The organism is Agitococcus lubricus, from assembly GCF_003051055.1.
Lineage (GTDB): Bacteria > Pseudomonadota > Gammaproteobacteria > Pseudomonadales > Moraxellaceae > Agitococcus > Agitococcus lubricus.
Window position 1 is genome coordinate 1 of the sequence record NZ_QAON01000001.1, and the last position, 57,671, is coordinate 57,671.

37 protein-coding genes (1 of these 37 running past the window's edge) are annotated in these 57,671 nt (G+C 43.5%); 9 read left to right on the forward strand and 28 right to left on the reverse strand.

The window, feature by feature from the left end:
• Window positions 1–181: 181 nt before the first annotated feature.
• Together C8N29_RS00005 and C8N29_RS00010 are read right to left on the reverse strand one after the other, a co-directional pair.
• Window positions 182–1,756, reverse strand: a complete 1,575-nt coding sequence (locus C8N29_RS00005) for an ABC transporter permease (protein ID WP_107863966.1) — start codon at window positions 1,754–1,756, stop codon at window positions 182–184.
• A complete protein-coding gene (locus C8N29_RS00010) occupies window positions 1,756–2,772 on the reverse strand; it encodes an extracellular solute-binding protein (protein ID WP_107863967.1) in 1,017 nt (338 codons plus the stop codon). The genes C8N29_RS00005 and C8N29_RS00010 overlap by 1 nt, the downstream gene beginning before the upstream one ends.
• Before the next feature lie 402 nt (window positions 2,773–3,174).
• On the opposite strand from C8N29_RS00010, the gene C8N29_RS00015 reads away from it, so the two are divergent.
• From C8N29_RS00015 to C8N29_RS00030, 4 genes are all read left to right on the forward strand, one after another.
• On the forward strand, window positions 3,175–3,987 hold the full coding sequence (locus C8N29_RS00015) for a putative RNA methyltransferase (protein WP_107863968.1): 813 nt from the start codon (window positions 3,175–3,177) through the stop codon (window positions 3,985–3,987).
• Window positions 3,980–5,119, forward strand: coding sequence for an elongation factor P maturation arginine rhamnosyltransferase EarP (gene earP / locus C8N29_RS00020; RefSeq protein WP_107863969.1), 1,140 nt, complete (start codon window positions 3,980–3,982; stop codon window positions 5,117–5,119). Before C8N29_RS00015 ends, earP begins: the two co-directional genes overlap by 8 nt.
• A 52-nt stretch (window positions 5,120–5,171) precedes the next feature.
• Entirely contained in the window at window positions 5,172–5,738 is a 567-nt protein-coding gene (efp, locus tag C8N29_RS00025) for an elongation factor P (RefSeq protein WP_107863970.1), read from the forward strand.
• Between the two features lie 402 nt (window positions 5,739–6,140).
• Window positions 6,141–7,787, forward strand: a complete 1,647-nt coding sequence (locus tag C8N29_RS00030) for a YadA C-terminal domain-containing protein (protein WP_170106828.1) — start codon at window positions 6,141–6,143, stop codon at window positions 7,785–7,787.
• A 39-nt stretch (window positions 7,788–7,826) separates the two neighbouring features.
• Here the strand turns inward: C8N29_RS00030 and C8N29_RS00035 are convergent, their stop codons facing one another.
• The 7 genes from C8N29_RS00035 to C8N29_RS00065 form a co-directional block, all read right to left on the reverse strand.
• Window positions 7,827–9,155 carry a YceI family protein gene (locus C8N29_RS00035; protein WP_107863972.1) on the reverse strand — a complete coding sequence of 443 codons (1,329 nt, stop codon included), beginning with the start codon at window positions 9,153–9,155 and terminating at the stop codon, window positions 7,827–7,829.
• A gap of 212 nt (window positions 9,156–9,367) precedes the next feature.
• Window positions 9,368–9,967, reverse strand: coding sequence for a YceI family protein (locus tag C8N29_RS00040; RefSeq protein ID WP_107863973.1), 600 nt, complete (start codon window positions 9,965–9,967; stop codon window positions 9,368–9,370).
• A gap of 741 nt (window positions 9,968–10,708) precedes the next feature.
• The gene (mltA, locus tag C8N29_RS00045) at window positions 10,709–11,854 is read right to left on the reverse strand and encodes a murein transglycosylase A (RefSeq protein ID WP_107863974.1); all 1,146 of its coding nucleotides are present in this window, start codon (window positions 11,852–11,854) and stop codon (window positions 10,709–10,711) included.
• Window positions 11,855–12,103: 249 nt separating this feature from the next.
• Window positions 12,104–13,030 carry an alpha/beta fold hydrolase gene (locus C8N29_RS00050; protein WP_107863975.1) on the reverse strand — a complete coding sequence of 309 codons (927 nt, stop codon included), beginning with the start codon at window positions 13,028–13,030 and terminating at the stop codon, window positions 12,104–12,106.
• 82 nt (window positions 13,031–13,112) lie between these two features.
• Window positions 13,113–14,075 (reverse strand): metal-dependent hydrolase, encoded by a 963-nt coding sequence (locus C8N29_RS00055; protein WP_107863976.1) that lies wholly within the window; start codon window positions 14,073–14,075, stop codon window positions 13,113–13,115.
• A 178-nt stretch (window positions 14,076–14,253) separates the two neighbouring features.
• Window positions 14,254–15,117 carry a M24 family metallopeptidase gene (locus tag C8N29_RS00060; protein ID WP_107863977.1) on the reverse strand — a complete coding sequence of 288 codons (864 nt, stop codon included), beginning with the start codon at window positions 15,115–15,117 and terminating at the stop codon, window positions 14,254–14,256.
• A gap of 373 nt (window positions 15,118–15,490) precedes the next feature.
• Entirely contained in the window at window positions 15,491–16,222 is a 732-nt protein-coding gene (locus C8N29_RS00065; RefSeq protein ID WP_170106829.1) for a Crp/Fnr family transcriptional regulator, read from the reverse strand.
• A 97-nt stretch (window positions 16,223–16,319) separates the two neighbouring features.
• Between C8N29_RS00065 and C8N29_RS00070 the strand changes: the two genes are divergently transcribed.
• The gene (locus C8N29_RS00070) at window positions 16,320–17,045 is read left to right on the forward strand and encodes an SRPBCC family protein (RefSeq protein WP_107863979.1); all 726 of its coding nucleotides are present in this window, start codon (window positions 16,320–16,322) and stop codon (window positions 17,043–17,045) included.
• A 53-nt stretch (window positions 17,046–17,098) separates the two neighbouring features.
• Here the strand turns inward: C8N29_RS00070 and C8N29_RS00075 are convergent, their stop codons facing one another.
• Complete coding sequence (locus tag C8N29_RS00075) at window positions 17,099–18,541, reverse strand: flavin-containing monooxygenase (protein ID WP_107863980.1); 1,443 nt, start codon at window positions 18,539–18,541, stop codon at window positions 17,099–17,101.
• A 221-nt stretch (window positions 18,542–18,762) separates the two neighbouring features.
• On the opposite strand from C8N29_RS00075, the gene C8N29_RS00080 reads away from it, so the two are divergent.
• Window positions 18,763–19,779, forward strand: a complete 1,017-nt coding sequence (locus tag C8N29_RS00080; protein WP_170106830.1) for a lipid A deacylase LpxR family protein — start codon at window positions 18,763–18,765, stop codon at window positions 19,777–19,779.
• Window positions 19,780–19,942: 163 nt separating this feature from the next.
• Here the strand turns inward: C8N29_RS00080 and acs are convergent, their stop codons facing one another.
• The 3 genes from acs to C8N29_RS00095 form a co-directional block, all read right to left on the reverse strand.
• Complete coding sequence (acs, locus tag C8N29_RS00085) at window positions 19,943–21,907, reverse strand: acetate--CoA ligase (protein ID WP_107863982.1); 1,965 nt, start codon at window positions 21,905–21,907, stop codon at window positions 19,943–19,945.
• A gap of 353 nt (window positions 21,908–22,260) precedes the next feature.
• Window positions 22,261–22,953 (reverse strand): Crp/Fnr family transcriptional regulator, encoded by a 693-nt coding sequence (locus C8N29_RS00090; RefSeq protein ID WP_107863983.1) that lies wholly within the window; start codon window positions 22,951–22,953, stop codon window positions 22,261–22,263.
• A gap of 20 nt (window positions 22,954–22,973) precedes the next feature.
• Window positions 22,974–24,074, reverse strand: a complete 1,101-nt coding sequence (locus tag C8N29_RS00095) for a DNA alkylation repair protein (RefSeq protein WP_107863984.1) — start codon at window positions 24,072–24,074, stop codon at window positions 22,974–22,976.
• Between the two features lie 143 nt (window positions 24,075–24,217).
• Here C8N29_RS00095 and C8N29_RS00100 point away from each other — a divergent pair, with 143 nt between their 5' ends.
• The gene (locus tag C8N29_RS00100; RefSeq protein ID WP_107863985.1) at window positions 24,218–24,961 is read left to right on the forward strand and encodes a hypothetical protein; all 744 of its coding nucleotides are present in this window, start codon (window positions 24,218–24,220) and stop codon (window positions 24,959–24,961) included.
• A 24-nt stretch (window positions 24,962–24,985) separates the two neighbouring features.
• Here the strand turns inward: C8N29_RS00100 and C8N29_RS00105 are convergent, their stop codons facing one another.
• From C8N29_RS00105 to C8N29_RS00130, 6 genes are all read right to left on the reverse strand, one after another.
• On the reverse strand, window positions 24,986–25,642 hold the full coding sequence (locus C8N29_RS00105; protein WP_107863986.1) for a class I SAM-dependent methyltransferase: 657 nt from the start codon (window positions 25,640–25,642) through the stop codon (window positions 24,986–24,988).
• A gap of 80 nt (window positions 25,643–25,722) precedes the next feature.
• Window positions 25,723–26,118, reverse strand: a complete 396-nt coding sequence (locus C8N29_RS00110; protein WP_107863987.1) for a hypothetical protein — start codon at window positions 26,116–26,118, stop codon at window positions 25,723–25,725.
• A gap of 117 nt (window positions 26,119–26,235) precedes the next feature.
• Window positions 26,236–28,104, reverse strand: a complete 1,869-nt coding sequence (locus tag C8N29_RS00115) for a phosphatidylinositol-specific phospholipase C domain-containing protein (protein WP_204509237.1) — start codon at window positions 28,102–28,104, stop codon at window positions 26,236–26,238.
• Between the two features lie 279 nt (window positions 28,105–28,383).
• The gene (locus C8N29_RS00120) at window positions 28,384–29,565 is read right to left on the reverse strand and encodes a lipid-transfer protein (protein WP_107863988.1); all 1,182 of its coding nucleotides are present in this window, start codon (window positions 29,563–29,565) and stop codon (window positions 28,384–28,386) included.
• Window positions 29,566–29,585: 20 nt separating this feature from the next.
• Complete coding sequence (locus C8N29_RS00125; protein ID WP_107863989.1) at window positions 29,586–32,597, reverse strand: peroxisomal multifunctional enzyme type 2; 3,012 nt, start codon at window positions 32,595–32,597, stop codon at window positions 29,586–29,588.
• A gap of 148 nt (window positions 32,598–32,745) precedes the next feature.
• Window positions 32,746–33,357: a TetR/AcrR family transcriptional regulator gene (locus C8N29_RS00130; protein WP_107863990.1), complete on the reverse strand. Its 612-nt coding sequence runs from the start codon at window positions 33,355–33,357 to the stop codon at window positions 32,746–32,748.
• Between the two features lie 182 nt (window positions 33,358–33,539).
• Here C8N29_RS00130 and C8N29_RS00135 point away from each other — a divergent pair, with 182 nt between their 5' ends.
• Window positions 33,540–34,442, forward strand: a complete 903-nt coding sequence (locus tag C8N29_RS00135) for a metal-dependent hydrolase (RefSeq protein ID WP_204509238.1) — start codon at window positions 33,540–33,542, stop codon at window positions 34,440–34,442.
• Window positions 34,443–34,502: 60 nt separating this feature from the next.
• On the opposite strand, the gene C8N29_RS17265 is transcribed toward C8N29_RS00135, so the two are convergent.
• The 9 genes from C8N29_RS17265 to C8N29_RS00180 all read right to left on the reverse strand — a co-directional run bounded on the left by C8N29_RS17265 (window position 34,503) and on the right by C8N29_RS00180 (window position 57,173).
• Window positions 34,503–44,423: an Ig-like domain-containing protein gene (locus C8N29_RS17265; RefSeq protein WP_107863992.1), complete on the reverse strand. Its 9,921-nt coding sequence runs from the start codon at window positions 44,421–44,423 to the stop codon at window positions 34,503–34,505.
• 99 nt (window positions 44,424–44,522) lie between these two features.
• Window positions 44,523–45,701 (reverse strand): helix-turn-helix transcriptional regulator, encoded by a 1,179-nt coding sequence (locus tag C8N29_RS00145; RefSeq protein WP_107863993.1) that lies wholly within the window; start codon window positions 45,699–45,701, stop codon window positions 44,523–44,525.
• A 139-nt stretch (window positions 45,702–45,840) separates the two neighbouring features.
• Entirely contained in the window at window positions 45,841–46,191 is a 351-nt protein-coding gene (imm45, locus tag C8N29_RS00150) for an Imm45 family immunity protein (protein ID WP_107863994.1), read from the reverse strand.
• A 23-nt stretch (window positions 46,192–46,214) separates the two neighbouring features.
• A complete protein-coding gene (recD, locus tag C8N29_RS00155; RefSeq protein ID WP_170106831.1) occupies window positions 46,215–47,891 on the reverse strand; it encodes an exodeoxyribonuclease V subunit alpha in 1,677 nt (558 codons plus the stop codon).
• A complete protein-coding gene (gene recB / locus C8N29_RS00160) occupies window positions 47,888–51,439 on the reverse strand; it encodes an exodeoxyribonuclease V subunit beta (RefSeq protein ID WP_107863996.1) in 3,552 nt (1,183 codons plus the stop codon). The genes recD and recB overlap by 4 nt, the downstream gene beginning before the upstream one ends.
• Window positions 51,436–54,693 carry an exodeoxyribonuclease V subunit gamma gene (gene recC, locus C8N29_RS00165; protein WP_107863997.1) on the reverse strand — a complete coding sequence of 1,086 codons (3,258 nt, stop codon included), beginning with the start codon at window positions 54,691–54,693 and terminating at the stop codon, window positions 51,436–51,438. Before recC ends, recB begins: the two co-directional genes overlap by 4 nt.
• A gap of 96 nt (window positions 54,694–54,789) precedes the next feature.
• A complete protein-coding gene (locus tag C8N29_RS00170) occupies window positions 54,790–55,923 on the reverse strand; it encodes a M48 family metallopeptidase (RefSeq protein ID WP_107863998.1) in 1,134 nt (377 codons plus the stop codon).
• 3 nt (window positions 55,924–55,926) lie between these two features.
• Window positions 55,927–56,736 (reverse strand): AIM24 family protein, encoded by an 810-nt coding sequence (locus C8N29_RS00175; protein ID WP_107863999.1) that lies wholly within the window; start codon window positions 56,734–56,736, stop codon window positions 55,927–55,929.
• A gap of 8 nt (window positions 56,737–56,744) precedes the next feature.
• On the reverse strand, window positions 56,745–57,173 hold the full coding sequence (locus tag C8N29_RS00180) for an HNH endonuclease (protein WP_107864000.1): 429 nt from the start codon (window positions 57,171–57,173) through the stop codon (window positions 56,745–56,747).
• A gap of 485 nt (window positions 57,174–57,658) precedes the next feature.
• On the opposite strand from C8N29_RS00180, the gene C8N29_RS00185 reads away from it, so the two are divergent.
• Window positions 57,659–57,671, forward strand: the beginning of a protein-coding gene (locus C8N29_RS00185; protein WP_107864001.1) for an SRPBCC family protein. The gene runs 713 nt beyond the window's last position; the window shows 13 of its 726 coding nt (coding positions 1–13); its start codon is at window positions 57,659–57,661; the stop codon falls past the right edge of the window.

The following is a 57,671-nucleotide window of genomic DNA, read 5'->3' on the forward strand; positions in this document are numbered from 1 at the left end:
TCGGCTTTTTCATTGACTTCGTTGCTTTCATAAACACCTCTACTTGCAGTATAAATACTACCTATCAAAGTGTCCTGTTCTATTAAACCATTACATTATAGGCAAACGGTGGTTGAGCAGAATCACGGTGGTTGAGCGGAGTCGAAACCACACTTCGACTCTGCTCAGTGTACTTTTAAATCTATGTTTGATTGCTACGAGTAATCAACCACACAGGCACTAAACCCACCAATACCAATAATACCGCAGGCAAAGCGGCTTGTTGCCATTGACCTTCGGAAGTCATTTCAAAAATTCGTACCGCTAAAGTATCCCAACCAAAAGGTCGGGTCATTAAGGTAATCGGTAATTCTTTCATCACATCAACAAAGACCAATAATAACGCAGTTATTAAGCCTTGACGCATCATGGGAATATGAATCACACGCAACAAATGCCACCCTGTATAACCCAAATTACGCGCGGCCAATTCTTGGTTGTAGCTAATTCGCTCTAAAGCGGTTTGAGTCGGTTGTAAACCCACCGCCAAAAAACGTAATAAATAGGCCAACAACATCACCGCTAACGTGCCTTTAAAAATCGCACTTTGGCTTAAAGCAAATTGTGCTATTAAATAATTATCTAACCATGCAATTGGTACAAAAATCCCAACGGCCAAGACTGCCCCCGGAATGGCATAACCTAAACTAGCCATTTTTACCATGACACCAATATGGGTTTGGGCAATACGCCGTTTGCCATAAGCCAATACTAAGGCCACACTCACCACCAAAATCGCGGCGAGTGACGATAAGATGACTGAATGACTGACAAAACCCCAATAACGACTGTCTAAATCTTGCCGACTTTGGTATGCCCACACCATCAATTGTGCCAATGGAACAATAAACGCAATCGCTAATACACCAAGACACGACAAACTTGCTGCCCACGCACGCCAACCTGTCAACCTTAAAGCCTGTTGTTGGCTGTGCCGACCCGTTGCCGTATAACGCCGCGCACCACGCACCATTTGTTCTATGAGCATTAGGCCAAACGCTATCACCACCAATAAAGAGGCTAACTGACTGGCGGTATCAAGTGAAAATAAGGAAAACCATGATTTATAAATAGCCGTGGTAAAGGTATCGACATTTAACACCGCCACCGCACCAAAATCGGCTAAGGTTTCCATTAACACCAATAACCCACCTGCGGCAATCCACGGTTTAGCCATCGGTAAGGCCAAACGCCAAAAACCTTGTTGGCGCGAAAAACCCAAACTTTGTCCTGCTTCTAAGGCACGATTACCCATGGTTAAAAAGGCATTTCTGGCCAATAAATACACATAAGGATAAAAAGCGAGACTCATGACCCAAATTGCGCCCGACACCGAACGCATTTCAGGAATATGTTGTTGTAAGCCCATTGTGCTAGCGAGTTGTCGAACGACACCGCCATAGTCAAACAAACCACTTTGCACAAAGGCTAACACATAGGTAGGAATGGCTAAAGGCAACATTAATGCCCATGCCAAATAACGCGAAGCAGGAAAAACATACATCGCGGTTAGCCACGCTAAACCCACACCCAACAATACTGTCAGGCTGAGTGTACCAACCGCTAAATATAAGGTATTGCTTAATAAATCGGGCAACACATAGTGGCGTAAATGTGTCCAAATCTCGGGGTCAATTGACCACAAAGAACTCAATACCACCACTAAGGGTAAACAGGCTAATGCCGATAATAAATAAATGGCTAGCCTTAACAACATTAACGATACCCTGCTCTATCCATCAACATCGTGGCTTTGGCTTGTAATTGACCTGCTTTATCCACATTGATGACACTTTGTTTAAAGGCTCCCCATGCGGCAACGGTGGCATCGGTTTTAATGGTTGGATTAACAGGATATTCTAAATTACTGTCGGCAAATAAGTTTTGTGCCTTAGCTGACGATAACCACTCTAATAACTTAATCGCTTCGGCTTTGTTTTTGGCGTGTTTGGTCACGCCTGCCCCTGCCACATTCACATGCACACCATCTAACTGACCTTTGACTTTTTGTTGATTTGGCCAAAAAATCTTTACGCTGGCTGTGGGTTGTTTTTCGATAAAACGGCCAAAATAATAGGTATTGGCAATACCTACCGCACAAGGTGCTTGTGGGTCGGCAATCGCTTCTAATAATTTTGTATCATCGGCAAACGGTACTAAGGCTAAATTATTAACCCAACCTTTGACCAATTGTTCGGTTTTGGCTTCGCCATGTGTGGCCATTAACATCGCTACTAAAGACTGGTTATAAACTTTTTTAGAAGAACGTAAACACAATTTATCTTTAAACGTGACATTGGCTAAATCTTCATAACTGGATAATGTTTTAACATCAATTTTATTAGGGTTATAAAACATTGTCCGCGCGCGTACCGATAAACCAAACCATTGTTGTTTGGGGTCTCGTAAATGACTGGGTACATTTTTTTGTAAAGTGGCCGATTTAACTGGCTGTAATAAGCCTAAATTTGCTGCTTGCCACAAATTACCTGCATCAACAGTTAATAAAATATCGGCGGCAGTATTTGCGCCCTCACTTTGTAATCTCGCCAATAAAGGCCCTTCTTTGTCGGTGATAAATTTTACTTCTACGCCTGTTTCTGCTTTATAGGCATCAAATAACGGTTTAATCAATTGTTCATTACGCGCGGAATACACCACCACTTCTGCTGCGGAAGCGATAGAGGCCACTAGGGTAGAGGCGATTATTAAGCTATTGATTAACTTCATCATAGATAACCTTGCAAAAATCGGTAAAAATACAATTATAAATGATAATAACTCTCATTATAATCCGTTTAACCAGAAGAAGTCGTCGAATTAATAAAATCCATCAGGAAGAGATATCAAAACAGACGCGTGATATGCGATATGATGTTCTACTGAGATTATGTGTATGCTACAGAGCCACAACAGAATCATCCCTTACGCTCTCTCTCCTAGCCTAGGCCACACCTTTCACCAAAATCCTTTACAATACCGTCCTTTGTATGAAGCAAACTCATGTACCTTGAGTATTATTTGTCGCTATTATCAGGATGAGTTCTTGGTATGACCGTCGTTTACTGTGGATAGACTCCAATCCTATATTGCCTAGTTCTTATTCCAAACTTATTGTCAGTTTAAGGTGGCGTTATGCCCATTGCTCTTATTTGCCCACTCTGCCGCACACCACTACAGCCAGCGATACAAGGACTGGTTTGCCAACAACAACATCGCTTTGATACCGCCAAAGAAGGCTACGTCAATCTATTGTTAGTACAACAAAAAAAATCCAAAGCACCAGGTGACAATGATGAGATGGTCAAAGCCCGTCGTGAGTTTTTGCAAGCAGGTTATTACCAACCCTTAGCCGATGCTGTTTGTACCATTTTGCAATCAATTCATGCTCATCATTTAGTCGATATTGGTTGTGGTGAAGGTTATTACACCGAACGGTTTAGTCACGTATGCACAAATGTATTAGGTCTAGATATTGCCAAAACTGCCGTACAAATTGCTGCCAAAAAACACAAACATATCCAATGGCTAGTCGCAAGTGGGGCATTATTACCCATTGAAAATCAATCGGTTGATGCCATAAGTAGTTTATTTAGTCCTATTCCTGTTGCCGAGATGGCGCGTGTGTTAAAAAACAATGGTCATATTTTAATTGTGCGCCCTGCCGATACCCATTTATATCATTTGCGTGAGGCGTTATTTGGTGAAGTTCGCGCACATCAACCCGATAAATTTTTAGAAGAATTAGAATCAGCCTTTACGTTAATTTCACAACAAGAATTGCGTTTTGATTTGGAACTACCACAAACCGCGCTCAAACAGTTATTAGCCATGACACCGTATGTGTGGAAAGCCAAACCCGAACGCCGTTTAGCTCTCGAGCAGCAACGTCATTTCAAAACCGAAGCCGCCTTTAGTTTGATGTTGCTGAGTAAAAAACATGATTAATAGCATCGACATCTTCTGTACGGTCATCGACAATTTGGGTGATATTGGCGTTTGTTGGCGGCTTGCCAAACAACTACACCACGAATATGACCTACAAGTTCGGCTATGGGTGGATGACCTACATAGCTTTAGCCAATTTGAGCGCGTGGTCAGCGTCTCACATGCACAGCAAACGGTAAACGGTATCGACATTTATCGGTGGTCAATACAGGACGATTTTTCGACTATCCTGCCTGCTGATGTGGTGATTGAAGGCTTTGGCTGTCGATTGCCAGACGCCTATTTAGACCACATGGCACATGCTCACCCTGCACCAGTTTGGTTAAACCTAGAATACTTATCCGCCGAACATTGGGTGAGTGATTGTCATGGCATGTTATCCATACACCCCCGTTTAGGCCTCAAACAATATTTCTTTTTTCCGAGTTTTTTGGCGCAAAGTGGTGGCTTACTCCGCGAGTCTGAACTACTAAACCAACGTCTGCGATTTTGCCAGTCTCAACAAACACAGGCCCTATTTTGGCAAAGTATTGGTTGTGCTGATGCACCATCGTTTCGCACTAAAATGTCACTGTTTGCCTACGAAAATCCCGCCATTATCGGTTTACTGACCGCACTCAGCCAACAAGATAGCCCCAGTCTCGTGGTGATTCCTCAAAATCGCGCCTTGCATTGTGTCAATGCATTTTTAGGGAAATCATTGCGTGTAGGCGATGTAGTCAACTGCGGACAACTGCGTATTTGTGTCATCGACTTACTATCACCCAGCCAATATGACCATTTATTATGGGCATGTGACTTAAATATTGTGCGTGGCGAAGACTCCTTTGTACGTGCACATTGGGCAGGCAAACCGCTTTTGTGGGATATTTATCCACAAGCCGATTTAGCCCATCTCCACAAACTGAGCGCTTGGTTAGCCTGCGCTGCCCCTTTTATTGATGCAAGCTGGCAACAACTGCAAAGTTATTGGGTCAATCAACAAAATAGCCCCGACTATTGGCAGTCACTCACACCACAATTAGCCAGTCGACAGGTAGAACATGAAGCCTTTTGTCAGTTTTTAGCGCAACAAGACTCACTTTGCCAGCAACTTGTCACTTTTTGTACCAAAAAGCATGATGCAATTTAAGCCGCTTTAGGTAAAATACCGCCTGCCTAATTTTTAGTGTGTAGTTAATCCCATGAAAACCGCTCAAGAACTCCGTGCTGGTAACGTATTTATGGTTGGCACTGAGCCAATGGTTGTTGTAAAAGCCGAATACAACAAATCTGGCCGTAATGCTGCCGTTGTAAAAATGAAATTGCGTAACTTATTAAACGGTCAACAAACTGAAACCGTTTATAAAGCCGACGAAAAATTTGAACCTGTATTCTTAGAAAGCAAAGACGTGACTTTCTCTTACTTTGCAGACCCGATGTATATTTTTGTAGACGCTGACTACGAACAATACGAAGTAGAAAAAGACAACTTAGGCGATGCTGTTAACTTTATTGAAGACGGTATGGAAGAAACCTGCCAAGCGGTATTTTATAACGGCAAAGCGATTTCTGTAGAATTACCAACAACGATTGTACGTACCGTTGCTTATACCGAACCAGCCGCTCGTGGCGATACGTCGGGTAAAGTGATGAAACAAGCCAAATTAGCCAACGGTTATGAAGTGCAAGTCGCTGCCTTTATCGAAATTGGTGAACGTATCGAAATTGATACGCGGACGGGCGAATTCAAATCACGAGCTAAAAACTAAGTTGGCACCAATAAAAAAGGCGCGTGATGCGCCTTTTTTAATACCTCTTCACATGTATCTCTGCGCACGTTTTAAGGGCAAATACACAAAAATGCTTTTATAAAAAATAGATGCCTTAAACTAGGCTGAATAAGCAAACCATCCTCAATTAAGCTCATAAAGTTGCTCTTTTCACACCTTAATAACTATCATATAGTCTCACTAATATTTCTATCACTGTCCCTTGCAAGCCGTTAATTGGCCTTCTACACTCTAAATCATTGCATCGTAATATAACCAATGCGCGTCGAATAAAGACTCGCAATAATGCTTATTTTCTACCTTTATAATGGACTTATCATGCTAAAGCATCCTTCTTTACACCTTAAAATTTTAGTTAGTACTATCACTGTAGGATTAAACATGCCAACGGTAGCTGCTGACTTAACAGTAGACGGTAAACTTACCGTTAACACAGGAGGTATTAACGTAACATCAGGCAGTATTCAGATTGAACAAGGCAGTTTGCATGCACGTAACGGTATAAGTACAAATGGAGACATTTTTGCTGGTAAAATTTATAGCAAAAGCACACAATTTGTTGACACTTATACAAATACGTTATCCACGTACGAAATCACCACAGAGAATCTTAGTGTGGCAGGAAACATCGCCAATAAGGGCTCGTTCACCAATGATGGTAATATTAAAAACACGGGAAGTATTCAAAATACAGGAGATATTACCGTAACATCAGGCAATATCTGGATTCAACAAGGCAGTTTGCATGCACGTAACGGTATAAGTACAAATGAAGACATTTATGCTGGTAAAATTTATAGTAACAGCAGTCAATTTGGTGACACTTATACAAATACGTTATCCACGTACGAAATCACCACAGAGAATCTTAGTGTGGCAGGAAACATCGCCAATAAGGGCTCGTTCACCAATGATGGTGATATTAAAAACACGGGAAATATTCAAAATACAGGAGATATTATCGTAACATCAGGCAGTATTCGGATTCACCAAGGCAGCTTAGATTTATTTAAAAGTAATATGAGTATTGATGGAGACCTTTATGCTGGTACAATTTATGGTAAGAGCACGCAATTTAATGAGATGACAGCCAACAACATATCTACCACTCAGATAGATACACAAGGTCTACAGACGAATGGAATCACTAATACTGGCACGACGTCTACTAAAAAACTAGAAGTTATAGGCAATACAGAGACAAATGGAATCACTAACACTGGGATGATATTAAATACAGGAGATATTTTGCAACAGGGAAATCTGGAGGTACGTAACGGCGATATAGTGAGTACGGGCAATCTCTATGTAGAACAAGGCTTAATTGCTGGAAACCAAGGGGATTTTCGCTCTCTATTTGTTGGAGGTACGATTTCAAGCAACGACCTCACGAATTCAGGCACAATAAGCACCACAACACTGACCGTTTCTGGAGCGTCCACCACACAAGGTATTAGTAATAACGGCAGTTTAAGCAGTACGGGAAATACGACCTTAAAATCCGCAGATAACAAAAGTCAAGTTGCCGTGACTAACGGGAACATTACCGTGGGTGTTAGCAATGCTGGCGGCAGTATCAATGGCGTCACCGCGACGACCACTCAAACAGTGGTTCAAGGTGGTACTGGAACCACAACATTAACCTTAGATGATACAGGGGCTACCTTTAACGGTACGAATAATACCCATGTTGTAGTGACAGGTGTCGCAAATGGTCAAAATACCTATGACGCCACTAATTATGGTCAATTACGCAGCTTACGTACGGAAGTGATGACACAAATCAACGACATGAACACCGAGCTTTCGGGTGGAATTGCGGCCGTAACCGCCATGAGCAGTATTCCCCAACTAGACACGAATAAACAGTTTACAGTCGGTGTAGGCGCAGGCCACTATAATGGGAGCAATGCATTTGCCTTAGGCGCACGTTATCGCGTGAGTGAGGGTACCGTTGTCAGTGGCAGCTTTGCTAAATCTAACGACAGTAAACCTACGATTGGTGTTGGGGCTGGCCTTTCTTGGTAAATTATAGGATTAAAAAAGGGGGCTATGATGCCCCTTTTTTTACCGTGTACTCGCCTCTAACTTAAATTGTACCTTGACTGCTGCAGGAATACTGTCTGTTGCTGCCCACTCCCCTTGGCCAACGCCAAAATCGGTACGGTCTAGTTGAGCAATCCCTTCGGCATAAGCCTTCTTGCCGTTAATCTTTAAGCTAAAATCTAAAGTCACGGGTTTAGTTTGGTTACGTAGCGTTAATTGACCTTGTGCCTGATAACGCTGATTAGCCATTTTTTTCACACGTTTTGACACAAACACCGCTTGCGGATAATGTGCGGCATCAAACCAATCGGCACTGGGTAGCGCATTATCGCGCTCTTCATCACCCGTCGCTACTTTGGCTAAATTAACGGTCACTTTAATCCGTGCTTGTTCAAGTGCTTGCTCATCAAAGACAATCTCTGCTTGCCAATCAGTAAATGTACCTACAATCTCTGCACCAGACCACGAACTCACAAACCCCAACTGTGAGGCCTGACGATTAAGCTGCCACACCGTCGGTTTAGCGACTGTCTGCGTCTGTTCTGTTAGGTCAGTACTCCGCTCTTGAACTGGCGTAGCGGCTGGCTCTATTGGAACAATACTTTCTACGGACGGGATAGCGGTTTCAGGCTCAGCCTGCGGCGACGAATTAACGGGTGCAGTAATGGCGGTTACTACAGAGGCTTGGGTACGGGGCTTTTGAATGGGAATCCACCATGCTGCGCTAAACACTGTGGGCACTAAAGCCAAGACTAACCACAGTTTTGGCTCACGCCAGCCCTTGTTTGCCCCTAAGGCCATGTGACTAAATACCGCGTCTTTCACCCATAGCTGATGCTTTAACACCGCACCGATATGTGCTGCTAACAAGGCTAAAGTCAGCACCGCAATTAAGCTATGGCTCAGTTCGGCTAGGTCATGGATAACTTTTTTATTGTCTACCGTCAAATTCGCAATAAATGGTAAATGTGGGATAGGAACTGTACCAAATAAGACCGTAGGAATATTGGTACTACTAGCCGAAACCAAAATCCATCCCGTGAGTGGCAAACCTAACATAATGCCATAAAAGCCTAAGTGTGCTAATTTGGCAGCCCACTGCTCCCATACAGGCATAGTGTCAGGGAGTGACGGCGGTTGATGTGTGAAACGCCAGCCAATACGCACACAAACCAGCGCTAAAATGGTAAAACCTATGGACTTATGCAGTTGGAATAAGGCATATACTCCTGAGCCTTTTGGCTCATCTACCATACGCCAACCCAGTGCCAGTTGAAAAATAATGGCCGCCGCAATAACCCAATGTAACAAGACCGCCGTTTTTGTGTAGTGTTTAGGGGGATTCGACATGATAGCTCCTGAATCAATACTGCATAAACCGTCCTTGACATGAAACCCAATGACGCGGCTGAGGACTTAAAGACGATGGCTTGTTGGTAGCGACAACACCAGATTGACCTTACTGGTGGGAAAGAAAATACCCTCCTTTCACGTCAAGGAGGGTAAACGACGGCCAGAAAAGATATACCCGTCTTAGGCGTATGCCTTACCTTACGCTGGCCTTATTTTTTGACAAATTCCACTTCAATCGCTAGGGCTACGTCATCACCAATTGCAGGGACATACTTGGTTAAGCCAAACTCAGAGCGCTTAATCGTTGTGGTCGCCGAAAAACCACTGCGCATCGCTCCCCACATATCTTTACCCGCACCGTTAAAGACGACATCTAAGCTAATCGGTTTGGTTACACCACCCAAGGTTAAATCGCCCGTCATAGTGCCTTTATTGGCTTGAGTCACCGTGATTTTAGTGGATTTGAAGGTGGCTGTTGGATGTTTATCTGCGGCCAAAAATTCAACAGGAAATTTTTCGTCTGCTTTGGCATAACCTGTATTCATCGACTTCGTGTCAACAGTAACCACCACTTTAGCCGATGTTGGGTCTTTAGGGTCGTAGTCATAAGATGCATCAAATTTGTCAAAACGGAAATGATAAAAAGCATAACCGTGATGCATCACTTTCGCATTGATACTGGCATGTGTTTTTTCTAAGACATAACTGCCTGCGGGCATATTTGCAGGGTTAGCGTCGGGTGCAGCAAAGGCGACTGGCGTAGTTGCTAAGGCAAAAACTAAGGTGCTTAAGGCAAGTAAACGAGACATTTTTTTATTCCTAGGTAGATGGTGACAATACCTAGGAAATTACTCAAGCAATGACGGTTTGTCTATCTCAGATAACGTAAACACTACGTTTCTTAAAAGAAAACAAAACTAGCATTGCTATGCGTTAAAGGCAACACTTAAGGCATTATAGGCGGTTTATTGGTCTAGATGACTCGCTTTGAGCAACCACGACAAAGGAATTAACATCAACACGCCTAAAATAAACCATGTCATAAAAATCATCGAAATATGCATAATATGCCCCAATTATTGATGGCACTTAAGATTTCCGTGATGCCTGCTCAAGTTTCCTTGACGGTATCCAGTTTATCGCTAAAAACTTAAAAAAATCTTAAATGCAATGCTAAGTCTTTATTACCATTCAGAACGCAATACGCGATAGGACAGAATAAAGACAACAATAAAATACAGCTAAGCCGCCATGCATCCACTTAAATAAAAGTTAGTTTATGACAGCAGGAATTTACGATGACAATCCATATAGTTTATTATGAAGTTTAGGGGTCTTTAGGTGGGCACTAATTGCCAGAGAGCTTGTCATCCTGAGTGTTTATCGTATTAAGCGCATGACACTCATACACCTAGCGTAGTGTAAAATATTGAAAAAAAGTGGTGATAGCGCACAGTTTTTAGTAAAAAATACGGTCAATTATCGAAGTTGCGAAACAGTTCAAAAAACTAAACCGCTTGGTTAGAACTGTCTCGCTTATTAGCGCTTAGCTAATTGCTCGTTTGATTGGGTAGCGGTAAGTTTTTAGGCCACAATAACCAAACTTTACCTTTCTGTTTCATTCTCCCCGCCAATTCGCCCGCTTTATTACCAAAGCCCCAAAAGTAATCGACACGAATTGGCCCCGCAATTGCCCCGCCTGTATCTTGCGCATGAATAAGACGGGTCATTTCTTGGCTATCATTAGGTCGTGTCGTCGCTAAATAAATGGGGCTACCTAAGGGAACAAATTTGGGGTCAACAGCAGCACTGGCTTCATCGGTCAAGGGGATATTGAGCGCACCAATCGGTCCTTCTGTGCCTGACAGTAGTCTAAAAAAAACGACACTGGGATTGGTATTTAACATTTCTTGTAAGCGTTGAGGATTAGCCCTTGCCCATGCTTGAATACTTTGCATGGAGGCTTTATCTGCCGTTAACTCGCCTTGCTCTATTAACCATTTACCTATCGACTTATAGGGATGGCCATTTTGGTCGGCATACCCTAAACGCACCAAACTACCATCTTCCAACAAAATACGACCTGAGCCTTGTATCTCCATAAAAAAGGCTTCTACCGCATCATCTGCCCATGCCAAAATTTTAGCATTTGCCATTTTACCTTCGGCAATGTCTTGACGACTCCAATAAGGAATCACCGTACGTGTGCCTTCTAAACGCCCACGAAGACGTTTCCCTTTTAAGTCAGGATATTGTTTGGCCAAATCCAGTACCAATAAATCGTCTGGAACTGCATAAAATGGCACACTGCCCTGCTTAGGGCTTAAACTGCCTTTGAGTAAAGGCTCATAATAGCCTGTCACCAAGCCTGTATCTGCCCCAGTGTTTGTCGTAATTTGCCACGGACTAAAATGTCGTTCAAAAAAAGCCTGTACAGTCGCTTGGTCTTGATTTTCGAGCATGACTGCATCGGCACAAATATCTTTCCATACAGGCCGTGTTGCTAAACGCTTACATGAATTAAGCCATGAAGACCAACTATGTACCAATTGCTCACCCGGCCAATTAGGCAACGCTGCCCACGCTGCACTTTGATAAACCGCTGTTATGGGTTCGGTTTTAGGGGGTGTGGGTGGTTGAGGAGTCACACAAGCCGATAACACACTGGCCATTATTATCAAAAAAACGAGACGCATACCTGCTATCCATCAGATAAAAAACTGCGCTGATTATCTAGTAAAACCGCTAAAGATGTAGAGTAAATTCTCGTTATTTTTGCCGTTTTTCTGCATCGTGTGCGTGTCACTCGCTCAGTTGACGCTATCTGTACTTTTTTTAAGGAAATTTTGATGAATCAACAGATTCAGCAGGAATGGTACTTGGTCTGAGTCCGTGTTTACGAGCACAGGACTCACATACCCTATCTGCCACCTCTCGTATTCCCCTTAGGTATGCTGACTTAAAAAACGCTTAAACTCTCGCACAAACTTGAGTGGTTCATCGGCCAACGGGACGTGACCAGAACGATAAAACTTACGAATCTTCACCTGTGGCGCATAATCGGCAATACGCATTTGACCCTCAGGATGGTACAGCGGTGAATTCATGCCCACCATGACGGTGATGGGGGTTTGACATTGGCGCAAACTGTCACGGTAATCATGGCTTAACTGCGTATAAGCATGCAAATAGGCACGGCAATCGGCAATTTGTGTGAGGGGTAAATGTTTTGCCAATTGTTTGGGGCTAACCAATAACCATCGAAACAAGGGTTTTAAAACAGGCTTATTACTAATTAATACTAAAATATCGGCCAAGGTACTTGCTGCTTGTTGACGAGCAGCCTTAGGTAAATCACTTAACTGTGCATAGTCTGCGTATTGGTCTAATAATTGCGCCAGTTGTTTGATTTGGGCAAAAATTAGACGCTGTTTATCACCAAACAAACCAAATGGCCAGTCGTCTTGATTGGCAATACATGGGGTTTGGTCGATATGTAGATAGGCTTTGACATCGGCAAAACCTTGCTCACGCTGTAAATGCAGAGCCGTTGTTCCACCTAATGAAATACCCACCAACAAATAGTGGCTCAAGCCCAGATATTTAATGATATCAACGACATCTTCATAATGATTTTGAAAAACATCGGCTTGATTAAAACGCACATCACTAGAGCGTCCCGCCCCGCGAAAATCTGGCATATAAAATTTATAACGGTGTGCAAACGGTAAGACAAACGGTAACCAATGACCACTGTGCATACCTAAACCTGCTAACATAAGGACAGGTTTGCCACGACCAAGAGTACGCACATACAGTTGTTGACCATCACGTAAGGGAATAAACGGCATGGGATGTTTCTCGTAGACCATAGGAAAGCGGCTAAGTCTACGCGACCTATGCCAACTATCCTAGAGGCTAAAGCTGGGTATGACGCCCAGCTTATTAGAGGGATTAGGCCGCGTTAGAAACCACCCGCATATTAGTGGCACGCGCAGCCGCAGGCGACGTGGCTAAGTAAGCCAATGCGTCATCAGTGGAGGCTTCATAGACTGGGTTATACCATGGGGTAAAAAAGGGCAATTGCTGCCATGCCAACCAGAATGGTGAGGGCAAACTGCCATTTTTAGACATTTTATACCATTCACGCCAAATCCAAGACTTCCACACTTTAGGTTTGTGCGCGCTAAAGCGTGCATCTTGTCCCATGATATGCGCCGCGCCATCTACCCATAAACCAAAGACTGCAGGCGTGGCAATACAGGCTAAATAATAACGCGAAATATAACTTCCGCCTAAATGACGATATAAATCAAAGGCGACAGAACGATGCTCTACTTCTTCTGCACCATGCCAACGAATAAGGTCTAACAACATAGGGTCGGCTTGCATATCGTCCCATGTTTTGTTTTCTAACGCATATTTACCTAAGACACAGGTCATATGTTCAACAGCGGCAATAATCCCTAAGCGAAAAACCAACCATTCTTTTTCTAAAAATTTGGGGATATTTTGGCCAAAGGGCGCGTCGGCTAAAGCCTCCGTAAATAACCACTCCATAATTTTGGTATTACGTTCTGTGCTAATACCCCGCTCTTTGAGGTATTTTTCGATAGCTCCGTCGTGCGCACGGGCATGCATTGCTTCTTGACGAATGAACATTTGCACGTCTTCACGCAATTTTTCGTCCGTGATGTACGGTAAGGCTTTGTTATATAAACGGCAGAACCAAAACTCACCTGCGGGCAAAATCATGTTGATTTCATTGATAAAATAACTCGCAAATGGTTGATTTGGAATCCAATCAATCGGGGTCTTTTCCCAATCAAAGGCCACTTTACGCGGGACTAAATGGTGCACCGTGGTTGACCCTTTGGGTTTAGAAAAAGAACTTTTAATTTTACCTAACAGACTCATAGCAATTCTCCACAAAACATACAATAGCAACCGAAAAGACAGGTGGCAGGGTTATCTTTTAGGTGACTAAAAACTATATTTAACTTACGTCCGTATTGTAAAAATGGCAAATTATAGCCATTTAACAAGGCTGTGGGTGGCACACAGCCCAACAATCATTCAGAACAAGTAGATAGCCTTAGTTTGGCCATAAGCCTCGCTCTTTCCAACGACGCACTTGTGGCACATCGTCATCTAACCAAAATGCATCATCTTCGGTAATTACGAGTAATTCTTCCCATTTAGCACCCACATCTTTGTAGCCTAAATGCGGTTCGACCGCCCACAACCCGACTGTCGGTGGATGATTCGACGCATGACTACTATTCCAGATGGGATTCCACCCTTCTTTACGGCCTTTGAAGTAATCACGTACTAACTCACTGACATTACGTACCCCAAAGTTAGCAATGGCTAAATGACTTTTTTTGCCATCGTCGGCTAATTTTTCAATACGATGGGCTAAGGTTTCAAAGGGGTAGGCTTTATGGCGCGGGTCATAACCGTGTTGAGCACATAAGGCATCTACCGCTAGACTAATTTCTGCTAAAGGGCGGCGCTCTTTGGCCATTTTTAGGATGAGTTGACGATACGCCAATAAATCATCCATCAATTTATCGAGTAAGGGATTTTTACCAATCACCCCACAATAACCAATATCCGCCGTACACCCATGAATGGTGGGTGCACAATCTAAAATAAAGGGCATGTTTTCTTCTAAACGACGAAAACCTGGATAAAAGGCAGGGTTAAAGCCTTTTAATTGCTTGAGCGCAATTAAGCCTCTGAAGGCGGTACGGTCACCAAACCACGCAAAAGGTTGATGAAAACAGTCATCTGCACCGTGGTCTAACAAATATTCTTGCATCATCGCCGCGACTTGGCGCTCGGTCATACCAATACGCATTTGGCTGGCAATAGTTTCAGCACAGTCATAAGCAAGACGCTGTGCTTGACGAAAACGGGCTAAATCTTCGACAGAGTGATGGATAGCAGCGGTCATAATATCACCATTATATGTTACAGTGTACGATGTAACATTAAATGTTATCACTGTCAACACTGTGCGGGTTTTAGGGACTCAGAGCGCTTATTTTTTTATGACTGACAAGTTTTATGGCTAATTGATGGGATATAAACCATCAAGTATTGATATTCACTTTTAACTGTAGGCGATAAATAGGCAAGTCGCGAAAAAATTTCAGGTCTTATACGCACTATGTCTGGTTGGCTTATGTGCCACCTTATAGAGATATATTGACTGAGCAATGGCAGTAAATAAAACCCCGTTTTGGGAGGTCTAGTCCGACCCAGCGTTAGGTATATTTAGCAATAACAGCAGCATCAGAGCACAAACAAGACAGGGTAAGGCCGCCTTAATTTGCACCGCTCTCGGCTAAGGCTTCTAGGGCTTTCATGTCCAATACCTCTATGTTATTTCGGTGTAGTTTAATCAGTCCTTGTTGCTCTAAGTTTTTTAATAATTGATTGGTTGTTTGCCGACTCACGGCCAAAAAATGCGCCAGTTGGTCTTGAGAAATCGGTAAAATACGACGCGTAATCGCCGAAGTTGGTTGAGGCGTACTGGGGCTATTTGCCATCATCAATAAACGATACGCTAATCGACTAATGGTTGGCGAGACTAAGGCATGTTCAATGGCGGCATAAGTCAGTCTCAATTTATGAATGAGTAGCAAAGAAAACTGACGCCAATAATCGGGATTGGTTGCCAAAATGCTGTCTAACACCTGTGGCGTTAATTGAATCACGGTCGTCGGATTCACCGTCCATGCGTCATAGGGACGGGGCTGACGGTCAAAAAATGAAATTTCTCCAAACCATTCTGGCGCATCTAATAATGCCAATAATGACTCTTTTCCGCTCTCACTATGGCCATACCCCACCACACGTACCAGACCATTCACCACCACAAATAACCCATTAAAGGTATCACCACGGGCAAAAATACATTCATTGGCAGCGAGTTTATGCAAGCTCGCACGCTCTAATAGTTGATGTTGTAGCTCGTGACTCAGTTGGCTAAACCACTGACCTTGTTTTAACAACGGTAAATAATCATAAGCAGACGTCATTACAGCGGCAGTCACGGTTTTTCTCCTAAAAGTCGTTTTTGTGTCAGCTTTTTGACAGAAAACACCCAAGCACATCGGTCAGAATCGAAACATGATACGCACGGAGATTATTATGTGTCATGGTGTAAATAGTAACAATAATCAGTCTTATTCTATTAAATATCCAGTTAAAGGCTTAGTTTTCTCTACCTTCATCACAGTTGCGGCCTGTACTTTATCTTTATTTAGTCCGCAAAGTGATGCCGCAGCGTCAACACAGACGACGCAACAAACGCCTGCTATTAACCGTGATGGGGTCAAAGTATGGACATATAAGCTAGCTGGCAATCCTGCACTGAGTTATCAAGCCAGTACCTTATTAAATAGCTCGGTTTCTCAAACTTTAGCCTTAATTATGAATCACAAAACGGCACCTGATTGGGCGCCGTATGTCCGTCTGATTGAGGTCATTAGTCCACTGAGTCGTGAGGGTGTGATGATTTATCGGATGGAAATTGATTTGCCGTTCCCCTTAACAGACCGCGATGTGGTGATTCGGTCAGAATTAAAACAACAAAAAACGGGTGAGGTGGTTTTAGAAAACATCGCTATTAACGATACACGCGCGCCTGAACGCGAAGGTTTAGTACGTATTAAACACTATCAAGGCAGTTGGCAACTGCGTATGCTCACGCCCACACAACTAGAGCTGCGTACCGAAGGTTATGCTGACTTAGGTGGGGCAATTCCTGTGTCGTTTAGCAATTTATTTGTGACCCAACAACCCTATCAGATGTTAGTGAATTTGCGTCGTTATCTGCAAGAAAATACCCCCTCAGGATTGGCGAGTAGTTTTTAATTATCGTTTAACTCTCAACGGGGGACAATCTGGTGATTGCCCCCGTGTTCTCTTTAGCTGAAACGCATCACACCATCGTCCAAGCGACCAAAACGCATGAGTGCATAATCTTTGGCATAGTTTTGATATAAACGCCATGGCGCTTTTGACCCCTGATAGGGCATGCGACTGACTGCACGTTGTACATAACCTGACTGCATGTCAATAAAAGGTAACTTTTCGACGGTAGGGTCATTATTGTGCGGCATACACTGACGTAAGCCTTTATTGTCCATGTGGGTTAACAAACGACAGATATATTCACTAATAATATCGGCCTTTAATGTCCACGACGCATTGGTATAACCAAAAATCATAGCGGCATTGGGTAAGTCTTCTAACATCGCGCCTTTGTAAGACATTTTTTGGGTGACATCAAAGGGCTTACCATCGACTTCGATGCGTGTCCCCCCCATCAATTTGATATCTAAGCCTGTGGCGGTAATAATAATGTCGGCGTCTAAAGTTTTACCCGATTTTAATAAAATGCCATTTTCAGTGAAGCTGTCAATATGGTCTGTCACCACCGACGCTTTACCTTTACGGATAGCCTTAAATAAATCCCCGTTGGGTACTGCACATAGGCGTTCATCCCACGGTTTATAACTGGGGCTAAAATGACTCATTTCTGCATCTTGGCCTAGTTGACGACGGACTTGTGATAATAAAAAGCGGCGCATGGCTTCGGGTTTGGCACGACTATAACGATATAAGCCTAAAGATAGGCCGACATTACGCACTCTTGCCATGTGATAAACCACTTTTTCGGGCAAATATTTACGCAGCTTATTAGACACAATATCTTCTTGCGGGACGGAAATCACATAACTGGGTGAGCGCTGTAACATCGTAATGTGTGCTGTTTTATCCGCCATGGATGGCACTAAAGTAACGGCTGTTGCCCCACTGCCAATGACAACGACTTTTTTACCCGTGTAATCGAGGTTTTCTGGCCAGAATTGCGGATGAATAATTTGCCCCTGAAAGCGCTCTCGTCCCTTAAACTCAGGCGTATAGCCTGCTTCGTAGTTATAATATCCTGTACAAGAAATGACAAAGTTTGCCTCTATCAGGACAACCTCACCTACTTTATTAGTTGCCTCAATTGTCCAAAGCGATTTTGCACTCGACCACGCGGCTTTATGCACTTTATGGCCAAAGCGAATATGGCGGTTTACGTCATATTCACGTGCGGCTTCATGAATATAGTCACGAATCGAATGGCCATCGGCAATCGCTTTGGGGTTTGTCCACGGCTTAAAGTTATAACCTAACGTATACATATCGGAGTCAGAGCGTATACCAGGGTAACGGAATAAGTCCCATGTGCCGCCCATCGCATCACGACCTTCTAAAATGACGAAACGCTTGTTTGGACACTCCCGTTTTAAGTGACAAGCAGCACCAATACCCGATAAACCTGCACCAACGATTAAGACATCAAATTTTTCGGCCATGACTTTTACCTTTAATGGATTTTTGCGGTGTGTTTTAACTCATGCACCAATGATGACATCAACCATTGTCAACTTCTAGTGGCTTTTTAGGTCATTTTAGCTGTCATTTTGGGACAAAAATAACTGATATAGATAAAGAAATAAATCAAAATGATTTTTTGACAATGGATAACATACAGTCTATTACTAATTACTACTTTAGATGCAATAAGGACATCAGCATGAAAAATACAAGTCTTGCTATCTTATTCTGTTTATTAGCCAACTACAGCTATAGTGCGAATTACAAGCCATCTGGCATTCAATTTAATATAGAAAACGACCTTTTTGCCAAAGGACGCAGTGACAGGTGGTATACAAATGGCTTTCGTCTTTCATGGACATTTCAAGAAGCCCCAACTAACTGGCTTAGTGAATCAGCACAAAACTTAAGCAAATACACATTATGGCAAAATGAAAATAGTACTTTAACCTATACACTTGGCCAATCTATGTACACGCCTCAAGATATCACTATCCCTACCCCACAACTGTATGATAGACCATGGGGAGCTTTTTTATTTTTTGGTGCAACATCACATGCTTATAAAGGTCGGGTATTTGCAGCTACCGATATAAAAATTGGTACAACTGGGTCTTCTGCTCTCGGAGAGCAAGCACAATCGAATGTTCACGATGCGGTTGGTGCTAACGACCCTCTAGGCTGGGATAATCAACTTAATCATAAATTAGGATTCCAACTCTCTCATGCCAGAGTCTATAGGATTGGTGATACTCAACAAGGTGACAGATTTAGCTTTCAAGGTAATGTTGGTTTCAATATTGGTACCTTAAGACGATACGCCCAAGTTGGAGGCTCACTACTAATAGGAGATTTAGATGGTAAAGATACGCCTATTTTAATTGGCAATGAAGGTGATTTTGTGGCTCAAGACTATAACAATAGAGAACAATTTAGACGCCTTTTTGGATATATTTCAGTGAGCATGACAGGTGTTGCATACAACTATTTTTTAGAGGGTGACACACCATATGGTAAATCAGATATTGATGCTAAAAATCACTATATAACTCTTCAATATGGCATTTCTATTCCCGCATATAAGAAATCCAAATACTTCCCACGTATTATCTACGCCCAATCGAGAAGAACAGCCGAATTTACGAGTCCAAACACTCATAAAGACTCAAAATCTCAACGTTGGGGAACAATTACATTTAATTGGGACATGAATTAAGCATTAACTTAGCCATGTGGGTTAACGCAAGAAACCTACAATAATTATTCATCATCCTTGTGGGTTTCGCTCCTAAACCACACGCTACATCCGTCATAAAAGGCGACCACAAGGGTCGCCCCTACTTTTGGACTGACGCGGTTATCGCTTATTTGTTCACATTTCAAACCGCTTCTTGTAATTGTTGCAAAATAGCTGGATTTTCGAGGGTAGAAATATCTTGGGTGATTTGTTCCCCTTTAGCGATAGTTCTCAACAAACGACGCATAATTTTACCCGAACGTGTTTTGGGCAAATTGTCGCCAAAACGAATATCATCAGGTTTAGCAATCGCACCAATTTCTTTGGCAACCCAATCACGCAACTCAGCCACTAAGGCTTTTGCCTCATCACCTGCGGGTCTTGCACCTTTTAACACCACAAAAGCCACCACGGCTTCGCCTTTAATGGGGTCAGGACGTCCAACCACCGCTGCTTCGGCCACTTTACTATTGCCTACCAACGCAGATTCAATTTCCATGGTTCCCAAACGATGACCAGAGACGTTTAACACATCGTCAATCCGTCCCATAATCCAAATATAACCATCAGCATCTTTATGGGCAGAGTCACCTGCTAAATAATATTTTCCACCATATTCTTCAGGAAAATACGATTTTTTGAAGCGTTCTGGGTCTTTCCACAAGGTACGCACTTGGGAAGGAAATGGTTTTTTAATCACTAAAAAGCCGCCTTTACCCTTCTCGACTGGCTCGCCTGCTTCATCAATAATATCAACCATAATCCCCGGAATCGGCAAGGTACATGAACCCGGTTTAGTAGCAATCGCCGCAGGTAAGGGCGTAATCATGTGGCTACCTGTTTCGGTTTGCCACCATGTATCCACAATCGGACAACGACCGCCACCCACAACTTCGTGATACCACATCCAAGCTTCAGGGTTAATTGGCTCACCCACCGAACCCAATAAGCGCAATGACGATAGGTTATATTGCTTAGGTAAATCACTCCCTAATTTAATTAAAGAGCGAATGGCTGTGGGTGCGGTATAAAACGTCGTGACGCGATGACGTTCAATCATTTGCCAAAAACGTCCTGCATCAGGATACGTTGGAATGCCTTCAAAAATCACTTGCGTTGCCCCAACAGCGAGTGGCGCATAGGCGACATAACTATGACCAGTAATCCAACCCACATCGGCTGTACACCAAAACACATCATCAGGACGATAATCAAAAGTTAATAACATGGTATTAACCGCACCTAACAAATAGCCTGCACTGCTATGTTGCACGCCTTTGGGTTTGCCTGTTGACCCCGAAGTATACAAAATAAATAACGGATCTTCGGCATTCACCCATGTGGGTTCACAGGTTTCGGGTTTGCCTTTGACAAGGTCATGCCACCACATATCACGACCAATCGTCCACGGCGCATCTTCATGCACCACACGTTTATAAACAATGACTCGCTCAACACATTCACAACCACCCAAGGCTAAAGCTTCGTCTGTGGTGGCTTTTAGAGGCACAATTTTGCCACCACGCACGCCACCATTGGCGGTGATCACAATTTTTGCACCTGCATCAATAATCCGTTCTTGTAAACTTTTGGCGGAGAAGCCACCAAACACGACTGAATGAATCGCACCAATACGCGCACAGGCTTGCATCGCCACCACCGCTTCGATGCTCATCGGCATATACACCACGACGCGGTCGCCTTTGGTGACGCCTAAACTTTTTAAGCCATTCGCAAATTGGCACACCAAACGGTGTAATTCGGCATAGGTCACTTTGGTAACTGTGCCATTATCACTTTCAAAAATAACTGCAATTTTATGGGCTAAATCGGGCAAATGACGGTCTAAACAGTTATAAGAGACGTTTAATTCACCATCGGCAAACCATTTATAAAATGGTGGGTTGCTTTGATCTAAGACTTGCGTAAACGGTTTATGCCACGTTAAATGTTCACGCGCTAAATTTGCCCAAAAGCCTTCATAATCGGCTTCGGCATGTTGGCACATGGCTTGATATTCTGCCAAACTTTTAACACGCGCACCTGCTGCAAATTCGGCACTCGGGGCAAATAGACGATTTTCTTGTAATACTGACTCAATAGACATTTTCTACTCCTTGAGAGACTAAATTTTTTAGGAAATTTTTATAAATAGGATTTAGGGGATTGATTTACATTAGCAAAGCCACTGGCAATAACTAATGCTGGTCAGTTAAGAAAAACTGGCACTTAAAAACTGCCCTTCGACCCTTCGGCTGGCTCAGGGCTGGCCAAGCTCAGGGCGCATTTTTGCGTTGACTGAGCGGAGTCGAAGTCAGCAAAAATGGCTTAACTGACTGGCATTATCGGCAATAACCACATAAATCCTAATAAGATAAAAATTTATAACACGCTTTTACGTTATTTTTTGCTTGGTTAGTATGTTTTTTTAGGTCAGCCACCTTCATCTACTAGCGCGGGTTACAGAGAACTTTCATAATGGCGCAAGCCTTCCAAATCTATAATTTCAATTTCTCGGTAATGAATTTTAATGACGTGCTGCGCTTCAAACTGACGTAATACTTGATTGATGGTTTGTCTGGAGACCGACAACATATTAGCCAATTGCTCTTGTGACACAGGCAATAAACGGCGACTATGCCCTGCCAATTCGCCATAACCTTCAGCCATTAGCACCAATCGTCGCGCTAAGCGCAAATGTAAGGGCAAGACGGCCGCAGCCTCTAAGGCGATAAAGGCAAAACGCATTTTTTGACTTAACAATAAACCAAACCAAAACCAATATTCGGGCTGTTGATGCAACAATGTGAATAAGGGATGTGCAGGAATACGCAATACCGTACTCATCGAATCCGCAACCGCGTCATGTGTCCGTTGTAATTGGTCAAATAAGGCAATTTCGCCAAACCATGTGTAAGGCTCGGCCATCGTCAAGAGTGCCTCTTTACCCGCTTCGCTATAACCGACAATACGTAATGCGCCTTTGACGACACAATAAATCCCATCAAAGGCATCGCCCCGCGCAAATAAACGCTCGCCTGTGGTCAACTGTATCAGCTGTGCACAGGACAATAATTGCCTTTGTAATGGCTCAGGTAGGCCTGCAAACCATCGCCCCGTCGATAAGGCTTGTTGATAATCCCATGCGGACATACAGACTCCGAAGCGATATCTTATATCGTCAAATACACGGTTTGTTGGGCAACCATTTGGCCATTCACCATGACACAAAATCTGTGCTCTCCCGCATAATAACGACGGGTTGTCAGTGGCTTAAACACATAATCTTGGCTTAAGTTATGCTCACCGACACCAAACAAAGCGGTTTTCCACTTAAACACTTTTTGCCCCAGACGATTATTCGCACGTGGTAATTGCAATACATAATCAATTACCAAAGGCTGTGCCCTCGTCATGGTAAAACGCAAGGTAAAATTCAGCGTTTGCCCCAAGGTAACTTGATGTTGATTTAGCTGAAAACAGATATCCTGACAAGCCAATACTTGCTGATACCCTAAAACGGCTAACATAGCAGGATATCCCGCTTTCACTAGCCCACGACTGGCATGTTTGATTAAACGCTGTCGCGCTTCGGGCGCATCTTGCCACCATGTTTGGCAAAGCTGTACCACGACATCAGGATACATCTTACTGATATCATTCAAATTATTAGCAACTGAGCGACGAACGTACTCACTATCATCATCTTTTAAGTGTGTTAAAACGGCAATAATCCGTTCAGGCTCACTGAGTAAATGCGAGACTTGCTGTCCCCATGGCAAACGTGGCCGTAGGCCTTCAGAGGCTAGACGACGCACATGCGGATGGGGGTCGTTGACCCACTGTTGTATGTGGGCATAACTTAGCTCAAAATGGTGTTGCAAAAATGGCCTAATCGCAAATTCAGCCGTAAATAAGGGGGTCAATCTTTTTAAGGTTGCCAACGCGACTTGTGGATGCGCCAAGCCATAATGACTGACATAATCTATCAGTGGCCATGCGGCAAAACCATAATCACCTTGCACTTGAGTCGTAGGCCAATGATTGGGTACTTGCTGTAAAATAGCGGCTGTTTTAACAAAATCTGTAGGCAAATGATGGGCTAATATACCAATAAGATGAATCACTCGCTCTTTGAGAGCTAATGGTTCTAAACCACATACGGCCTGCGTTATAAACACTTGGTGCGCAAAATGCGGCAAAATTTGACTTAAGGTGTCAGCAATTTGCACAATAGCCGCATGGTCTAATCGGTATTTTAATAGTTCGGCCATGATGTATATCCTAATAAAACGACAGAGACATTACGCGCATGTTATGCCCGAATTGACGTGCAGTAGCCATTTGCTGCATGATGATTTAACCAGCATACCTGCCATCACCAATCACTCATTATTTATAAAAGGTCATGCGTACGATGGACTGGAGCCAACTCTTACAATATGCCGCTAAAGCAGCTAACTTGGTCAAACAAGCGGTTGATACCTTGGCCGAAGAACATGACATTTTTTTACCCGAATCAGTGTTGAATACGGCCTTATCTGCCTTAGCGTCTCGCTCACAACACCTACATGCCCTCAGCTTTCAACTACATGACGACTGGTTTGAAGTCGACTTAGTTTTTGTCTATCAACAGATTGAGTTTGGCATCAATGCCAGTTTTGACGTTGAAGATATTACGTTTGATGCGCACAAGCAAAGTGTTATTTTACGCGAACGGCGACCTATTTATGTAGAAACCCGTCGTTTTGCCTCATCTTGGCAAAAACTTAGCTTTAGTTTATGGGCATGGTGGTGCCAACATATCAAAAAAACCACACCACTGGTTGACGCCTTGCAAAAAATCGAAGGCGTCTCTGTCAAACAAGGTATTTATCGTTTGGATTTTTCAAGTTATATCCGTCGCAAACCTGCGATTGTGGCAAGCCTTTATGCGCTCGAAATAAATACGATTAAGGTGCTAGATAAATCCTTATATTTACGTGGCTCTGCCGATTTACGCTCACTGAATTTGTTAAATGAGCTGTACAAGTTTTTACCCGAAGAACGCAAAGACCAACCCAGCAAAGAGCTTAAGGTGGTAGACAGCAAACAAGCTGAAGTTGAGGCAGATATTTTGATTGATAAAATATTAGCAGGCAAATTTAAGGACGAACATTAAGCAGCTAAGACGTGGCTGCTGTATCTAATAACTTTGATAAAAGCGTACCGTTCTAAATTCGTCAAACTCGTCTAAATCTGGCCATGTGGTTGCTGCTTGCTCAGCGAGCTTTTGATAATGTGGATGCTCAAAGTTTTTTACCCGTGAATCGGCAACCAATACCTGTTGCGCACGCGCTAAAAACGCATCCAAAAAGTGGCGATTACTGGCATCGTACAAAACATCGGCGGCTAACAATACGTCATAACGTTCCGTCAATTGATAAAAATCTTGGCGATAATATAATTCAACCCCATTTAACTCGGCATTAGCTTGACACGCTAATAAGGCTAAAGGGTCGATATCACAGGCTACCACTTCGGCTGCCCCTGCTTGTTTAGCCGCAATCGCCACCACACCCGAACCCGCACCAAAATCTAAGACCCGTTTACCCCGCACATAGTCAGGATTAGTCTTAAGCCATTTGGCCATTGCTAAACCCGATGCCCAACAAAAAATCCAATAGGCAGGCTCTTGCCAAATCGCTTGCATTTGCTCGCTGCTCATTGGCGTTCGTGGGTAGTCGGGATTTAATAAATATAAGGCTAAGTCATCGACATCGGGCAGTGTTTGGGGGCTGATGGTTGCTGTCGTTAAAGTACGCTGTAATTGCTGCTCAAGCTGTTGCGCTAATGGAGTCATAAATGCCTAAACTATAAAATCTCATATTAACTAGATGTCAGTTGATGTGTTGTATGCAAACCACAACAAGACATCAACACCTAGATTTGCTTCGTTAATTTTTCACCCAAGGTTGCACCATACATGGCTAAAGCAAAGGCAATGACACCACCAATCAGCAATTTAAGCCATTGGAAATGTATATAGGTATTGGGTAATACAAAGGAGACAAATACCACTAAAAAAATAGACAAGAATGCACCTAAAGCAGGCTCGATAATCCGTATTTTGGGAGAAATGAGGCCAATGATAAAACCCCCTAAAAAATAACTGGATAACATCAATAAGCCTTGCACCACTTGCTTCAGTCCATGTGCGATATAATGTCCCAAAATCATTTGACCGATAAAAAAAGACAGTATGAGTTGTGCAATGACAAAAATGACCATGCTACTAAATACCCATCCCCACGAAAACGGCTGATTTTGTTGAAACATTTTATTTTTTCCTTGAAAAAGTCTAGCTTCATCTTAGCCAATCCAACCATAATAAAAAAGCCGCATTAAGCGGCTTTCTTAAACTCCCTCCTTTTTTAAAGGAGGGTTGGGGAGGATTTACTGCCAAGTCCAGCTTTGACCCCAGCTATTTTGACCATCCCACAAGTGCGCATCTTGACCATCAAATGCCCCCCACCATGCGTCTTTAATATCTATCGCTTTGTTAGGTGCGTGAGCGGGACGTAAGGAGTTGCCTGCACCACGTAACCATACTTGGTTAGCACCACTATGGCAGTCCCACAACACAATTTTGCTACCATTGCCTGTACCTGCACCTGAGACATCGATACAGCGGTTAGGATTGGCTTTGCTATGAATACGGCCTTGTGCGTCTTGCCACCATTTTTGGCTATCTGCACCATGACACGACCAGTGATGAACAATCGCGCCATTATTGGTATTACGGTCTTCTAAATCTAAACACTTGCCTTTGCCATTGACTAAAGACTTCCACACAGGCACTTCGGTTAACGTGGTGCTTTCAATTTGCACCGACACGTTACCTGATACGGCAGCATCGGTGTTTAAGGCAATAATCACACTGTTATCATTAACCACAAAACTGGTGCTGACATTGGTGCCAATTAAGTTACGTTGTAACTGACGACTACCATTAAAAATCTGCAAGGTATCACCAATACCATCTAAACCACCTGTGACAGTGACTTTAACTGCACTCGCGCCTGCAATACTTAAGGTTTGGTAGATTTTTTGGTTGTTGCCATAGTTGCCTGATGACCAACTATTGGTGGCTGCATAATAGGCTTCCCATTTGCCCTCACGTGCTTTGTCTGAATAGTTTAACCATAAACTTTGGCCGCCATTAACGGCTAATAAGCGTTGATTTTGATAGGCGTTGACAGGCACAGCAAAACGATAACCTGCAAACTCACTGGCACATTGTACGCGACCTTGTTCCCATGCACCGCTACCGCTAGTCACACGCCAATCATCAGCGTTGTTGAGATTTTGACAAGCAAAACGGCGGATTATCGTACAGTTATTATCATTCCAACGACCATTGCTACCTTGTTCTGCACAGTTTTCACCTGCCGCACCTGCATTGTTTGGCTCACCACCATTCCAACTCCAAACGGCCGCACTTGTCATGCTGTCATCCCAACGGTCGGCATCGACATTGTTAACACCACAGGCAAATAAACGCGGAATGTTGGAGCTATCAATCGTACCTGTTTGATCAACCCAACCATCAGGCAATAAATCTTTGCCTAATTTGCTATCTGAAATGGTATAAATTTGACCCAATACCAAAGCGTTGCCATCCATTTTACAGCTTGTGGTGTCAAAATATTTCACAGGACGCGAGTTCCAACCGCCTGCTGCACCTGTGGCAAAAATACGACCATCCCAAATTAACGAGCCGTCATAGGTATTATTTGCGCCTTTGACAATCACCCGTTTGCCTTTAGCAACCATTTCGCGTGGGGTTTCCCAACGATTGCTCGGCTTATCGCTCGGCAAATATAACATTGAACCAAAAATAGATTTGAGTGGTGCTTCCACTAAGGCTTGATTACCGACACGGTCTTCTAAATCAATAAACATAATTTCTTTAGGATGTGCGGCTAACCAATTAGCAATCTTTTGTAATTCATTAGGGTAACTATCTTTGGCAGCATAAATTGCGCCACAATCTTGATGACATAATTTGACCACCCCACCATCATTGTGAATATCTAAGTCAATATTACGCACACCATTGTCCATTAACTTATCTAAAGCCCACACTTGGTTTGCCCACGTTGCCGAAGAATCGTTCCATGCATTGTGTGCGCCTAAAATTTGTAGGCGATTGACAGGCGTATCGGCTTGTAATTCCATCGCTTGGCTTAATGGCCATGCAGAATCGGCAAAACTTGTTGAGGCAGAAACTAACAAACTGGCAATGGTGAGAATTTTTTTCATGTTACCCTCGATTTTGTTGCAGATTTGATGTGGCTCAAACCGCTTAAATTATGGGTAAAAATTGTACTTATTATGATGAATGAAGGATTGATACTTAGCGTCACTGTACTCAGATAATTGGCGTAGAAAGTTAGTTTTTCGATGACTTCTTTCGACACTTAATTAGACTCATTAAGTGCAAAGAGCTTGTGTGGGTTGAGCGAAGTCGAAAGCTATAATGATACTTCGACTTCGCTCAGTATACGATGACACAGATATTAGGGCGTTTAACTTACCATTTTAATCCCGACGATACATGGTAATCACACACGCGCCGCCCAAACCTAAGTTGTGCTGCAACGCGATATTGGCATTGGCGACTTGGCGTTTATCGGCTGTTCCCCTTAATTGCCATACTAGCTCGGTACATTGTGCCAAGCCTGTTGCGCCTAAAGGATGTCCTTTAGATAACAAACCGCCTGAGGGATTAACCACATATTTGCCCCCGTAGGTATTATCACCATCCCAAATAAATTGTTCGGCTTGGCCTTCGGGGCATAAGCCTAAACCTTCGTAGGTTAATAATTCATTGGCGGTAAAACAGTCATGTAATTCAACCACTTGAATATCTTCTGGGCCAATACCTGCCTGATTATAGACACGTAAAGCTGCTTGTTTAGTCATGTCATAACCGACCATTTTAATCATGCTTTGTTCATCAAAACTAGAAGCATAATCGGTGGTCATGGCTTGGGCTGCAATGTACACAGAGTTTTTAATGCCATGTTTTGCTGCAAATTCATCAGAGCATAAAATCGCGGCGGCTGCACCGCAGGTCGGTGGGCAACATTGAAAACGTGTTAAGGGGTCAAACACGTCGTCAGAGGCCATAATTTCCTCTAAAGATAAGACCTGATTAAATAAGGCAAAGGGATTTTGACTGGCGTGTTTACGCGCTTTTTCGGCAATTTTGCCAAAGGTTTCGCGTTTAGTGCCATAACGCCAGCGATACTCACGGCCTGCGCCACCAAACATTTGCGCCGCAGGTGGTGCTTGGGTAAAGCCTTGCGCGTCTAACATTACCTGTGCGTGTTTAGCCATCGGCGGCTCACGGTCATCATATTTATTGCCGAGCGCACCACGCTCCATTTTTTCAAAACCTAAAGCAATCACACACTCCGCCAAACCGCCTTCAATCGCTTGCCGTGCCAAAAATAAAGCACTTGAGCCTGTCGAACAGTTATTATTGACATTTACCACAGGAATACCCGTTAAGCCCAACTCATACAAGGCACGTTGTCCACAGGTTGAGTCGCCATAGACATAACCAACAAAACCTTGTTCAACCTCGTTATAACTAATGCCTGCATCTTTTAGCGCGAGTTGGCCTGCATCACGCGCCATTTCATAATATTCTGCACTAGCACCGGGTTTGGCAAATTTGGTCATGCCGACACCAATCACATTCACTCTACGTTTCATTTTTGTCCCCTAATCTTGTGTTATGCCAAAAAATCCAGTTGTTGTGCGGCTTTGACATCACCATCAATACGCACTTTACCTTGCTGATATAAACGTGACAGTTGTTGTGGTTGTTGCATTAACGTCACTAAATCATCATCAGCTAAGATGAAGGTACTGGTTGCTTGTGCCGCTTCGCCCTGATACACCTGTGCGGTTTGTTGACTCAAATCAACCACCCAAACATCGTTTGGCTCTGTGAGCTTGAATTGATAAATGACAGGTCGATGTACATTTTTACTCGCCAAGCGTGTGCTTAATTGGGCAAATAATGTGGCGGCTTGTGCGGTTTTACTGACCGCAGGACTAGCCGTTGCTACGGTGGTGGTAGTTTGTCCCGAGGCTAAACGCTGCGCTTTGGCTTGTTGATAGGCTTTGGCATCAATCGCTTGCAAGACAGTGAGTTTATTGGAGGCCATAATATTACCGCCAATTTTGATTTTGCCTGCAAAATACAGCTTTTGAACTTCGGCTAAACTGGCCGTGACCACCGTTTCGATGAGGCTTTCGTCTAAATCAATGCTTACATCAGCTTTCGCATCTGACCCTTGATAGGCACTGCCTTGACCATTTTTTAGGTCAATCACCCACTGGGAGGCAGGATTGCTTAAATTAAACTGAAAAACGGTTTTCACTTTAGCAGCTAGGTCAGGATGTTGGCTAATGTGTTGATTAACGACCTGAAAAATATCGGCAGGGATAATCGGACTATCGGCAGGTGTCACCGCCGCCGCTTGTGGACTGGCTGCCGAACTACCCAAACGCTGTGCTTTGGCTTGTTGATAGCCTTTGGCATCAATCGCTTGCAAGACGGTAAGTTTATTGGAGGCCATAATATTGCCACCAATTTTGATTTTTCCTGCAAAATACAGTTTTTGAACCTCGGCTAAACTGGCCGTGACCACCGTTTCGATGAGGCTTTCGTCTAAATCAATGCTTACATCAGCTTTCGCATCTGCCCCTTGATAGGCACTGCCTTGACCATTTTTTAGGTCAATCACCCACTGGGACGCAGGATTGCTTAAGTTAAACTGAAAAACGGTTTTTACTTTAGCGGCTAGTTCGGGATGTTGGCTAATGTGTTGATTAACGACCTGAAAAATATCAGCAGGGATAATTTTGTCGTCTACAGGCGCGGCTTTTACAGCAGGTGTCGCACTGGTTGTTGTCGTTGCTGCACTCGCCTTTTTCTTCACAGGTGGCTCTTTATACAACTCAATGGCGGCGTTTTTAATCACTACTTCATCGCGTTCTAAGACTTTGGTTTCAAAAACAATACGCGTATCAGACTCTTTCCACATCCGTGTTTCTAAGGTTTCCCCCGGAAAGACTGATTTGGCAAAACGTACTTTGATGCTTTTGACTAGACGTGGGTCATTCTGACAAAAGGCTTTAATCACATGACGGCCACAATAACCGTGGGTACACATACCATGCAAAATCGGACGGTCAAAACCAAAGGCTTTGGCAAAGGCAGGGTCAGCGTGTAAAGGATTCCAATCGCCCGACAAGCGATAAAGCAAGGTTTGATGGGCATCGGTTTTTTCGGTAATCACCGCATCAGGCTCACGCACAGGTGGCAAATTAATATCGGTACTTGGCCCTCGGTCGCCGCCCCAACCGCCTGCACCACGGACAAAAGCAGTCATTTCGTTATAAGCAACTAATTCACCTTGTTCATTACGGCTGCTAATGCCATACGTCACCACCGCATGAGGGGCTTTGTCGTAAGCGGTTTTTAACTTAAAGCTATGGGTGAGTTTGGCCGAAGGCGGTAATACTTGATAAATTTCGGTATATTGTTCGCCATGTAATAAACGGTCAAAACCAAAATTAGAACCCGGTAATTGTAAAGTGCCTGCTTTTGCAGCCGATAACATGGCATTCATTTGCGGCATAGCGGCATAGGTTGGCAAGGCATAAAACTCGCCTAACTCATAGACTAATTTTAGCTCGCTACTGTCTAAGGGGTCACGCGCTGCGCCCACACCCAACGCATATAACGCTAAATCGCGTTCGTCGTAACTGGACTCCAACACCACCTCGGCTTTGGCGGCGGCATCTAAATCAATAAACTCATTGCCTCCTAAACTCGGATGATTGGCTTTTTCCATAATTGGCATAAAGGATTCGGTGGTCGAGGTGGGGTGCGTTGACTGACTAAAATCGGTAATCGTTGACCAACGGCGCGCCACATCATCCACTGAGAACGGTTTTAAGCCGTTAAATTGATAACCTTCGGTACGCTCCCAACGCAACTTGGCAATATAACCTGCCCCCACTTCAAATAAACCTTTGGTCTCTGGGCAATCCTCATGACACAACCAAGCGACTAAGGGACTGACCGCTTCTGGCTTGAGCATCGCCAATAAATCGGGTGGCATAATAGTTTCGGTTAAGCGTGAAGCGGCTAAGGGGGCAATGGTATTAACATGAATATTTTTGCTACGCCCTTCTTCGGCCAAACAATTGGCCAAACCAGCCAAACCTAACTTGGCGGCACAATAATTGGCCTGCCCAAAATTGCCATAAATGCCTGCGGCGGAAGTGGTCATAATAATTCGACCATAAGCTTTTTCGCGCATAATTGGCCATGCCGCATGAGATACTGACATCGAACCTGTTAAATGCACTTTTAAGATTAAATCCCAGTCTGCCTGCGTCATTTTGGCAAAACTGACATCGCGTAAAATACCCGCATTATTAATAACAATATCCACCGTGCCAAACGCATCTAAGGCGGTTTGTACAATCGCTTGGCCATTTTCTACCGAGTCATAATTGGCAACGGCTTGTCCACCCGCGGCAATAATTTCGGCAACGACTTTATCGGCAGCAGATGACGACTTACCATCACCGTGTGCGCCGCCGCCTAAATCATTGACCACCACTTTTGCCCCCAAAGATGCGAGTAATAAAGCATGGGAACGCCCCAAACCATTACCTGCTCCTGTGACAATTGCCACTCGCCCATCAAAACGTAATGCAGACATACCTGACCTCTCCTATGGATATTTCTATTTACAATACGGACGTACAGTATGTTTATAGAGTTACCGTAAGATAGTCATGCTGTCAAGCAAGGTTGAATAATTTTTTTACAGGAAATTTATATGCTAGGAAAAAATTAGAACGATAGACTTAAGCAACTACATTGGCTTGTTTTACCATCGCTTCAATGATGTCACTAATCGATTCGGTCAATTGCTCAAAACTGATTTTAGGATTAGGCTGACTCATAAAACGAATCACCGCAAACACGCCACCGTTAACCATAAACCATAAATTTGACGAAATATTTGGCACTTTCATCAGTTGTGGATGCGACATAATATATTGCATACACATGTCCATCAGCACACTTTCTAGTAAGTCTATTTCGTTAGGGGCAATATCAAATTGTAAAACATAACGGACATAATACAAATAACGACCATTATTTTGTTCTAGCCAAAGCCTAAGTTCTTGTAATAAAAAACGAATACCTGCACGAATATCTAAACGTAATAGCTCGGCGGTATTGTGTTTGAATAAGACAATCGCCTCCTGCACAAACTGATTATGCATCGCCTGATAAATCGCTTCTTTGTCGGCAAAATATTGGTACAAACTGCCGACACTAATACCTGCAATATCGGCAATATGGCGTGTGGTTGTTCCCTCTTTGCCATGACGCATCAGAGAAATAAAACCTGCATCAATAATTGCATTTACCATCATTTGTGCGCGCTGCTGTTGTGGTTTTTTACGCATCTTATTGATTCCAATAACTAAAAAAAGCGAATTGAATGCGAACAACAATTCGTATTATTGTAAAACTCAGCCACCACTCTGCACTTAAAAAAGCAATCGCTTGCTAGGTTTTAGCACGATGTACCCAACTGCACAATATCAAAAACTTAATACTCAAGGTATTAGAGTCCATTTTGAGGTGAATGATGTTAAACACAAAGTCTAGTCCAACCACCACACGCAAATTGGCAGGCACTCAGGTAGGTATTCCACCGCGTCAAATGGATTTTGTCCCCCCCACTCACGCAGCTCGTTATTTTTTTTATAATAATGCCACAGCTACCCTATTCTTTGCGGTGTTATCGGGCATTTTTCCTGCGGGTGAACGCTTTTTTGTCGAATCGGTACGCCGTTTTCGTAATGACATTAAAGATGAAACCCTTAAAGCGCAAGTATCGGGCTTTATTGGACAAGAAGCCTTACACGGCCGCGAACATGACCGATTAAATACGATGTTAGCGGAGCGTGGTTTTGATATGCGTATGCCCATCAAAGGCATTGACTTAAGTCTTTGGTTATTAAACCAATTACCTGCACGTCAACAATTAGCCTGTACTATTTTTATGGAACATTTTACCGCTTTATTGGCCGAACAATGGCTCAGTAATATCGAGTTTCAACAACTGGCCGACCCAGACATGATTAAACTATGGCAATGGCATGCGTTAGAAGAGTTAGAACATAAATCGGTGGCGTATGATGTGTATGATTTAATTGGCAACAAACCCTATGAACGGGTATTAGCTGCACTTTATGTGATAGCGGCGATTGCCCCCACGGTGTTAGCGAGTTGGGCGTATTTGGTCGCACGTGAACACAAACCGCAAAAATGGCGCGATATTAAACAAGGTATAACTATTTTGCTGGGTAAAAAAGGCTTTATCACAACTATTTTGCCGCAAATGCCTGTCTTTTTTCAGAAAAAATTTCATCCTAAACAACACAATACTCAACATTTAGAAAGTATGTGGCGCGATAAATTGTTTGGCGAGTTTGGCACGTTATTAAGTGAGCTTAAAAATCCTGATGCCGTCAGACTGCATTAGACAAGTCCATCTATCAAGCAGTTTAAGGATGAGGGTGACACGTCTGTCACCCTCAGTCGCTCAACTCCAATTTGCAGCAAACACGCTGGCCAACTGTGTTTGTTGTGTGGTACTGAGCGTCGTTTGACCCAGTGCAGGCGCTTTCATTGTCGCCATCACACTCACTAAGGCCTCAACCTCACTCGCTAACAAGACTTTATTCCCAGCCGCCACTCTAAACTCTTCTACTTGATACGCTGTCCCTTTATACCAGTCTTCAACAATCACTTTGTCGGTCGTACCAATCACACTCACCACTAAATCATCACCTATATGCTTAAACCATAGCTGGTCGTAGCTGACGCCACTTTGCCATAAGGCATAATCCAGTTGCCCCACACTGCTGTCGTTTTCTTGGATGAGGTCGCTACCGTCTCCGCGTGCAAAGATATAGCCTTCACTCCCTTGCCCCCCAATCAAAGTGTCATTCCCTTTACCGCCCGTTAATAGGTTATTACCTGAATTACCTGTGAGTATATTAGCAAGACTATTCCCTATTGCTTGCGTTGACGCTACTCCTGTTAAGACGAGCTGTTCTATATTGTCAGATAACACATAACTTACACTTGCGAGCACGCTGTCTGTGCCTTCGCTACGCAACTCAACAATTTCATCTAGGCTATTATCGACAAGATAGTTGTCATTACCTTCACCGCCTTGGGCAATGTCTACGCCTTCACCACCGTCTAGCCAGTCATTTCCTGTACCGCCAATCAAGATATCTTTCCCTAATCCACCCGCCAAACTGTCATCTCCTGCTTCACCGTTGAGTATGTTGGCTCCGTTATTACCTGTTAAAGTATTGGATAAACTATTGCCCGTTCCGTGAATCGATTTATCCCCCAATAAGCGCAAATCTTCAACAAAACCTATCAAGTTATAACTCAAGCTCGACTCAACCGTATCTACCCCATGCCCACTCAACTCAACTACCACATCCCCCGCATGATCCACGCGATACACATCATTCCCTATCCCTCCCACCAACGTATCTGCACCTAAGCCACCATCCAACACATTATCTCCACTATTCCCTTCTAGGTAATTATCTAAACTATTCCCTACGCCCTCTATAGACGCGGTGCCCGTTAACAACAAACGCTCCAGCGATAACCCTAAACGATAACTCACACTCGCCTGTACGGTGTCTACCCCTTCACCACTCAACTCCGTCACGACCTCAGCCGTTTCATCAACCAGATATATATCGTCTCCTATTCCACCTACTAAGGTGTCTACGCCTAAGCCTCCATCCAGTACGTTATGTTGACTATTGCCCCTGATGATGTTCGCTAAACTATTCCCTGTCCCATTTAAGGCGCTTTCTCCTACTAAGCTCAGATTCTCTAAATGATGCCCCAAACGGTAGTTAATCGATGCCCTGACCGTGTCTGTGCCTTCCCCTTGCTTTTCAGTCAGGATATCGCTCAGACTGTCGACAACGTAGGTGTCATCCCCAAGCCCCCCCACTAAACTGTCTGCACCCAGACCACCGTCTAAGAGATTATTATTGCTATTCCCTCTCAGTAGGTTGTTCCCTTCGTTGCCTGTCCCATTTAAGGCGCTTTCTAATAAGAATAACTGTTCAATATGCGACGATAAGCTATAACTCACACTGGCTTCTACGCGATCCAGACCTTCACCCGCTGCCTCTATCACGACATCATATTGACTGCTAACTTGGTATACATCGTTCCCTGCTCCGCCTATCAAGGTGTCTATCCCACCCGCTCCATCTAATTGGTTGCTCGCATTATTACCCCATATCTTATTCCCTAAGTTATTGCCTGTTCCTCGGAGCGCTGTTCCTAATAACACTAAATTCTCGACATACCCTGTCAATTCATAGTTTAACGTCGTCTCAATCGTGTCTATGCCGCCACCCAACACTTCCACTACACTGTCTTCTAGGTTGTCAACAATATAGGTGTCATCCCCTTGCTTCCCTATCAGAATGTCCGCCCCTTTGCCTCCATTGAGCCTGTTGTCTAGCGCGTTCCCAACTAAGGTATTGTCTAAACTGTTCCCTGTCCCTTGTCGTGCCGTGCCGATCAGGCTTAGTTTCTCAACATGACCCACTAAAACATAATCACTGCTCGAGAACACGCTGTCTGTGCCTTGATTCAGCGTTTCTACAATTACATCACTCGCATCGTCTACATAATAAATATCGTCACCTAAGCCCCCTACTAAGGTATCGACTCCCCCTAAACCATCCAGTGTATTGTGACCTTCTGTCCCTGTAATCCGATTAGAGAGTGCGTTTCCTACCCCTTTGACTGCCCCGTCGATCAGTGTTAAATGTTCCACGTGCGCTGATAGGCTGTAGCTGACTTCGGCGGTGACACTGTCTATCCCTTCGTCATTTTCTTCTCTAATGATGTCATTCGTTTGGTTGATTTTATAATGGTCATTACCTAAACCACCAATCAAGGTGTCTGCACCTTTCCCGCCATCTAAAATATCTTGACCTCCACCCCCTTCTAGTTGATTGTTTAGGGTGTTACCTATCAAAATATTATTGTGCTCATTCCCTTGACCAATTATCGCTAACTCGCCACTTAATACCAACTGTTCTATAACGCCGCTTAGTCGGTAATTTACTAAGGCCTTAACGGTGTCTATACCCTGACCTTGCCCTTCTATAATGACATCGTCCATACTATCCACAATATAGTAATCATCACCTAATCCACCTACTAGGGTATCTTTCCCTCCTCCCCCTATCAGCGTGTCGTTACCTGCACCTGCACTTAGTCGATTCCTAGCACTATTGCCTGTCAACACATTATTAAGGCTATTTCCTTGACCGTGTATAGCGCTTTGCCCTAATAAGATGAGATTTTCTACGTCGTTGACTAAGGTATAGCTGATTGTAGAGCGAACCGTGTCTATATCATTGACAAGGCTCAAGAGGTTGGTGCTATTACGCAGTGTCGTACTATTTTCTTCTTGAACGATGTCACCGACTTGGTTAACTTCGTAGACATCATTACCTACGCCACCTATTAAGGTATCATTGCCTGCGCCACCCACTAAGGTATCGTCACCAATACTGCCAATGAGTAAATTGCGATGAGCATTACCAACAATACGATTATCTAAAGTATTCCCTGTACCATTGATTTGTGCTGTACCTGTTAACGTGAGATTTTCGATATAACTTCCAATCGTATAACTTATGCTTGATTGAATGGTCTCAATACCACCCGCATCTCTGACTTCAAAGGATATATTTTTGACAAAAATACCATTTTCAGAATCGATACGACTGCCACTATTTTTGAAGACAACTCTAGAGCCATCTTTAGATAATACGGGGGCATCTGTTAACAGGGAGTAACTGGTATTCGTACTGTTATCAAATTGCGTCCCATCAGAATTGGTATTTACCTGAACAACAACTCCCGTACGCCAATCTTTGACAAAGAAATCTATAAGACCATCGGTATCTCCTTCTACCAAATTATTTAATGTACTACTGAAAAGAACTTTACTGCCATCACCAGAAATAACTGCATCCCCACTTATTCCATTTGCCACCGTATATCCATTGTCGCTAATAAGTGTTATTTCTCCTGACATATTATTACGCAGAAAAACATCTAATCTTGCATGTGTATCATCTGTATATTGTTCAAATACAGAAAACTGGCCATCTTGAGACGTTTTAGCTGAATATCTGGGTACTCCTCCATCACCAAAACGGTTAGGAATAATGACACCCGTCTCTAAATTTTTTGCAAAGGAGTTCAAGCCACTTGGGGGGATATATCCTACAGGAGGATTTGTGAGTAAATTTGTCGCATAACTATAAAAGCCCAAGAATGATTCATTAATAAAAAATGGGGCAAAGCTCATCCCATTACCTTGTCTATCAGGGCCCTGTAAACCCCCTATAGCACTGATTAAACGTACTTCACCAGAAGTCAAATCTTTTAGATACACATCAAAATTGTTATTATTGTCCCAGTAATTACCCTGTAAATCACTGGTACCTGTGGTAAATGCGACTTTTGTGCCATCACTAGAAATCGTGACTTCATTTCTACTTGCAAGAGATGGCTCTCCACCATGCCATGCCAAATCTACTCTAATCAGATTTTCTGCCACTCTGACTCTTTCACTCACTATATCTTGGCTATTATCAACGATAAAAACATCATCCCCCTCGCCACCTATCAACGTATCTGCACCCGCACCTCCATTTAAGGTATCGTTACCTGCACCGCCGTCTAAGAGGTTATTGTCACGATTCCCCTTAAGCACATTAGCAACATGATTACCTGTTAAACTCGCCGTACCTGCACTCTCTGACAAACTGGCATTTTCAATGTGTTGCCCCAATGTATGACTATGACCTGCAATAACCGTATCATTACCGCCGTTAGCCTCTTCAATAATGACATCATTGACACCATCAATAATAAAGGTGTCATTACCCGTACCTCCTATTAGCGTGTCCTCAGCAGAACCCCCTGTTAGTGTGTCATCTCCTTCTTGACCATTGAGCACTTGACGCCCTAAACCACCGACTAATACCTCAGCAATACTGGAGCCTTGTTTTATAACGGGCGGCGTGGCTGGGTTGGTTGCATAAAAATCACCAACTCCCAAGCTGCTAGCACTCGGTTGCGCATTGATGTCTTGAACCAGATACGTCCCTTCTTCGGTGCCATCCGTTGTCCATAACTCTTCACCATGCACACCGTCATTTAGCGTAAAGTATATTTTGCCATTAGACTGAAAAGCATTCGTTAATGAGACCGAAATATGAGAGAACTGCGGGTTAATGGCAATATCTTTGAATAAGTACGTACCCGCTTTTGTACCATCTGTCATCCATAACTCAGTGCCAGATACCCCATCATTGGCAACAAATAACACCCTGCCATCTGCTAAGAGCAGATAGTTAGTATGACTCCCGATGGATGAATACTCTTGTAGTTGTATTGTCCCTGCAACTGTACCATCGGACGACCATAGGCTATTCTTTCCATCCATTACGACTCTAAATAACGCTTTATTAGCGGTAGTCACCATGTAAGTTATGAACACATCACCCGTGGACATTAAGCGAAAGTCCGCTACTATTTTTGTACCTTGCACTGTGCCATCACTGACCCATAGGGCAGAATTTTTGGGTGCAGGATATCCTGACGAATACTTAGCATACTCTCCATCGTGAGCAGTAAACACCACAGTGTTTTCATTAATCCAAGTCAAATTACGAATATCTGCTCCGTTATTCACGGTGACGTACTTGTTGAGGTCATAGTTAAATACGCTACTCGTCGTTTGATTGATATCTTTGACTAAATAGGTACCTTGTGCTGTCCCATTGGTGACCCACAACTCTTGGCCTAAACCGTTATTGGCGGTAAAAAATAGCTTACCTTGTTGCGGCTGTAGCCGAATATCGATATTGGCAGATTCACGATATTGGCTATTCTTAATTTCTTTTAGTAACACGGTGCCGCTGGCCGAACCATCCGTTACCCACAGGCCTTCTGCATTATTAGAGAAAGCCGAAAATGCAATTTTGCCATTTCCTAAATTTCGGAAGCGGAAGCTGTCAATATTTTGAATAGATAAGCCTGTTTTAAGTGCCTGTGTGCCCGATGCTGTGCCATCTGTGACCCACAAAGCATTAGCACTGACTAATAATGTTTTATTAGTAAACTGGAGGGTATCCCATGATAATGGCGAGGAAAAACTGGGTGTATTGGTAGCAATTTTTTGTGTACCTGCTGTTGTGCCATCAGTCACCCATAAATCATTGTTTATTTTGAGTAATAATTTACCTGAGGCTAATACGGTGTAAGACAAGTAAGATGTAATAGCAAAGTCTGTTAACTGTATGGTTCCTTGCGTAGTACCGTTGGTGGCGTATAAGTCACCATCCGCATAAAAAACAGCTTTTTGTGGATTAATGGACAATAATCTTTCAATACCTGACGGCGTCTCTGACCCGTTAATATCTTTTAATAAAGAAGCTAGTTTGGTTTGCGTGTTTAAGACCCATAATTCTTCATTTGTTGAACCCTCTTCCTTTGCTCTAAAAAGCCATTGTCCATTAACTAATACGCCGTCTAACTGACCTTCTAAGGCTTTACCGTTGGCAGTCGCTAGCGCGTATGTGCCGTTGGTGCTGGCATCTGTTAACCAGACTTTATTATTTGCATGAAATAACGCTAACTGCTCGTTTACTTTATAGAGCCGATTAGAACCCAAACCGCTCTGGCCACCAGCCACTACATCCTTAACCAACAAAACCTCGCCTGTTTGTGTGTTTAATGACCATAATTCACGACCATGTAAACCATCATTAGCGTTAAATAGTAAGCGGTTTTGACTGGCTAAAAATATTGACCCATTATTATTCAACCTGATAGCAGCACTGCCAGTATCCTGATTAATTTCGACTAATTGGCCTGTCACGCCTGTTTTATAATCATAATACCAAAGTTCCATACCACTAGTGGTGGTAGTTCCCTTAAAGATAACCTTATCCTCGGTCACCTCAGAAATTTCAGTCATGTAATTAGGCACTTGGGTGAGACGCTGCGTGCCTAAGTCGGTGCCATCGGTCACCCATAACTCACTTTGGCCATATTCAAGTCCTGGCAACATCACCAAAAAACGGCCATTGGGCAAGGCCTTTACATGCTCTTTACCCACATAATAAGATTCCTGCTCATAATACGGCTGTGAATCACCGCTGGCTAATTTTATAGTGCCTTCGTTTGTGCCGTCCGTTACCCATAATTGAGATTCCCAATACACTCCATCTTCTTTGTGGACAACAGTTGGCTTGACTATTAACACCCGTTGGTCATCTAACAACGACACATTGAAAAAGTTAATACCATCCGTTGTTAATACGCTAGGCAACTCTAAATTATGTGTTCCTTGTACCGTCCCATCTGTAATTAAAATATGGCCAGATATATCAAGAATTAACTCGCGGTCACCTGCTTTAATTTGATAATAATACGCCTGTGCTATAGCTAACTCTTTAAGCAATACTGTACCTACAGTCGTACCGTCTGTACTCCAAACACGAGATAAGCCATCTTGATGGCCTGTCGTTACAAAAATGGCTTTACCTGCTGAAACCAGCGTCGGATAGAATGCAACACCCGAAGTCACATCATGTAAAATCTTTGTACCTGCGGCTGTGCCATCCGTCACCCAAATATCGTTACCACTAAGGAAGATTGCCTTATCTGTCTTGAGGGTTAATAAAAAAGTCGTATCTTTATTAGCGAATAAAAGCTCAGAATTACCTAGTGCCCACAAATTCATTTTGTTGGTTTGTATTTCGTTAGGTGCAGAACTGACATGTGTATGGAATATAACATTATCCCCCACACGTTTTAAGCCAATACCACCTGTATAATAAACATTAAAATCATAATCATAATCTTCATCAATGACTGGATTGACATTAGCAAGATGCTTTGTTCCTAGAGATGTGCCGTCTGTAGACCAAATACCATATTCACCATTCACCACCGCAGTAAAATAGAGTGTCCCATTGTGCTCTAAAAACTCAGGACTAAGGCTTAAATGATAGAGAAACTTACCGTCATCGTTCTTAACCTCTAAGTTAGTCTTAAATTGGTTATTGCTGAGTTGATAGGTTCCTGCTTGCGAGCCATCCGAAATCCATAATTTATTATTCACGTCCGAAAAAACAATTTCTCCCGACGACAAATGATAGACAAACTGACCATTGATACCGTGTCCATTAGGATTCACTTCTTTTAGTAATCTCGTATTGACGGCGGTACCATCTGTTGTCCATAACTCTCTGCCACGCACACCATCATCCGCAAAAAACAAATAGGTTGGTCGTTGAATCGTGGTTTCTATATCGGTGGTGCCATGCACAGTAATATTGAGTGTGGCTTGTGATTTTGCCCCGTGAATATCTGAAATAATATAAGTAAAACGGTCGATTGCTTGTTCGCCAGTTGCTAAGGCATTAGTATCTATATCGTCATTATTTAAGGTATAAGTAAAACTACCATCGGCATTTAACACCACACTGCCGTACGTTCCCAAAATAGATGAACCTAAACGGCCACCTGCAATCGCCACCACTTTAATGCTATCGCCTAACGTACTGTTTGCATCGCTGTCGTTTACAAGCACATTCCCTGTCACAAGCGCCTCTGCACTTTGTGTGGATGAAGACTCCATAATCGTCGCTTCATCTTGTTGCGCAGTCGGCTTAAGGTTGATGGCTTCTTCGATAGCCATTTCTTGTTGATTAAAACGAATACGCTCAATCCCTGATAGCGTATCTATGCCATGACTGCCTTTTATCAGTAATTGCCCGAAGTTATCTGGGTTAATGGCATAATCTTGCCACGCCCCGCTATACACAACGGTGTCGTTGCCATCGCCTCCGTCAATGGTATTATTGCCTTCGCCACCCAATAAGGTATCATCGCCCTGACCACCGACTAACCCATCATTTCCTAATCCGCCTACTAAACTGTCTGCACCTTCACCACCATTTAGCTTATCGTCGCCCTCACCTCCGTCTAACCAATCATTGCCTACCCCCCCCACTAAACTGTCTGCACCTTCACTACCCAATAAACTATCGTTACCTTCACCACCCGTTAAGGTATCCGCACCTGCCAAACCGTTTAAGGTATTATCCCCGCTGTTACCTTGAAGATTGTTTGCTTTGCTGTTTCCAGTGCCATCTATATTGTTATTCCCTTCTAAAATCAGATGTGTAGATGTCTCTAATAGTGTGTAACTCTCATTGGTCACCACTGTGTCTATTACTGCCTGATTATTGGCATTAAAACGCTGGGCAAAAATTTCTGTGTTACCTGTTTCTGGTGTAAAAGAATGCCATGTCACCAAATAGCCACCATCGGCTAATGCGGTAACTGCAGGTTTTTGTTGATAGTTATCTGTCGTTGCATTTAAGCGCATTTCACCTGTGAGTGCTGTCCCTGTACTACTATAGCGACGACCATAAATGCCGTCTCCAGAGCCATCTTGGTTTTCTGATTGCCAAACGACCAAAAAGCTACCATCGGCCAACGCTGCTATTTGAGGATTTATCTGATTAAAATTTATGGTCGTGTTAATTCTAAACTCACCACTGAGGGCGGTGCCTGCACTGTTATAACGACGGCCATAAATACCATAACCTGAGCCGTCTTGGTTTTTTGACTGCCAAACAACCACAAAGTTATCATTATTTAATACAGTAATCGCATAATTGGATTGGTCATCTATCGTTGTGGTATTCACACGGAATACATTACCTGCTTTATTACCACTTGCATCGTAACGTTGGCCGTATATACCACCAATCCCTGTCATTTGTGGGTCATTTTGGTCATAATGCGCCCATAAAACCACTAAAGCACCTGAGCTTAACTCACTAACTTTAGGTTGAGAAAAATTAACGTCATAATATAGTCTCAGCGGATCAATAGTAATTGGCGTATAGGGTTTTATAATGTATAGTGGGTCTGAAATTTTCGTTTTACCTAAATACAAGACTATATCTAAACTTTCATTAAACTCTATAGTCGCTTTCAATAAGGAGTTATCGCTAGATGCTGTATATATACTACTGCCTAAGTTTCCTGTCGCAAAAAAAGTAGTATTAATCAACATGGCATTATTATTATATTGTTTAACATCCCAGTGAGTTTGTGATATTGACTGGACAAGAAAGCCCCCATCATTTAATGCAACAACAGAAGCATAACTTCCTCCATAATCTGATGCTACAAACTCATCTCCCTTTTTATTGCCTTGTACATCGTAACGTTGCGCCAAAACTAGCCCTTCAGAAACCCACGCCACGACAAAGCTACCATCTTTTAATAAAGCAATTGCTGGTGATGTTTGATTCCCGTGAGTTGTTGTATTCACACGGAACTCTGTGACTGCGGCCATAATGGCTCTCCTTAATAATTTGGACGTAAGTAAAGGGACGCTACAGTAAACGGATGTTAAGTGCTATCCTCAAATGGGGGTATCATGCCGTTTTAAGTGTTAGCGAATATGTTCAAATTGCACGCGCAAGCTCATCAATAAACTTAAAAGCTCCGCCTGCGAATGGCATTGGGTTTTTGTAAAAATAGATTTGAGATAGGTTCTTACGGTTTCTAATGACAAATGACGGTCTGCGGCAATCGCTTCTAAGTTAGGGGTTTTGACAAAACATTGACAGATACTGACTTCTCTTGGTGTTAACTGATAATGCGCTTGTAAAAATTGTGTTTGTAGTAAGGGCGCTTGTGTGGGGTCAGTTAAAAATAGTGCAACCGCTACTTCATCACTGGCCAAGGCTTGCCACGGTTGTAAATGCGAAAAAGGCACTATCGTGATAAAGAGTTTTTCTGTCATGACACTGTCTGTGTGAGTCAATGCCACACAACCCGCAATAGACTCTGTGCTGAGTACCGTGTGGGGTTCACGGCACATTCTTGCCTGTTCTATACGCTGATATAGTGTGTGATGTTGACGTGCATCGCGTGCCTGCAAGCGATAATTGTGTACACTTAATAGGGAAGAATGATGCAGTATGTTTTCGGCTGCTTGATTAGCATACACTAAACGGCCATCCCGATTTAATAACAATACACTGGTTGTTAACACATCTAACAACTGATGCAAATGTGTATTTTCTTGTCTCACACGACTGAGTTGACGATGTATTTGTAAGGCACGTCTTAAATGAGGGGCAACACGCTCTAATAATTGTTTAACCTCTGCCGAAAACTCTCCCATGTCTTCGGGACGATGAATACCGATGGCTGTCCAACAAAACGGGCTATGTTCTAATAACACGCCCGCTTGCATTAACATGCCCCAACGCTTCAAAAATAAGTAATATTCGCCTAACTCTTGTCGAAGATGGTCAAGAGAGCCAAATAGTTCCACATTACAACAGGCAATACCCACACCTACTTTTTCTAATGCGCCTCCAATCACACGGCGGTCAATATCTGCCCACCCCTCTTCAAAGTACTCACGTACATTTTCGGGCGAGACATTGTGCGAAAAAACAAAGTTATAACTGGGTGTTAACGCATCCATGCCAAAAAAAGTTGCAGTTTTGGCATCTGTCATCATCACGAGCTGTGCCATGACTTTATCCCATAAGCTGGGTTCAAGCGCGGCATCGTAAATACCTGTAATCAATTGATGCTCTTGAGCGGTCAGCAGCATGATGATTTCCCTATTTTTAGACGATATGCTTCACTTTAGATAAGATGATGATACGGAGTCTAAAGAAAATATGGATTAAGACAGGCGTATGACGGATAAACGGTATCTAAATACAGACATTAGACGCACCTAACAACAATCAATTTTGACCTATTTTTCGCGGCAAACGTGGTGTGCGTGTTTGTGGACATAACCATACTTTGTCGACCGTACAGGGCGGATAGACCCACGTTGACCAATTAGCGATTAACCACGCTTTATCAATGCCTTGACTCCATGTTCCTTGTGATGCTAAAGGCAATATGACTAAAGTTAATCCTGCTTTATAACCCGAGCTCACCATTAAGCCTAAGCCGTAGTCAGCTTCTCTTGGGTTAAACACTAAAAAATCAACGACCGATTCATAAGGATAAGCCGCTGGCAATCGAAAGACACTGCCAACCGCAATCACTGGCTGTGGGTAGTCATTGAGTGTGTACCATTTAGCCATCAGTAGCTCTCCATTCAAGCAAATCACTCATTATCTAACTTTGCTTTTAAGCCCGAAGCGCGTTGTGTTTTACGGGTAATCGCATGGCTAATTAGCGCATCGGTCGCCCAACACTTGACCCTTGTTTTAGCACGGGTAATCCCTGTGTATAACAACTCACGGCATAAAATGGGGCTATCTTCTTTGGGTAAGACGACGGCGACTGTCTTAAATTCTGAGCCTTGCGATTTATGAATAGTTAAAGCCAGCGCAGTTTCGCTATGCGCTAAACGCGCCGCAGGAATACGTAATAATTGTGCATCGCGCGCAGGAAAGTAGACATAAAATCCGTCCTCTTCGGCCAAGGTAATACCAATATCGCCATTAAACACGTTCAGGCCATAATCATTTTGCGTGACCATGACAGGACGACCATGAAACCAGATTTGTTGAGGGTCTTCTGTTTGTCCTAAGGCTTTTTGTAAAAGTAACGCTAAGCGTTGATTAAGACTATAAACACCATAACTGCCTTCGCGCATGGCACACAATACCCGATATTGGTCAAAAGCAGTCAGTATGTGTTGAGGGCTTTGTTTTTGCTGTAGTGCGTCAACAAAGGCCAGATAATCTTGAAATAATTGTGTCACCACGTGGTCTATTTGCTCGGTCTTATGATAAACCACATCGGGCAAACCTTGTTTGAGTAAGGCAAGGCTGTGTTCGTTCAAGCCTTGACAGATAGCTGCCGCTAATTGGCCAATACCACTATGGCTACCAAAACGCTGGCTTTCCGTCAGTTGCACACTGTTTTGCCTTAAGGTATGGGCTTGACTCAGTTCGGCTAACACTGCCCCTGCTTCAACCGCCGCCAGTTGGTTAGCATCTCCCAATAAAATAAGACGCGCATTTGCGGGTATGGCATTAAATAGTTGATGCGCCATATGCAAGTCAATCATCGAGGCTTCATCGACAATCACGATATCGTATGGCAAGGGATAATGCTGATGATATTTCGCTTGTGTGCTATACCCCATGCCCAATAAGCGGTGTAAGGTAAAGGCTTGGTCTGGGAGTACACTCAGCACATCGCTAGACACACTTAATTGCGACAGGCTATGACGTAAGGCTTCTTGCATACGGGCTGCGGCTTTACCTGTAGGCGCGGCCAAAGCGACCCGCAGGCCATGACCATACGATTGCACTAAAGCCAACAAAATACGGACTAAGGTAAAGGTTTTGCCTGTACCAGGCCCTCCCGTAATGACGGTAAAACCTTGCGCTAACGCGACTTCAATCGCTTGGCGTTGCTTGGGGTGTGTACCTACCGTAAATTGCGCGAGCTGCTCGTCTAAAAGCGTGTGTGTTAACGGCCGATTGAGACGATGAATGGCTTGGCTGAGACCATACTCATCCCACCAATAACGGTATAAATATAAACGATTATTTTCTAATACTAATGGCTTCACTTGAGTTAAGGCATCTTCTGCCAAGGCAATAATCGGCGATTGATAGTTGATTAAACGGGTCAGATGGTCGTCTTGCAAACAGGTATGGCCTTGGTCTAAGGCCGAGCATAAGTCACGCACATAACCCGCTATACGTAAACTGTGTTTTGTGTTTCCCTGTTGGCCTTCGTGTAATCTGACCATCAAGCTGGCAACACCTTCTGCCCATGCCGACACAAATTCGTTAGCAGCAATCGGTAATTGTAAAAAATTCATGGCGTTTCCTCCAACAGCGCACTTAAATCCTCTAATAAGGCGACCGAAGGTTGCCATGGTAAAATCCCTTCCTGACCTTGTGCATGCATACCACGAATGAATAAATAAAACACACCCCCTAAATGGTGTTCGGGCTTATAGTTTAATAAACGGCTCGTTAACCAACGATGTAAGGCTAATGCATAAATAGCCGCCTGCAAATAATAGCCATGACTGTACATCGCCTCATGTAATAGAGCAGGCTGATAGTCTTCAAAACGATGGCCTAAATGATTACTCTTATAGTCGGCAATAAAATAGCGTCCTTGATGATAAAATACCAAGTCGATAGAACCTTTGAGAAAACCCGTAATTTCTTGATAGGGTAAATCTGCTACGCTGACACCGTGTTGACGCAAACAACGAATAAATGCCGTCGTTTGTAGCTTATGTAAGGGTAAATGAAAATCCAACTCACGTAAGGTTTGCCACGGGGCTAAGTCTTTTAAGTGCAAATCGGGACGTAGTGGCGCTTGCATCACGTCTGTAAGCCATGAAATGACATCGGGTGTCCATGTCGTGATAATGCCATGATTTTGTAGTTGCTGTTCGATGAGGCTGTCCCATGTACTCACCTCTTGCCTAAAATCGACTAACTCAAAGAGTTGATGTAAACAATTACCGACATTTTTGGCCAACACACTTTTACCCGCAAAATTAAAACGGGCAAGTGCAACATCGTCATCGGGTTCTTCGATAATAATCTCTTTGCCTTCATCATCTTTGATTTCTAGGACTTCAGCTTCTTGATAATGACTTTTTGCCCCTTGTTGCAAACTACTAAAACTGGTTAAACGAAAGCCACGCCCTACTTTGGGTGCCGTTTTCACGGCTAATAACGGTTGTTGATGTAAGGGGGCTTGCCAATAATCCACGTCTGCCATCCCTTGAGCCATGACTCGAATATCTGGACATACCTGCATCAAACGTGGCATATCAGACAAATAGCTTTCTAACCAATAACCCAATGCCGACAAACGGCCATCATTAGTCGAGGTTTGTAGTGGACACCAATAGATATAACAGCGCTGTACTGCACGGGTGAGTGCCACATACGCTAAGCGCAAATCTTCGCTCAATACTTCGGCGATAATTTGTTGTTGTGCTTGCTCATCTAACTGTTGAGAGAGATTAAAAATCGCTTCGTCTTGTTGATGATAAAAAGGTGTTAATTTATCGGTGCGTGGCGGCTGCCATAAACTCGGAATAAACACTATCGGATATTCCAAGCCTTTAGATTGATGAATGGTGGTTATTTTGACGAGATTTTCGTCACTTTCTAAGCGCAATTCTGCGGCTTCACTGTCTGTAGTTTGTCGTCGTTGTTGATTAAACCAATCACTTAACTGTCGCATGCCGCTGCGTTGACGGTACTCCTCATGCAGTAAATCGGCTAAATGCAGCAAATTGGTTAAAATACGCTCTCCTTGTGGTAAATGCGATATCCGTGCAATAGCTTGTTCTTGTTGTAAAAAATCACGCCATGCAACCATGAACCCTTTTTGCTGCCATAATTTATGGTAGTGCTGAAAGCGCATTAATTGTTGTGTCCACTGGCGTGCGTCTTCTTGCCAAACTAACAACTGAGTTAAGGTTGCACTACATAAACGTGAAATCAACACGGCACGCACTTTAGCTTCATTATGCGGTTCGGCAAAGGCCGCTAAAACTCGCGCCATATCATCCGCTTCGGGAGTCTGAAACACTTTATCTTTAGACTGCACTGCCGCTTTAATACCTGCTTGAGCCAATACGGCACGACATTGCTCGCCTTCGTTATGGCTACGCACCAAAAAGACAATATCTTTGGCCTGCAACACGCGCTCACCTAAAAATACTTGTTTCTGATTAGCGCCTGTTAGTAAATGTACCACCTCGTTAACCGCGTTAGTAATTGCCCATGCCAAGCCTTGCTCTTTATTGGTTTTTTCGGTTGGCCAATAACTTAAACGTAAAGGTTGTAAGTTGGCCTGTGTGCTTTCGCGTACATCAATTAACGGAGCATGCTCACGCGCACCTGTTTTAACCTCCTGATAATGAATCTTGTCTTGTTTGAAGGTATTCGTTTGTTGATTAAACAAGTTATTTAAGGCATTAACGAGTGGGCTGACAGAACGTTGATTGGTATCTAGATGATAGCGTTGTTGCTTATGAATGGCATCGTGTGCTTTAAGATAGGTATAGACATCGGCACCACGAAAGCCATAAATGGCTTGTTTGGGGTCGCCCACCAAAAATAAAGCACAATGCTGTTGCTGCGCTTCTGGCTGTATGTAAATATGCTGCAAAATCTGATATTGAAAATCGTCAGTATCCTGAAATTCATCTACTAAAGCGACGGGGTATTTTTGCCTTAACTGTTGGGCTAATACCGCACCTACATCAGGCTCTGTCAATGCTTCTGCTAAGCGCTTAATTTGCATATCAAAACTTTGACTTTGCTCGGCAGACAAACGCGCTAGTAATTGATATTTAATAACCCCCACTAAATTTGCCTTAAAGCTAAAACCCACAGCAAGCACATAGGCTTCTAGCTCCTCTAACTTAGCCCATACTTGCTCTGCCAAGACAAAAAATGGATGTGACGGGAAATATTGATTGGCTTTCACCGTTTTAGACACGCGTTTTTCATCTAAATGCGCGCGACTAAAGCGTTTTAAGGCCTCTTTGAGTGCTTTATGAAACAAAATACCCTGTAGTTGATGCTGACATTCAATATCCAGCAGGGCATACATTTTTTCTAGGCTCGCCAGCTTAAAACTTTTACCGTCTAATAGGTGGATATGTTCAACAAATAATTGCGCAATCGTTGCCCGTTGTTGTAACCACACCGCCGCAAAGTCTTGCCACAATAATTGTGTTTGCTCGACTAGCATTTTATGTGTGGCGATTTCGGGTTTAATAATGCGTGCTTGTCCCTTTTGTAATACCGTCAACACAAAACTGGCTAATGCCGAGGGCTGAAAGTCGGCATGATTGATAAAATAGCTGACTAATACGGGATGCGCCTGTTGCCAACGCTGCCGACAATAATCCTGAACTAACTCTTCAACCAAGGGGCGAATATCCGTTAATAGTTTTGTTTCAAAAGGCATACCACTGGCTAAGGCTTGTTCTATTAATTCGGCTTGGCAAAACCCGTTAATGGTGGTGATGGTCGCTTCATCAAAATTGGCAATTGCATTATCCAATAAGGCGATAGCTTGGCTTTGACATCGTTTAGCGTGAACCCAGCCTGTCATATAGTCCAAAAAAATATCTGGCTCAAGGTTGCTTTGTGGCTGGGCAAGACCATGCTGTAATTGTACTAAGCGTTGACGAATACGGTCTCTTAACTCAGCCGCTGCCGCTTTGGTAAAGGTAATGGCTAAGACTTGTTTAATTTCTAACTGGCGTTGCACAATTAAACGCGCGACTAAAGCGGATAATGTCCATGTTTTGCCTGTCCCTGCCGATGCTTCTATTAATTGTACACCGATTAACGGACACGTTAAGGCAGGTGTTGTCATGTCAATGCTCCTGCGGCCATCAATTCCTCATTCAGGCGTGTCCATGTCATTTCTTGCTGATGATTAAAGAACCCTTGCCAAACACAAAGCGCAAGACCTTGAAATGCGTCATCAACAGCCTGCGTTTGGTTAGCGTTTGTCACTTGTCGCCAAAAAACATCCGCTTCAACCGTGGCTGCCCAGTCTTTATGCGCCAATAATAGCAACTCATCGACCGTCTTTTTAGCGGCATTCACTTTTTGACAGAAATCATAGCCAAGTTTGAGGTCAAACAATAAAGGCCGTTGCTGTCCTTGTTGAAAATAATGGATTAATTGCTGTAAATACGTGGCTGCCTCTGGGATAGATAATGGCTGTAGCTTATATACGGTATCTAAAAACAATCCATAACTTGGTTTGGCTGCCCCTGCTAATTGCCATGCCAAATGATAGAGCCACAACTTAAATACATGTTTAGGACTCTGTTTGGAAACGGTATAAACAACTTGATAGGGGGCTGTCAGCGGCGGTAACTTAACTAATAGCTGATACTCCCCACAGGCTAACTGCTTTTGCTCGGCTGTATCCTGTCGATTACGCTGTGCTAAGGCGTGTTTTAGGGCTGTCAGTTCTTCTAAACTTTGTTGGCAATAGACCTCACCAATCACACCGACGGGTAATTGTCCTTGCGCACGTAGTTGCGCCAATAACGGCGTTTCACTGAGCACTAATTGTTGTCGTAATTGCCATTGCGCTAACTGGTTAAGTGTTAATGGCTCTTCATCACCTAATTGTTCTTTTAACTCCGCAATGTAGACTTTTAATACCTGTGACAAAAAATATTTAGCAGGGTGTTGATAAAAACGAGACAGTTGTTCTAGCTCTAATAAAAGCTCATGGGGTTGAGCTAACTCACCATCGACAAAACAGGTATTTTTATCACTTAAATTTAATACTGCTTGTGCCGCAGCTAACCACTCAGAAGCGTAGGTTTGTTGTGGTTGTTCGGGCTTAAAATAGCTTGGACTAAATGGCTGTAAGCGATGCGTGACAATACAATGTTGCTCAATCGCTGATTTGCCACCCACTACACGTCTTGACAAATAATCTACTAACTGGCTAATCAAGGAGGAAGGTGGAAAGACCTTGGTTTCGTGGTGACTAAACGCATTATAGAATAATAAAATATGCTGTTTCGCACTCATCAGCGCTTCTAAAAACATACTTTTATCGTCATCGCGGCGTGAGCGGTCACCTGCACGCGGCATTTTATCTTGCCGTAATAAGTCAAACTCGTTAATCACCTCTCGGCGAGGAAAGGCCGTATCTTCTAAACCTAAAATACAAATTACTTTATACGGAATTAAACGTAATGCCCCTAAACGGCTAAAATGGACAACCCCGCCTGGCACAGCACCAGGTGCGGCAGCTGCGACACGTTGGCTTAAATCGTTGAGCAGTAAGTATAAAGGAATCGGGTCGGTCATGCGGGCGATGGTTAAGGTCTCTATTAAGTCATCCAGTGCTTTATGCAAATTTTCCCATGCACGGGTGCCTACCTGTGCCACAAAAAAACGCAGCAAGTCGGTTTTCAGTTGTTGCAAGCCTGTGAGTGGTGCAACGACTTGCTGCCATAAATAACGGCGTTCGGCAATGTCACTGACCGCACGCGCAAGTATCCCTACCAGTCGAAAATCGTCACTGCTTAGGCCTAATACAGGCCGTATACCCGCATAATCTCCCTGAAAATCGCTGGGTAGTGTAATCGCTAATAACAGCCGCTCTAAACCAAACAAAAAGCTATGCACAGTATCGGTGTCTTTACTATCTAAACTGTGTTGTGCGCGATGCTCACCGTCTAAATAACGGTAAATCGCCGCGCGCTCCAACAAATCATGACAACGCTCAATGTCTTCGGCAACCAGCCCATAATGCGTCAAAACAGGAGGTAAACTGAGCCAATCCATAAAATTTGATTTACTGAAGCGTTGTTGGCTCAATTCGTATACGCCATTAAATGCGCGCCATAAACTGTTTTCGGCAACACTGGCTACCCCTGTCAATTGCCACGGAATATGTCTGTCTTTACTGACTGTACCAAATACGGCCTCAATCGCCCCACTGGCGCTTGCAATATCTGGCAGCATGACCACCACATCGTGTGGCTGTAAGTTGGGGTCTTGAGCAAATAAGGTGAGTAAGTTGTCATGCAAGACTTCTAACTGACGCGTCAAGCTGTGACAACGGTGAATTTTAATCGAGTTATCTTCTGCTAATAATGGCCATGTTTGTTGGTCTTCATGCTGTAAATGCAAAATACTGTACTGTAGTCGTTGCAATAAAGTACTGGGTTCGACAGCGTCATCATCAAAAAAATCTAACCAATCGTTTTCTTGCTCACCGCCTGATAACTCAGACAATAGTCTAAAGGTATCACGTTGTTGTTTACCCCATGTCAACAATAAAGGATGGCCTTTATCATAAAGACTCATCCGTTTAGGGTAGCGAATCCGCATTTTAGCCAACCACTTTTCGTCTACCGTATCTGCCCAATATTCCATACTGGGATTAAAATGATAAAAATGAATATCGATAAACGTACTCAGCACCCTAAAAAACTCTAACTCATTAGGCGGCAAACGTACGGTGGTAAAAATAGCAACTCTGGCAGGCAACCGTTTAACACATTGAGGATGATTTTTTAGGGTGTGATAAAACTGCGCTAATAATTGGCCTTGTTGATGATGTTCCTCGGCAAATAAATGCCGCCACAAAGCGGCTTGCCAATCTTGATGTCTTAACTCTTGGTTGACGTACTGCCCTTCTCGCCACTGTGCCAGCCAATCACGTCTATAAATACGATAATAACCAAAGACTTGAGCAATACGCCCTGCCAACTGCCATCGCCCTAATGCCGAAGGTGCAGTGCGAGCCAAATAGCGTTGCAATACGTCATAACACGGCTCATGGGGTAATTGTGCTAAGGCATGAAATAAACGCCAATGCATAACTTCTGGACTGAGCAGTGGGGATTTTGGGGTATCGGGCACAATGTGACTAAAACATTGCCACATAAAATCGGCAGGAAAGGCCGTTTGTAGATTGGCACTGATACCAAAGCCGTGCGCCCACTGATAATTTAACCAACGCCCCAAGGCCAAAGAAGGAATCAAGATGGTCAAAGGCTGTAAGGGATTATCTTGTTTGCGTCCCAAAAATAAGGCAAGCTGATGGAAAAGCGTTTCTAAAGAATGACTTTGAGAAACGGTCAACATAATCTACTCCCTCATGGTATGACCTAGACGTTTATTGTCTCGGTATTGACATCTTCAAGCGCGCTATTCAAAACATACACCCAAAACCCAATGTCATTATTGCGTCGCTTCGGTCTGCTGTTTAACGGCGGGTTGAGGTGGCTTTACGCCTTTTAATGCCTGTTGCACCGCAGGCCAATCTACACTCAGGGGTTTGCAAGGTACGCAGGGCTGTTCTTTTAATAGTTTTTTCATAGCATCAATGCGTGCCTCGGTCTCAGGGTGCGAGGAAATCCATGCTAAGCCGCCACTATCGCCGTGTGCTGCTTGTAGCTTTTGAAAAAAGCTCACCATGCCATCAGGCTTGATATTGGCTTTCACTAAGGTGGCATACCCTAGCCTGTCTGCTTCGGCCTCTAGGTCTCGGCTAAAATAACTCGTACCTAACTGATGAGCAATCACGGCAGTGACGGCACTGACATCACCCAATACGACGGCCAATACCGTCGCCCAACCTGCACTATGAATCATATTTTTTAAGGCATGTTGTCGTTCTACGTGTTGTACTTCATGGGCTAAAACCGCAGCCAACTCGTCGGCATTGCTGGCTTTATTAATGAGTGCAGAATGAACAACAATAACACCTCCAGGTAAGGCAAAAGCATTAATAGTATTATCGTGTTTAATGTACCACTGATAACGATAACGCGAGCCTTGTGTTAAGCGTTTACCAATATCTGCTACGGTTGTTGCTGCTTTGCCTTCATTAAGAATCGTGTGTTCCGCCTTAAACTGTTCTAAGGCCGCCTGCCCTAATTTTTCTTCTGTAGATAACGGGACTTTGCTCGCTGCCCACGTCAAGATATTGTCGTATTGCCACCACAAACCAACGATCGCAAGCACACAAACCGCAACAGCACCACCAATCAGTGACCATACCGTTTTGATATGTCGGTCTTTGTGATGCCATTTTTGGAGTTGATTCGCTAAATTCGTAGGGGCGGTCGCCAGTATCACCTGAATATCTTTACTGCTCTGTGCTTTGATTGCCCATGCTTGGCCTAGTTCCTGCCAGTTTAAGAACAATTCATTATGTTCAAAGCCGCCCACACTCACGACAAGACTGGCACAATGTACCTCAACGGGCATAGTTTCTATTTTGAGTAGTTGCCCGACAAAATAGCAATTTACGAGAATCCCTGTTGAAGGCACAGTTGGCGCATATAAGGTTGCAGCAAAGCTCACTGGCATGATTTAGCCCCCCATCTCACCCAAAAACGTGAGTACAGCAATGATAATCACTATCACCAAATACAACTTACCACCTAAACCTCGGCGATTACGGCCTGCAACGGCGGCTGCCATTAATTCAGCACCTAAACGTTGCATGGGTAAGGACTGTAGCCATACCGTGCCAGGCCCTGTGAGGGAGGCATAAAATAGCCCTTCGCCGCCAAAAAGTGCCGTTTTTAGTTTACCTGCATAATGAATGTCGTAGGTGACGGCAGAACTCAGGGCAACCAAACAGCCGCTATCTACCTGTAAGGTTTGTGCGGGGGCTAACTGCTGCATACTTAATGCCCCTGTGGCATTGATAAAGACGATACCTTTGCCAACAATACGCTGCATGATAAAGCCCTCACCTCCCAAAAAGCCAACACGTAGCCGCTTTTGGAAGGCTAGCTGCACTTTAGTGCCTTCTTCGGCGGCCAAAAATGCCCCTTTTTGACAAATCAACTCACCGCCAATCTCTGATAAATTGATAGCAATAATTTTACCCACTGTCGGTGCTGCAAACGATACGCGTAATGGGTTTGCGGTCTGATTACGGTAACGGGAACTGAATAAGGCCTCGCCTGTCGATGAGCGTTTGAGGGCATTGACAAAGCGGCCCATCATCCCAAAACGGGAGGCTGAGCCGTCGCCTAATACCGTATCAACATCAATATGATTATCCATATACATCATCGCACCTTGCTCACCGATAATCGCTGCATGAGGGGCTAAGGTGACTTCGACATATTGCATATCTGAGCCTAAAATTTGATAACTGATATCAGACATATTCTCTCCTAATCTTGCCATCGGTCGGGATTGAGGCAAAAACCAATCACCGTTCCTAGTACAGCCAATACCAAAATAATTTCAATCGTACCCACAATGCCTGTGGTCGCGCCTAATACACTTCCTTTTAAGGCATTGACTAACTTAGCACGCCGACGTTTAGTTGTGGACAACGGCGCACGTTTTTTGCCATGTTTAGAACGTGCCTGCCGACTACTGCCATCACCTTTGGCGCGATTACAGCGAATACATGCAGGATATAAATTATTGAGACGGTGCGTACCGCCTTTAGCTTGTGGATTAGAATGCTCGACTTCCCATCCGCCTGCCGCTTTTAACATGCCGTAATGGGCAAACACTAATTTTTGATGACAAATATGACAATAACCTGATGAGCGTAGAAAAATCTTTTCTAACTGACTATTAGTAAAACGCATGCGACTCTAACTTAATAAATTTACTGAACTGATTAAAAACTATGTTTAAGACAACAAATGATAAACTTTACTAATAAAATTAACAGCTTAGCTAACAATAAAACGACACAAGTTGTCGGATTGTCTTTCTGAGAGTCTCGTCCAGTTTGGCTAACAAAGTAAGCCATAGACACCTCATTTTGATACCCACGAAGGATATTTGACACGAAAACAGGCGTAACTGTTTTTTTTATGAACAGGCAAGATGAGTTTTGTTCATTTTTTGCCCAAAATACAGTAAATAACGTGACTTTAGCCAATCTTATTGCTATAGCTAAAAGAGATAATACGCTAAAAATCGCGTTAGTGTGTTGCGGATAAACATTATATCTAACAACATCTATAGGGGTGTATGGTAGCGCTATTTGTCATTACCCCGTATTTCCGTATAGAATTTGTCGATTCGGTCACATTTGCTAACAATAACAACAACTGGAGGGGCAATAATGGCTCGTCGAT

What these genes read in the sequence shown, in the direction of transcription:
- C8N29_RS00005 (WP_107863966.1), bottom strand. Translation starts at nt 1,756, where the DNA reads ATGTTGTTAAGGCTAGCCATTTATTTATTATCGGCATTAGCCTGTTTA.
- C8N29_RS00010 (WP_107863967.1), bottom strand. Translation starts at nt 2,772, where the DNA reads ATGATGAAGTTAATCAATAGCTTAATAATCGCCTCTACCCTAGTGGCC.
- C8N29_RS00015 (WP_107863968.1), top strand. Translation starts at nt 3,175, where the DNA reads ATGCCCATTGCTCTTATTTGCCCACTCTGCCGCACACCACTACAGCCA.
- earP (WP_107863969.1), top strand. Translation starts at nt 3,980, where the DNA reads ATGATTAATAGCATCGACATCTTCTGTACGGTCATCGACAATTTGGGT.
- efp (WP_107863970.1), top strand. Translation starts at nt 5,172, where the DNA reads ATGAAAACCGCTCAAGAACTCCGTGCTGGTAACGTATTTATGGTTGGC.
- C8N29_RS00030 (WP_170106828.1), top strand. Translation starts at nt 6,141, where the DNA reads ATGCCAACGGTAGCTGCTGACTTAACAGTAGACGGTAAACTTACCGTT.
- C8N29_RS00035 (WP_107863972.1), bottom strand. Translation starts at nt 9,155, where the DNA reads ATGTCGAATCCCCCTAAACACTACACAAAAACGGCGGTCTTGTTACAT.
- C8N29_RS00040 (WP_107863973.1), bottom strand. Translation starts at nt 9,967, where the DNA reads ATGTCTCGTTTACTTGCCTTAAGCACCTTAGTTTTTGCCTTAGCAACT.
- mltA (WP_107863974.1), bottom strand. Translation starts at nt 11,854, where the DNA reads ATGCGTCTCGTTTTTTTGATAATAATGGCCAGTGTGTTATCGGCTTGT.
- C8N29_RS00050 (WP_107863975.1), bottom strand. Translation starts at nt 13,030, where the DNA reads ATGGTCTACGAGAAACATCCCATGCCGTTTATTCCCTTACGTGATGGT.
- C8N29_RS00055 (WP_107863976.1), bottom strand. Translation starts at nt 14,075, where the DNA reads ATGAGTCTGTTAGGTAAAATTAAAAGTTCTTTTTCTAAACCCAAAGGG.
- C8N29_RS00060 (WP_107863977.1), bottom strand. Translation starts at nt 15,117, where the DNA reads ATGACCGCTGCTATCCATCACTCTGTCGAAGATTTAGCCCGTTTTCGT.
- C8N29_RS00070 (WP_107863979.1), top strand. Translation starts at nt 16,320, where the DNA reads ATGTGTCATGGTGTAAATAGTAACAATAATCAGTCTTATTCTATTAAA.
- C8N29_RS00075 (WP_107863980.1), bottom strand. Translation starts at nt 18,541, where the DNA reads ATGGCCGAAAAATTTGATGTCTTAATCGTTGGTGCAGGTTTATCGGGT.
- C8N29_RS00080 (WP_170106830.1), top strand. Translation starts at nt 18,763, where the DNA reads ATGAAAAATACAAGTCTTGCTATCTTATTCTGTTTATTAGCCAACTAC.
- acs (WP_107863982.1), bottom strand. Translation starts at nt 21,907, where the DNA reads ATGTCTATTGAGTCAGTATTACAAGAAAATCGTCTATTTGCCCCGAGT.
- C8N29_RS00090 (WP_107863983.1), bottom strand. Translation starts at nt 22,953, where the DNA reads ATGTCCGCATGGGATTATCAACAAGCCTTATCGACGGGGCGATGGTTT.
- C8N29_RS00095 (WP_107863984.1), bottom strand. Translation starts at nt 24,074, where the DNA reads ATGGCCGAACTATTAAAATACCGATTAGACCATGCGGCTATTGTGCAA.
- C8N29_RS00100 (WP_107863985.1), top strand. Translation starts at nt 24,218, where the DNA reads ATGGACTGGAGCCAACTCTTACAATATGCCGCTAAAGCAGCTAACTTG.
- C8N29_RS00105 (WP_107863986.1), bottom strand. Translation starts at nt 25,642, where the DNA reads ATGACTCCATTAGCGCAACAGCTTGAGCAGCAATTACAGCGTACTTTA.
- C8N29_RS00110 (WP_107863987.1), bottom strand. Translation starts at nt 26,118, where the DNA reads ATGTTTCAACAAAATCAGCCGTTTTCGTGGGGATGGGTATTTAGTAGC.
- C8N29_RS00115 (WP_204509237.1), bottom strand. Translation starts at nt 28,104, where the DNA reads ATGAAAAAAATTCTCACCATTGCCAGTTTGTTAGTTTCTGCCTCAACA.
- C8N29_RS00120 (WP_107863988.1), bottom strand. Translation starts at nt 29,565, where the DNA reads ATGAAACGTAGAGTGAATGTGATTGGTGTCGGCATGACCAAATTTGCC.
- C8N29_RS00125 (WP_107863989.1), bottom strand. Translation starts at nt 32,597, where the DNA reads ATGTCTGCATTACGTTTTGATGGGCGAGTGGCAATTGTCACAGGAGCA.
- C8N29_RS00130 (WP_107863990.1), bottom strand. Translation starts at nt 33,357, where the DNA reads ATGCGTAAAAAACCACAACAGCAGCGCGCACAAATGATGGTAAATGCA.
- C8N29_RS00135 (WP_204509238.1), top strand. Translation starts at nt 33,540, where the DNA reads ATGATGTTAAACACAAAGTCTAGTCCAACCACCACACGCAAATTGGCA.
- C8N29_RS17265 (WP_107863992.1), bottom strand. Translation starts at nt 44,423, where the DNA reads ATGGCCGCAGTCACAGAGTTCCGTGTGAATACAACAACTCACGGGAAT.
- C8N29_RS00145 (WP_107863993.1), bottom strand. Translation starts at nt 45,701, where the DNA reads ATGCTGCTGACCGCTCAAGAGCATCAATTGATTACAGGTATTTACGAT.
- imm45 (WP_107863994.1), bottom strand. Translation starts at nt 46,191, where the DNA reads ATGGCTAAATGGTACACACTCAATGACTACCCACAGCCAGTGATTGCG.
- recD (WP_170106831.1), bottom strand. Translation starts at nt 47,891, where the DNA reads ATGAATTTTTTACAATTACCGATTGCTGCTAACGAATTTGTGTCGGCA.
- recB (WP_107863996.1), bottom strand. Translation starts at nt 51,439, where the DNA reads ATGACAACACCTGCCTTAACGTGTCCGTTAATCGGTGTACAATTAATA.
- recC (WP_107863997.1), bottom strand. Translation starts at nt 54,693, where the DNA reads ATGTTGACCGTTTCTCAAAGTCATTCTTTAGAAACGCTTTTCCATCAG.
- C8N29_RS00170 (WP_107863998.1), bottom strand. Translation starts at nt 55,923, where the DNA reads ATGCCAGTGAGCTTTGCTGCAACCTTATATGCGCCAACTGTGCCTTCA.
- C8N29_RS00175 (WP_107863999.1), bottom strand. Translation starts at nt 56,736, where the DNA reads ATGTCTGATATCAGTTATCAAATTTTAGGCTCAGATATGCAATATGTC.
- C8N29_RS00180 (WP_107864000.1), bottom strand. Translation starts at nt 57,173, where the DNA reads ATGCGTTTTACTAATAGTCAGTTAGAAAAGATTTTTCTACGCTCATCA.